At 65.6% G+C, this 51,639-nt stretch carries 45 protein-coding genes and 2 pseudogenes (1 of these 47 cut by a window edge); 26 read left to right on the forward strand and 21 right to left on the reverse strand.

Annotated features, from left to right (window positions below; all coding sequences use genetic code 11):
• Positions 1-170, reverse strand: the 5' end (the start) of a protein-coding gene (locus H1B27_RS21960; RefSeq protein WP_197967492.1) for a L,D-transpeptidase. 1,381 nt of this gene lie to the left of the window's left edge; 170 of the gene's 1,551 nt are visible here — the first part of the coding sequence; its start codon is at positions 168-170; its stop codon lies beyond the left edge, outside the window.
• A gap of 270 nt (positions 171-440) precedes the next feature.
• On the reverse strand, positions 441-1,877 hold the full coding sequence (locus tag H1B27_RS21965; RefSeq protein ID WP_197967493.1) for a lipopolysaccharide biosynthesis protein: 1,437 nt from the start codon (positions 1,875-1,877) through the stop codon (positions 441-443).
• Between the two features lie 263 nt (positions 1,878-2,140).
• On the opposite strand from H1B27_RS21965, the gene H1B27_RS21970 reads away from it, so the two are divergent.
• Together H1B27_RS21970 and H1B27_RS21975 are read left to right on the forward strand one after the other, a co-directional pair.
• Positions 2,141-3,229, forward strand: coding sequence for a glycosyltransferase family protein (locus H1B27_RS21970; RefSeq protein ID WP_061879365.1), 1,089 nt, complete (start codon positions 2,141-2,143; stop codon positions 3,227-3,229).
• On the forward strand, positions 3,226-4,293 hold the full coding sequence (locus H1B27_RS21975; RefSeq protein WP_197967494.1) for an endo-1,4-beta-xylanase: 1,068 nt from the start codon (positions 3,226-3,228) through the stop codon (positions 4,291-4,293). Before H1B27_RS21970 ends, H1B27_RS21975 begins: the two co-directional genes overlap by 4 nt.
• An 11-nt stretch (positions 4,294-4,304) precedes the next feature.
• On the opposite strand, the gene H1B27_RS21980 is transcribed toward H1B27_RS21975, so the two are convergent.
• From H1B27_RS21980 to H1B27_RS41230, 4 genes are all read right to left on the reverse strand, one after another.
• Positions 4,305-5,255: a DUF6492 family protein gene (locus H1B27_RS21980; protein ID WP_061879367.1), complete on the reverse strand. Its 951-nt coding sequence runs from the start codon at positions 5,253-5,255 to the stop codon at positions 4,305-4,307.
• A gap of 95 nt (positions 5,256-5,350) precedes the next feature.
• Positions 5,351-6,145 carry a protein-L-isoaspartate O-methyltransferase family protein gene (locus tag H1B27_RS21985; protein WP_197967495.1) on the reverse strand — a complete coding sequence of 265 codons (795 nt, stop codon included), beginning with the start codon at positions 6,143-6,145 and terminating at the stop codon, positions 5,351-5,353.
• Between the two features lies 1 nt (position 6,146).
• Positions 6,147-7,862, reverse strand: coding sequence for an ATP-binding protein (locus H1B27_RS41225; RefSeq protein WP_376708994.1), 1,716 nt, complete (start codon positions 7,860-7,862; stop codon positions 6,147-6,149).
• A 223-nt stretch (positions 7,863-8,085) separates the two neighbouring features.
• Positions 8,086-9,405: an adenylate/guanylate cyclase domain-containing protein gene (locus H1B27_RS41230; protein WP_376708993.1), complete on the reverse strand. Its 1,320-nt coding sequence runs from the start codon at positions 9,403-9,405 to the stop codon at positions 8,086-8,088.
• A 136-nt stretch (positions 9,406-9,541) separates the two neighbouring features.
• On the opposite strand from H1B27_RS41230, the gene H1B27_RS21995 reads away from it, so the two are divergent.
• The 4 genes from H1B27_RS21995 (at position 9,542) to H1B27_RS22010 (ending at position 18,305) form a co-directional block, all read left to right on the forward strand.
• A complete protein-coding gene (locus H1B27_RS21995) occupies positions 9,542-15,985 on the forward strand; it encodes a non-ribosomal peptide synthetase (protein ID WP_197967496.1) in 6,444 nt (2,147 codons plus the stop codon).
• 139 nt (positions 15,986-16,124) lie between these two features.
• A complete protein-coding gene (locus tag H1B27_RS22000; protein ID WP_165936361.1) occupies positions 16,125-16,295 on the forward strand; it encodes a hypothetical protein in 171 nt (56 codons plus the stop codon).
• A gap of 301 nt (positions 16,296-16,596) precedes the next feature.
• Positions 16,597-17,328, forward strand: a complete 732-nt coding sequence (locus H1B27_RS22005; RefSeq protein WP_197967497.1) for a 4'-phosphopantetheinyl transferase family protein — start codon at positions 16,597-16,599, stop codon at positions 17,326-17,328.
• Complete coding sequence (locus H1B27_RS22010) at positions 17,325-18,305, forward strand: LLM class flavin-dependent oxidoreductase (protein WP_197967498.1); 981 nt, start codon at positions 17,325-17,327, stop codon at positions 18,303-18,305. The genes H1B27_RS22005 and H1B27_RS22010 overlap by 4 nt, the downstream gene beginning before the upstream one ends.
• 250 nt (positions 18,306-18,555) lie before the next feature.
• Here the strand turns inward: H1B27_RS22010 and H1B27_RS22015 are convergent, their stop codons facing one another.
• The 3 genes from H1B27_RS22015 to H1B27_RS22025 form a co-directional block, all read right to left on the reverse strand.
• Complete coding sequence (locus tag H1B27_RS22015) at positions 18,556-19,581, reverse strand: histone deacetylase family protein (protein WP_197967499.1); 1,026 nt, start codon at positions 19,579-19,581, stop codon at positions 18,556-18,558.
• A 132-nt stretch (positions 19,582-19,713) separates the two neighbouring features.
• The gene (locus H1B27_RS22020) at positions 19,714-20,655 is read right to left on the reverse strand and encodes an SMP-30/gluconolactonase/LRE family protein (RefSeq protein ID WP_197967500.1); all 942 of its coding nucleotides are present in this window, start codon (positions 20,653-20,655) and stop codon (positions 19,714-19,716) included.
• Positions 20,612-22,684 (reverse strand): PQQ-dependent sugar dehydrogenase, encoded by a 2,073-nt coding sequence (locus H1B27_RS22025; protein ID WP_197967501.1) that lies wholly within the window; start codon positions 22,682-22,684, stop codon positions 20,612-20,614. The genes H1B27_RS22020 and H1B27_RS22025 overlap by 44 nt, the downstream gene beginning before the upstream one ends.
• A gap of 204 nt (positions 22,685-22,888) precedes the next feature.
• Between H1B27_RS22025 and H1B27_RS22030 the strand changes: the two genes are divergently transcribed.
• Entirely contained in the window at positions 22,889-23,122 is a 234-nt protein-coding gene (locus H1B27_RS22030; RefSeq protein WP_061879376.1) for a DUF6894 family protein, read from the forward strand.
• Between the two features lie 9 nt (positions 23,123-23,131).
• Positions 23,132-23,308, forward strand: coding sequence for a hypothetical protein (locus H1B27_RS22035; protein ID WP_197967502.1), 177 nt, complete (start codon positions 23,132-23,134; stop codon positions 23,306-23,308).
• A 143-nt stretch (positions 23,309-23,451) separates the two neighbouring features.
• Here the strand turns inward: H1B27_RS22035 and H1B27_RS22040 are convergent, their stop codons facing one another.
• Positions 23,452-24,225 (reverse strand): enoyl-CoA hydratase-related protein, encoded by a 774-nt coding sequence (locus H1B27_RS22040; protein WP_197967503.1) that lies wholly within the window; start codon positions 24,223-24,225, stop codon positions 23,452-23,454.
• Positions 24,226-24,329: 104 nt separating this feature from the next.
• Between H1B27_RS22040 and H1B27_RS22045 the strand changes: the two genes are divergently transcribed.
• Positions 24,330-25,919, forward strand: coding sequence for a gamma-glutamyltransferase family protein (locus H1B27_RS22045; RefSeq protein WP_197967504.1), 1,590 nt, complete (start codon positions 24,330-24,332; stop codon positions 25,917-25,919).
• A gap of 156 nt (positions 25,920-26,075) precedes the next feature.
• Positions 26,076-26,306 carry a hypothetical protein gene (locus H1B27_RS22050; protein ID WP_197967505.1) on the forward strand — a complete coding sequence of 77 codons (231 nt, stop codon included), beginning with the start codon at positions 26,076-26,078 and terminating at the stop codon, positions 26,304-26,306.
• A gap of 51 nt (positions 26,307-26,357) precedes the next feature.
• Here H1B27_RS22050 and H1B27_RS22055 read toward each other — a convergent pair.
• The 4 genes and pseudogenes from H1B27_RS22055 to H1B27_RS22070 form a co-directional block, all read right to left on the reverse strand.
• Positions 26,358-27,533 (reverse strand): annotated as a pseudogene (locus tag H1B27_RS22055) (NAD(P)/FAD-dependent oxidoreductase); the annotation flags it as partial.
• Positions 27,534-28,247 (reverse strand): annotated as a pseudogene (locus tag H1B27_RS22060) (amino acid ABC transporter ATP-binding protein); the annotation flags it as partial.
• A complete protein-coding gene (locus H1B27_RS22065; RefSeq protein ID WP_061879382.1) occupies positions 28,244-28,897 on the reverse strand; it encodes an amino acid ABC transporter permease in 654 nt (217 codons plus the stop codon). The gene H1B27_RS22065 and the pseudogene H1B27_RS22060, both read right to left, overlap by 4 nt.
• A gap of 24 nt (positions 28,898-28,921) precedes the next feature.
• The gene (locus H1B27_RS22070; protein ID WP_061879415.1) at positions 28,922-29,680 is read right to left on the reverse strand and encodes an ABC transporter substrate-binding protein; all 759 of its coding nucleotides are present in this window, start codon (positions 29,678-29,680) and stop codon (positions 28,922-28,924) included.
• 179 nt (positions 29,681-29,859) lie between these two features.
• Here H1B27_RS22070 and H1B27_RS22075 point away from each other — a divergent pair, with 179 nt between their 5' ends.
• Positions 29,860-30,498 carry a helix-turn-helix domain-containing protein gene (locus tag H1B27_RS22075; RefSeq protein WP_197967506.1) on the forward strand — a complete coding sequence of 213 codons (639 nt, stop codon included), beginning with the start codon at positions 29,860-29,862 and terminating at the stop codon, positions 30,496-30,498.
• A gap of 154 nt (positions 30,499-30,652) precedes the next feature.
• Here H1B27_RS22075 and H1B27_RS22080 read toward each other — a convergent pair whose 3' ends face one another.
• Together H1B27_RS22080 and aptA are read right to left on the reverse strand one after the other, a co-directional pair.
• The gene (locus H1B27_RS22080; protein ID WP_197967507.1) at positions 30,653-31,918 is read right to left on the reverse strand and encodes a D-amino acid dehydrogenase; all 1,266 of its coding nucleotides are present in this window, start codon (positions 31,916-31,918) and stop codon (positions 30,653-30,655) included.
• Between the two features lie 70 nt (positions 31,919-31,988).
• Positions 31,989-33,317: an omega-aminotransferase AptA gene (aptA, locus tag H1B27_RS22085; RefSeq protein WP_197967508.1), complete on the reverse strand. Its 1,329-nt coding sequence runs from the start codon at positions 33,315-33,317 to the stop codon at positions 31,989-31,991.
• Positions 33,318-33,465: 148 nt separating this feature from the next.
• Between aptA and H1B27_RS22090 the strand changes: the two genes are divergently transcribed.
• Both H1B27_RS22090 and H1B27_RS22095 read left to right on the forward strand, forming a co-directional pair.
• On the forward strand, positions 33,466-34,014 hold the full coding sequence (locus tag H1B27_RS22090) for a cupin domain-containing protein (protein ID WP_197967509.1): 549 nt from the start codon (positions 33,466-33,468) through the stop codon (positions 34,012-34,014).
• Positions 34,015-34,201: 187 nt separating this feature from the next.
• Positions 34,202-34,354 carry a hypothetical protein gene (locus H1B27_RS22095; RefSeq protein ID WP_197488712.1) on the forward strand — a complete coding sequence of 51 codons (153 nt, stop codon included), beginning with the start codon at positions 34,202-34,204 and terminating at the stop codon, positions 34,352-34,354.
• Between the two features lie 45 nt (positions 34,355-34,399).
• Here the strand turns inward: H1B27_RS22095 and H1B27_RS22100 are convergent, their stop codons facing one another.
• The 3 genes from H1B27_RS22100 to H1B27_RS22110 are packed head-to-tail and all read right to left on the reverse strand — an operon-like array spanning position 34,400 to position 38,203.
• The gene (locus tag H1B27_RS22100) at positions 34,400-36,661 is read right to left on the reverse strand and encodes a xanthine dehydrogenase family protein molybdopterin-binding subunit (protein ID WP_197967510.1); all 2,262 of its coding nucleotides are present in this window, start codon (positions 36,659-36,661) and stop codon (positions 34,400-34,402) included.
• Entirely contained in the window at positions 36,654-37,709 is a 1,056-nt protein-coding gene (locus tag H1B27_RS22105) for an FAD binding domain-containing protein (RefSeq protein ID WP_197967511.1), read from the reverse strand. The genes H1B27_RS22100 and H1B27_RS22105 overlap by 8 nt, the downstream gene beginning before the upstream one ends.
• A complete protein-coding gene (locus tag H1B27_RS22110) occupies positions 37,706-38,203 on the reverse strand; it encodes a (2Fe-2S)-binding protein (RefSeq protein ID WP_061879389.1) in 498 nt (165 codons plus the stop codon). Before H1B27_RS22110 ends, H1B27_RS22105 begins: the two co-directional genes overlap by 4 nt.
• A gap of 251 nt (positions 38,204-38,454) precedes the next feature.
• Here H1B27_RS22110 and H1B27_RS22115 point away from each other — a divergent pair, with 251 nt between their 5' ends.
• The 5 genes from H1B27_RS22115 to H1B27_RS22135 all read left to right on the forward strand — a co-directional run bounded on the left by H1B27_RS22115 (position 38,455) and on the right by H1B27_RS22135 (position 42,183).
• Positions 38,455-39,093 carry a TetR/AcrR family transcriptional regulator gene (locus H1B27_RS22115; protein ID WP_197967530.1) on the forward strand — a complete coding sequence of 213 codons (639 nt, stop codon included), beginning with the start codon at positions 38,455-38,457 and terminating at the stop codon, positions 39,091-39,093.
• Between the two features lie 593 nt (positions 39,094-39,686).
• Positions 39,687-40,274 carry a helix-turn-helix domain-containing protein gene (locus H1B27_RS41040; protein WP_197967512.1) on the forward strand — a complete coding sequence of 196 codons (588 nt, stop codon included), beginning with the start codon at positions 39,687-39,689 and terminating at the stop codon, positions 40,272-40,274.
• 168 nt (positions 40,275-40,442) lie between these two features.
• Entirely contained in the window at positions 40,443-41,249 is an 807-nt protein-coding gene (locus H1B27_RS22125) for an SDR family oxidoreductase (protein WP_197967513.1), read from the forward strand.
• A 20-nt stretch (positions 41,250-41,269) separates the two neighbouring features.
• The gene (locus H1B27_RS22130; RefSeq protein ID WP_197967531.1) at positions 41,270-41,680 is read left to right on the forward strand and encodes a GlcG/HbpS family heme-binding protein; all 411 of its coding nucleotides are present in this window, start codon (positions 41,270-41,272) and stop codon (positions 41,678-41,680) included.
• A gap of 29 nt (positions 41,681-41,709) precedes the next feature.
• On the forward strand, positions 41,710-42,183 hold the full coding sequence (locus H1B27_RS22135) for a nuclear transport factor 2 family protein (RefSeq protein WP_246515602.1): 474 nt from the start codon (positions 41,710-41,712) through the stop codon (positions 42,181-42,183).
• Positions 42,184-42,372: 189 nt separating this feature from the next.
• Here H1B27_RS22135 and H1B27_RS22140 read toward each other — a convergent pair whose 3' ends face one another.
• Positions 42,373-43,638, reverse strand: a complete 1,266-nt coding sequence (locus H1B27_RS22140; protein ID WP_197967515.1) for an MFS transporter — start codon at positions 43,636-43,638, stop codon at positions 42,373-42,375.
• Positions 43,639-43,789: 151 nt separating this feature from the next.
• On the opposite strand from H1B27_RS22140, the gene H1B27_RS22145 reads away from it, so the two are divergent.
• The 8 genes from H1B27_RS22145 to H1B27_RS22180 all read left to right on the forward strand — a co-directional run bounded on the left by H1B27_RS22145 (position 43,790) and on the right by H1B27_RS22180 (position 51,149).
• Positions 43,790-44,218: a hypothetical protein gene (locus H1B27_RS22145; RefSeq protein ID WP_197967516.1), complete on the forward strand. Its 429-nt coding sequence runs from the start codon at positions 43,790-43,792 to the stop codon at positions 44,216-44,218.
• 77 nt (positions 44,219-44,295) lie between these two features.
• Complete coding sequence (locus H1B27_RS22150) at positions 44,296-44,577, forward strand: hypothetical protein (protein WP_061879397.1); 282 nt, start codon at positions 44,296-44,298, stop codon at positions 44,575-44,577.
• A 9-nt stretch (positions 44,578-44,586) separates the two neighbouring features.
• Positions 44,587-46,011, forward strand: a complete 1,425-nt coding sequence (locus H1B27_RS22155) for a TolC family protein (RefSeq protein ID WP_197967517.1) — start codon at positions 44,587-44,589, stop codon at positions 46,009-46,011.
• A gap of 13 nt (positions 46,012-46,024) precedes the next feature.
• Positions 46,025-47,359 (forward strand): copper oxidase, encoded by a 1,335-nt coding sequence (locus H1B27_RS22160; RefSeq protein WP_197967518.1) that lies wholly within the window; start codon positions 46,025-46,027, stop codon positions 47,357-47,359.
• A gap of 32 nt (positions 47,360-47,391) precedes the next feature.
• A complete protein-coding gene (locus H1B27_RS22165; RefSeq protein ID WP_197967532.1) occupies positions 47,392-47,847 on the forward strand; it encodes a cupredoxin domain-containing protein in 456 nt (151 codons plus the stop codon).
• A 14-nt stretch (positions 47,848-47,861) separates the two neighbouring features.
• Positions 47,862-48,164: a copper-binding protein gene (locus H1B27_RS22170; protein WP_197967519.1), complete on the forward strand. Its 303-nt coding sequence runs from the start codon at positions 47,862-47,864 to the stop codon at positions 48,162-48,164.
• Between the two features lie 348 nt (positions 48,165-48,512).
• Positions 48,513-50,654 (forward strand): flagellar biosynthesis protein FlhA, encoded by a 2,142-nt coding sequence (gene flhA, locus H1B27_RS22175; RefSeq protein WP_197967520.1) that lies wholly within the window; start codon positions 48,513-48,515, stop codon positions 50,652-50,654.
• 294 nt (positions 50,655-50,948) lie between these two features.
• Entirely contained in the window at positions 50,949-51,149 is a 201-nt protein-coding gene (locus H1B27_RS22180) for a hypothetical protein (RefSeq protein WP_061879401.1), read from the forward strand.
• A 201-nt stretch (positions 51,150-51,350) separates the two neighbouring features.
• Here the strand turns inward: H1B27_RS22180 and H1B27_RS22185 are convergent.
• The coding region (locus H1B27_RS22185; protein ID WP_197967352.1) for a transposase at positions 51,351-51,639 on the reverse strand (289 nt) is incomplete at its 5' end.

The following is a 51,639-nucleotide window of genomic DNA, read 5'->3' on the forward strand; positions in this document are numbered from 1 at the left end:
GGCTCGCCGGCCACTCGCGGCGCCACGGCCTCCGCCGCCTGGCGCGGCTGCTTGGCAGCGGTTGCCGGGGTCGCGGTCAATGCGACCATTGCCGCCAAGGCCACAATTCCGGACGGCCCCCAACCCCGCATCGCCACGGTGGATTTCGCCGTCGTCAGTCGGTTTTTCATGCCATCCTCGGTCGAAATGCCAGTCCGCCCGTGTCGATCACGCGTCAGATTGGAATCATTGGATTAAGAAATCGCAGCCGCCTTACGTTCCGTCTGTGGCGAGATTCGGCACGTTCCGTCGATAAATCTCTCATATACGACGGTCTGCGCTGGCGAAAGGCAGCCTACGGCCGAGGCTGGTCCGAAGCTGGCCCCGAACGCTGCGGCAGAATGTCCGGGCAAGCGTTTGGTGCAGCCTTACGGGCCGACGCCGGGCGGCACGCTTCTTCGCTAAGCGCCGAGCGCCTTGCGGTTCAACGTTCGCAGGAAACGCAGCGACAACGTTCGCACGTTCGCAACATTCAGCAACCAGGCCGCAGCCGCATAAGCGAGGCCGCCGGCGAGACTGACGATCGCGAGCGACACGAGGCCGGTGCCACCCACTTGCGATCGCGCGATCAGGATCGCGGCCGCCATCACGGATGCGGAAACGGCAACGCCGGCGAGGCGGTTGAACTCGAACGGAACCGGGTGGGCCCGTTGCATCAGGACGACGGCCGCGAGGAAGCCGATCGCCTCGGTCGCCAGCGTTGCCAGCGCCGCGCCGTGGAGGCCATAGCCGGGGATCAGCGCGAACATCAGGATCACGCTGACCACGAGCGTGAGGAAGGACTGCGCCGACAGCATGAAGGGCCGCTCGGCGAGCTGAAAGCTGATCTGCACGTAGAACTGGTTGGCGATACCGAAGGAGCGGGCGAGCACAAGGGTCGGCAGCAGCGCCGAGACGCCGGCGCGGAAGTCGACGCCGACCAGCGTGCCGGCGACCTGGTCCGCGGCGAGCGCGAGCCAGACCGCAACGGGTGCAACGACGACGAGCAGGAGCTCGAGGCTTTCGGTCAGCCGCTCGCGTGTCGTCTCGCCGTTGTTCTCGGACAATGACCGGAACACCAGCGGCACGGTCGCCGCGGCAACGCTGGATGCGATCATGACCATGAACTGGCGCGGCAGATCGGCGGCAACGCCGAAGATGCCGGCAGCGTCCTTGCCGAGCAAATAGGCGACAATGAGCCGGTCGGAGGCCGAATAGACGGCGACGGACAATCCTGCCAGCGTCAGCGGCAGGCCGTAGCGCGCCAGCTGCATGAACTGGCTCCGCTGGAAGCGCGCGATCCTGGTGCGGTCGCCGACGAGGTTCAGGATGATGCCCGTGAGCGACCCCAGACCAAACGCGGCGAGCAGTCCCAATCCACCCCAGCCGAGCCAGATGCCGAGCAGACCGAAGCCGACGCTGGAGACGCTGCGCACGATCGAGATCGCCGCGAACCGATAGGGGCGCAATTTGGCGCGCTCGAACTCCTGGCCGACATCGACCGCGTTGGCCATGATCGCGACGAACATGCTGGCGAGCAGCAGTTCGACACTGACGTCGCTGCGGAGCAGGACAACCAGCGGAGTGGTGGCGCAGAGCACCGCGGCCGTGAGAGCGAAGGCGACCATCGCCGTGCCGCGGAAATCGACCTCCGCCGACATCGCCTGATAGCGGGACACCGACAGCTTGATCCAGGCGAAGAAGATCGCGCCCAGAATGCCCGCAAGGCTGATGCCGACGACATAGACGCCGTATTCCGCCGGGCTCAGGAGCCGCGTATAGGCGGTGACCGCGAAAAAGCCCACCGCCGCGGGCAGGATGTAGGCGACCAGATAGATCGAGAAATGGCGGTTCAGCATGCGGGCACGGGACCGTCGGCGGCCATCAGGATTAACGAGACGTTAAGGCAGTTGGAATTTGGTGCGACAATCGGATTGCGCCGCTGGCATCGGCGAAGATAGCTGCATAAGCCTGCAAATCGGACCGCGAATGGAGCGAGCGCGCGGTTATCGCGCGTTAGCGTTAAATTTGCCCTGTCCTTGAAGCGGCCGGTGCGATCACGGAAAAGAAGCAATGATGGCGAAACGTCGCTCGACTCCTCCGATGCGCTGATGTGACCGACATGGACGTTGCCGAACCAACCCGGCTGAAACCGGCCTCGCTGCCGCGTCGCGGCACCAACGTGCCTGCGGTTCCTTCGGATTTCGGCGCAGGAGGCCGCGACAGGATGGTCCTCAACCTCTTTTTCGAAGAACGGGACGACCGCTGGTTTCCCGGCGACCGCCATCTCCGGCCGCTGCTGCGACGTTTGCTGCTGGGCAAGTCCTTCATCAGCGGCCAGCGGCGCGTCCTGCTCAATCTGTGCGCAGGCCTCGATCGGCTCGGCATCCGCTACCGCGTCAACGACTATCGCCACATCCGGAAGCACCCCGAGGAACTGGCCTGCATCATCGGCCGGCCGTTCGTGCTCGACTGGTTCAAGTGGAAGAACCCGCTCCTGCTCGGCGTCGCCATGTACGACCACCCGATCGATGCGCCGGAGAGCCTGAAGGACCTCGATGTGAGACGCGTGCTGGTGCCGTGCGCCTGGTATGCCGACATGTTCCGCCCGCACTGGCCCCACGTCGGCGCCTGGCCGGTCGGCATCGAGACCGATCTTTGGACACCCGCGCCGGCGGATCGGAAGAGCGTCGACGTGTTGCTCTACGACAAGGTCCGCTGGGATCAGGGACGGTACGAGCGAGAGCTGATCGAGCCGATCCGCAGGCATCTCGAGGCAAGCGGACGTACCGTCGAAGTGATCCGCTACGGGCACTACAAGGAAGACGATTACAAGGCCGCACTGGCGCGTTGCCGCAGCATGGTCTTCCTCTGCGAGCACGAAAGCCAGGGCATCGCCTGTCAGCAGGCGCTGTCGAGCGGCGTTCCCGTCTTTGCCTGGGATCGCGGCGGGCCGTGGCAGGATCCGAAATATTTCCCGGACAAGGTGAGGTTCGAGGGCGACGTGTCCTCGGTGCCCTATTTCGACGGGCGCTGTGGCATGACCTTCACCGATGCGAGCGGATTCACCGCCGGCTGGGACGACTTCTGGTCACGCGTCGGCGCGGGGGACTTCGCGCCGCGCGACTATGTGCTGGACCACCTGACGCTCGAGAAAGGCGCGCTTCACTATTACGAGATCGCGGAAGCGGCGATGCAGCGTCACGCGTGACCGGGCTCGACAGACGCGAATTTCTCCTCGGCAGCGCCGCGGCCCTCGCGGCGGGCTCATCCGCGTCCGCCGTGCCGGGATCGAAACGCGCCCAGCGCCGGCCGGGCTATGGCGCTGCGGCGACGCTCTGGGACCTGCAAGCCGATCCCAGGCTTGGCGAGGCCATCAGCACCTATTGCACCCAGGTGGTGCCGGTGCTCGAGCTGAAATGGCCGATGCTGCGGCCGGACGCCCATACGTTCGCCTTCGAACGCGCCGACGCGATCCTTGATTTCGCGCGAGACAACGACCTGACGATGCGCGGCCACGCGCTCGCCTGGTATCACGACATTCCGGACTGGACCAAACAGATCAGGGATTCCAAGGGCGTCGAGCGCGCGTATCGCGATCACATCGGCACCGTCGTCTCCTACTACAAGGACAAGCTGACGTCGTGGGATGTCGTGAACGAGCCGATTCCGGACAATCCCCGCAGTCCGAAGGACCGGCGTGACACGTTCTGGACGCAGCATCTGGGTCAAGGCTGGATTCCGTTGGCGTTCCGCACGGCGGCTGCGGCCGATCCCTTGGTCAAGCTCGCGATCAACGAATATGACATCGAGTCGGCGAAGGACTCGTTCATCGCCAAGCGGGCAGCCTACCGCAACCTTATCATGGACCTGCTCGACCAGGGCGTTCCGCTCCACGCCGTGGGCCTGCAATCGCATCTGCACGCCGAGCTCGAGATAGACACGCACGGGCTCGCCGCCTTCGTGGCCGAGCTGCGTTCCTGGGGACTCGAGGTGCTGGTCACCGAGCTCGACGTCGACGACCAGAAGCTGGCGGGCAATCCGGCAGAGCGCGACGCCATCGTCGCCAAGCGCGTCGACGATCTGCTGACGGCGATCTCGACCAGCGGCCCGGCGCGCTCGATCCTGACCTGGGGCATCTCGGACCGCTACAGCTGGATCAACGGCACCTTCGCCCGCAAGGACAAGCAGCCGAACCGCCCGCTGCCGCTCGACGGCGAGTTCAAGCCGAAGCCGTTCATGGACGTCATCAGCAAGTTCACAAAGGACGCCTGAGCCGCTGGTCCTCAGCGCGTCTTCGGCGTTTCGAACGCGGGCGCATCTCCGATGTGATCGGGAGCAAGGCTCGGACTGCGACGGTCGCGCGAGGAGAGGCGGAACACGTCGCGGATGTCGTCGATCGAGGTCGACGAATAGGACTGGATGCAGAGCGCGACCTGCTCGGGCGAGGCCGTGCGCATCATGGCCTCGATCGCCGGGCGGTCGAGCGGCGTGTCGTCCCAGTGCGAGACCGCGATACTGTCTTCGGTGACCCGATGGGTCGCCAGATGCTCGGGCGAATTGGCGACGAAATTGCCATACAGCAGGTATTCGGAGAATTTCTTCTTTCGGCACAGTGCCAGCGCCCAGCTGAGGCCCGTCGCCGACTTGATGGCGTCGGTCATCGCACGCGCGGTGCCCTTGTCCCAGACCAGCGCGTTGCCGACATAATCGTCCGCCGGGAACGAGCGCTCCTTGATACCCAGAAGCTGATCGATGGTGCGGAGCCACACGCCATGCACCGGGTGGTCCGCGCCGATCGCCCTGCGGGTGACGAAGAGCGGCGTCTTCTCACCGCCGGCGTATTGGCCGACGTCGAATTCGCGAAAGAACAGATTGTCCGAATCCAGGATGCAGACGCGCTGCTCGGGCGCGTTGAGGACGCCGGCGATCTTCAGGATCTGCTGGATGTGCCAGCCGTGCACGGGTGACGACAGCAGCGAGAGCCAGACACGCCGGCTGCTGAGGAACTGGAGGGCCGGCGGCACCGCGAACAGCCATTTCGGCAGGTAGCGCGAGGCCGGAACGATGACCCGCTTGTCGGAGGCGAACCGCGCGAACAGCGGAACGTCCTCATCGTTAACGAGAACATAATGCCGCGTATATCCCGAAAGCCAGGTGTCGATGCTCTCGCTGAGCAGCGAAAAGCGCTCGATATCCTTGGCGTAGCTGGCAGTCAGCAGGGCAACGGAATGCATGGCGCGCGCTCGAATGGCAGTCAGGCCGCACTCATAGCGGCAGTGTGGGGCGTTGGAAACTTGCGATCGCAATCAAGGTAAAGCGACACGAAGTATTAGCCATCCGCCGGCAGCCCCTGCGCGAGGCTGCGAAAGCGCAGCGGTGCCAGCGCGGATGCTCGCTGCCACCAGTCGGCGACGCGGTCATCGAGGGCGGTCGTGCCGCGGCCCTGGCCGGGGAAGATCCGGATCTGCTGGATCGCCTCGGCCTCAAACCCCCTGCCCTTGCGCGTGATCCTGAGGGCCGCGCCTTCGCGATCCCGCTGCGTCAGCGGCACCAGGAGGCGGCCGCGCGGACGGAGCGACTGGAGCCAGAGCGGGTGCGGCTGCGGGAAGCCGGCATGCACGATGATCACGTCGGCGGGTTCGCCGACGTCCTTGCATCCGTCGCCGTTGACGACCGTGACGTTGCGATATCCGTGCAAGTGGCTCGCCGCTCGGGCCGCGAGCCGCTCGTCGCATTCGATCGCACGTACACTGCCCCTTGGACCGACCATCTTCGACAGCACCGCGGAGAAATAGCCAAGTCCGCAGCCGATCTGCACGACGCGGTCCTTCTCCCTGACGTCGAGAATGTCGATGAGATGCGCCCACAGGCTCGGCAAGCCGGTGTCGAGCTTGCGGCGGGCGTCGATCGCGACCAGCACATTGTCGTAGAGATGAACGGGATCCGCGTCGGGCGTCAGCCGGTAGCTGCGCGCCGCCTCGCTCTTGATGCGCCAGGGCCCCCTCGACAGAAAATCCTCGCGCGGAACAGTGGCGAGCGCCTCGAGCAGGCGGGGCGAGGAAATCCGCTCGCGCCTGGCAATCCGCTCCACGTAGCGCGCACGCGCGGCGGCAAGATCGCGCATGTCACAGATCGGCCTGTTCACGCGCGGGCGTGTCGGTCCCGAGTTCGGCCACGAGCTGCATCGCCTGCTTCAGGTCCGGCGTGTAAAAACCCTCGGTGAACTTGCCCACGACCGGCGCGAGCAGGAGACTTGCGTGCTCGCGCCTGCCGGCTTCGAGCGACAGGCGCGCGAGGCTGACGGCCGTGCGAAGCTCCCAGGACAGCGCACCCTGCTTGCGCGCTGTCGCCAGCGACTGGGCGAACAGCTCCTCGGCCTCCTGCACCGAGGCGGGATCGCCATCCGACAGGATGATTTCGCCTTGAAGGCGATAGACCTCGGCGAGGTAGGAATGATCACCGGTCCGCCGCGCGGTTGCGAGCGCGCCGTCCAGCGCACGCAAGGCGGCATCCCGCATCCCGACCTTGGCGTAGGCTTCCGCGAGCAGGCAGCGGAACCAGCAGCCGGCAAGCCAGGAATCCATCGCCTCGTACTCGTCGAGGCCGAAGCGCATCTGGCTGAGGCCTTCGTCGGTCTCGCCGAGCTGCGTCAGCGCCCAGCCGCGCAGGATCGTCGCCTGCTGCTTCCAGTGCAGGAAATTGTGCTCGCTGGCGATGATCATGGCGCGGTTGGCGTGGTCGCGCGTACCCTCGACGTCGCGCAGATGCTGGCAGAGATAGGCGCCGAACACGAGCGCGAAGGCGAGCGTGAAGGGATGGCGGATCTCCTCGGCATTGGCGATCGCCTGCTCGCTGTGCTGGCGCGCCGCGTCAGGCCGGCCGAGGAACCAGAGGAGATAGCCGAGATAGGACCGCGAGACGACGCCGGGATCGGTGCCGTGCCGCTCCATCAGGTCGGAGTGCAAATCGGGGCTGTAGAGATTGATGCAGCGGTGCAAATGATGCTGTGAGGCGGCAAAGCGGCCGCGATAGAGCATGGTCATCGCGATCGCACGGTGCGCCTCGATCAGATAGCCGGTCTGCTGCGCCGGCTGCGGACGCTCGCTCAGCCGCTGCCGCTTGGCGAATCTCAACAGCTCGACGCTGAGATCGTGCGCGCGGGTGAGATCGGCGCGGATGAAATGGCACACCCAGAGTCCGCGAGTGGCTGCGAAGACCTTCTCGTCGTCATCGAGCTGATGGCCGAGCTCCAGCGCGCGGATGTAGTTTTCCTCGACTTCCTGCACCGCATAGCCCTTGGCGGCAATCAGCGAAATGCCCAGTGCGATGCGCAGCTCGAGCTCCATCTCGTCGGCCCCCGGTATGCCCGCGCTGGCGTGCACGACGCTGAGGCCGCGGCGCAGATGGCCGATCGCCTCCAGATTGGCGCCGCTCCTCGCCGCCTGCTTGCCGGCCTTGAGCCAAAAATTGGCGGCGCCCTCGCTCTGGCCAGATTCGGTCAGGTGATGGGCGAGCAGTTCCGGCTCGCGCTCGGACTTCTCCGGATACATTTCGGAAAGCACCTGGACGATCCGGGAATGCAGCTTGCGCCGCTCGCTGTGCAACAGGCTCGCATGCGCGGCATTCTGGATCATCACGTGCTTGAAGGAGTAGAGCGCGTCCGGTGGATGGCCGCGGCGCATGATCAGCCCGGCCTCCTCCAGATGATTGAGTGCCGCCACGATCTGCTCGGCCGGCGTGTTGGCGACGGCGCGCAGCGTCTCGTAGGAGAACTCGCGACCTATCGTGGCGCCGATCTGCGCGATCCGCTTGAACGGTCCCATCCGGTCGAGCCGCGCCATCAGCGAGTCGGTCAGGGTTGCCGGGATTGCGAGCTGCCGCCACGGCCCGGACAGCACATAGCGCCCGTGCCGCTCGGTCAGCAGGTCGGATTCGAGAACCGTCTTGGTCAGCTCTTCCAAAAACAGCGGCACGCCGTCGGTCTTGACGATGATCTCCTCGACGACCTCCTTGGGCAGCTCGCGTCCCGCCACGCGCTCGACCAGCGTCGTGCGCAATTGCCGGCTAAGGCGGTTCAGGACCACGGTGGTGATGTGTGAATGCGCGTTCCAGCTCGGCTGGAATTCGGATCGCGCGGTGATGATGACCAGGATCGGCCGGTTCTGCACCCGGTCGACCAGAAGGTCGATCACCTCGCGGGACGTCGGGTCGATCCAGTGCAGGTCCTCGAATGCGATCACCAGCGGCATCTCGCGCGCAAGGCAGGGAGAATTTGAGCTGGTCGACGAACGGATGGAACGCCGTGGAGGTGTAGTAAGGCGAGCATTGGAGCGAGACTTGTCCATGGCGGTCGCCCGATATCCGCTCGAAGATTTCCTGGATGATGCGCGACTTGCCGATGCCGGGCTCGCCGAACTTGACCACGACCTGACCGTCGCCGTCCTTGGCCTGCTGCCAGCGCCCCATCAACAGCGCGATCTCCTCCTCGCGGTTGACGAGCGGCGTCAACCGCGAGCCCCTGGCGGCGGCGAAGCGGGTCTCCACCCGCGAGGCGCGCACCACGTGCCAGGCCTGTGCCTTCTCGGGGATTCCCTTCAGGACATGGACGCCGAGATTGCGGTAGTCGAACTTCCCCTTCAGCAGCGACTGCGTCGAGGCCGAGATCACCACGCCATTGGGCGGCGCCAGGGCCTGCAGGCGCGCAGCGAGATTGACGGTTTCGCCGACCGCGGAGTCGCGTTCTTCGGTGCCCTGCCCGACGAGGTCGCCGACCACGACGAGGCCGGTCGCGATCCCGATACGGACGGCGGGTGAATGGCTGAGCGCACCGCGCTGCTCGACCGCGTGCGCCGTCGACAGCACCCGCACGATCTCGAGCCCGGCGCGCACCGCGCGCTCGGCATCGTCCTCATGTGCGGTCGGATAGCCGAAATAGACCAGGATACCGTCGCCGACGAAACGGGCGGCAAAGCCCTCGTAATGCTTGACCACGCGAACGCAGGTTTCGCGGAAGCCTGCAATCATGTCGCGGACGTCTTCGGGATCGAACTGCGCGGACAGCGAGGTGGAATCCACCATGTCGCAGAACATCGTGGTGAGCTGGCGCCGCTCGGCTCCGACCTCCGCCCGTGCTTGCGGACGCACCGCCTCGACTGGCGCCTCCGCCGTTTCCGCTTGAAACAGCGCCGCCATCGCCCGCTGGATCCGCTTGCGATCGCCGAGCGGCAATCCGAGTTCGACCAGGTCGGATTCGGTCAGGTCCCCGATCACGTCGAGATCGAGACGGTGCTGCGCGAACAGATCGGTGTAGTGACCGAGGCCGATACCGTCGAGCCAGCGCTTCAGCTCGCCTTCCGTCCCGGTGCCCGGCTCATTCTCCAGCATGGTGATTCTGCCCGACCAGCACTCCGTCGAAGGGCTCTGGAGCCCCTCAACCACAGATTTTGGGGCTCAAACTTCACCTCAGACTGGACGCGTTCCCCAACTTCTTGGAAGAATAGCCCAATCGGATCAAAAGGGAATGGCGTTGTCGGACATTGCATCCGGAGCAGACGAAGGATCAGCCGGTGCCACGGCCGAAACGAAGATATTCGCGCATATCAGCGACCTTCTCGAGTTCTACGCGCGCAGGACACCGGCGGCGCCCGCACTCCTCGCCCCTGGCCGGCCGGTTCTCACCTACCGCGCCTTGGGCGACCGGACGCAGGATCTGATCGGCACGCTGCGCGGGCTCGGCATCGCGCCTGCGGACCGCATTGCAGTTGCACTGCCGCGTGGCGCCGACAGCGCGTTGGCATTGATCGCGGTCGCGTCGGCCGCCGTATGCATCCCCGTCAGTCCGGATCTGACGGCGGACGAGCTGCAACGCTATTTCAGCGAATTGAAGCTGGCGGCGCTCGTGACCCGGGCCGACATGAACTCGGCGAGCCGCGACGTCGCCAGGGCGCTCGATATCGCGGTGATCGATTTCGTGCCGGGGCTGGAAGACGATCTCGGCGGTTGCGCGTTCATCGGCCCCTCGGTCGGACCGGCGAGCACCAGTGGTCCCTCGCGCGGCGACGACGATGCGTTCATCCTGTTGACGTCAGGCACGGCGGCGCGGCCGAAGATGGTGCCGCTGACGCATCGCAATGTCTGCCTGTCCGCTCACAATGCCGGCCATGTGCTGTCGCTCACGTCGCGCGATCGCCTGCTCAACGTCCTGCCGCTGTTTCATGCCCATGGCTTGATCTCCGGCCTTCTCACGGCGCTGGCCGCGGGCTCCAGCGTGATCTGCACCGACGGCTTCGATTCTTCGTCCTTCTTCGGCTGGATGCGGGAGCTGCAACCGACCTGGTACACGGCGGTGCCGACCATTCATCGCGCATTGCTGACGGCGGCGGAGGCGAACCCGGACCGTGCCCGGTCGTCGTCGCTGCGCGTGATCCGCTCGGCCTCGGCCTCGCTCGCGCCTGCGATTCTTCGAGGGCTGGAGGCGACGTTCGGCGTTCCCGTGCTGGAGACCTACGGGATGACGGAAGCGGCCTCGCAGATCGCGGCCAATCCGTTCGAGCTGCGCAAGGTCGGATCGGTCGGCCGCGCCGCCGGCCCCGAGATCGCGATCATGGACGAGACCGGCCGCACGCTTGCAAGCGGGGCGCGCGGCGAGATCATGCTGCGCGGGCCCAACATGAGCCGCGGCTATTATAATGACGAGGCGGCGACGCGGGCTGCGTTCCGCAATGGCTGGTTCCGGACCGGCGACCTCGGCTATCTCGATGCCGACGGCTATCTCTTCATCGTCGGCCGCATCAAGGACGTCATCAACCGCGGTGGGCAGAAGATCTCGCCGCTGGAGGTGGAAGAAGTCCTGCTCGGCCACCCGGCGGTGCTAGAGGCCGGCGTGTTTGCCGTGCCACACTCGAAGCTCGGCGAGAACGTCGCCGCCGTCGTGGTGCTCCGGCCGAATTCCGAGGCCACGTCCGACCAGCTGCGCAAGTTCGCACGAAAGCGGCTCGCAGCCTACAAGGTACCGAGCCTGATCCGCAGCGTCGCGGCACTGCCGAAGGGCGCCAGCGGCAAGGTCAAACGCGGTGCGCTGGCCGGACTGATTGCAGCAGTGGACGGCCGTGACGAGACCCGGCTGCCGCGCAATGCGATGGAGACCCAGCTCGCCGAAATCTGGGCTGGTCTGTTGGAGCTGCCGCAGCTCGGCGCCGACCAGGACGTCTTCGCGCTCGGCGCCGACTCGCTCGCGGTGACGCAGATGCGCTCGCGCCTGCGCGAACGCTTCAATGTCGAGTTCTCGTTCGAGGACATCTTCGATTGCACCACGGTCGTAGCACTTGCGGCGCGGATCGAAACCGCCGCAAGCCGGCGCGAGGCGGCGCTGCCGGCCTGGCGCCCCGCTGCGGGCGCAGACGCACCGCTGTCGTTCCAGCAGCAGCGGATGTACGTCCTCTCGCGGCTCGACCCGACCCGCTACAATTACAATGTCGTCGAAGTTGCGCTCCTCGACGGCCCGGTCGACGGCGCCGCGCTTTCTGCGAGCCTCACTGCGATCTGCACACGCCATGAGGCGCTGCGCACAATCTTTATCGAACGTCGGGGCGAGCCGGTGCAGCTTGTGCTGTCATCGCCGCCGCAATTCGCGCGCGTCAAGCTCAAGCCCTGCCCTGCCGGCAAGCGGCTCGCGGTTGTCCGGCGCGAGGCGCTCAAGCTCGCGCAACATCCGTTCGACCTGGCTCACGAGCCGCCGCTGAAGGTCACGTTGCTGTCGTTCGACGGGAACAGCCATGCGCTGTTGGTCAACGTCCATCATCTCGTCACCGACGGCTGGTCGCAGCGGCTGTTCTGGGAGGAGCTCGCCGTCCACTACGCCGCGGCACGCAAGAAGCACCCGGCCGCGCTGCCTCCGCCCGCGTTCCAGTATCGCGACTTCGCGCTCTGGCAGCAGAGCTGGGCGCAGACGCCGGCGGCGAAGGAGCAGCTTGATTATTGGAGGGCCCAGCTCAACGGCGTCACCACGCTGCCGCTGCGAACGGACCGGCCCAGGCCGGAGGTCTGGAGCGGTCACGGCGCGCGCCACTATCTCGAATTTTCCAAGTCGCTGTCGGGCGACCTGCGCGCACTGAGCCAGAGCCAGGGCGTCACACCGTTCATGACGCTGCTGGCGGCCTTCCAGTGCCTGTTGTTCCGCCACACCTCGCATGAGGATGTCGCGACCGGCTCGCTGATCGCCAACCGCAACCAGATCGAGAGCGAGCGCCTGATCGGGTTGTTTGCCAACACCCTCATCCTGCGCAACGATTTCAGCGGCGATCCGAGTTTCGGCGAAATGTTGCGGCGGGTGCGACAGGTCACGTTGGATGCCTACCGCAACCAGGACCTCCCGATCGAGGAGGTGTTGCGCACGCTCCAGATCGCGCGCCGCAGCGACGGCAACCCGCTGTTCCGGATCATGTTCATCCTGCAGAACGCCTCGATCGAGGCGGCACGTTTTCCCGGCCTGTCGGCACGACGGCTGGAAATCGATCCGAAGGTGGCGCGCTTCGACATCACGCTCGAACTGGTCGAGGCCGATGGCCGCTTCAGCGGGTTCTTCGAATACGCCACCGATCTGTTCGACGCCGCGACGATCGCAGGCATGGCCGCCCAGTTCAGGACGCTGCTCAAGGCCGTCATCGCCAATCCGGAACAGCGCATCTCGCGCCTGCCGCTGCTGACCGAAGCCGAACGCCGGCTGTTGCTGGCGAAGGGCCGGGGCGCGCCAGCCAATTTCACCACGCGCGGCAATTTGAGCGAACGCTTCGCACGCCAGGCGAGGAAGACGCCGAACGCTATCGCGGTGTCGGACGGCCGCACGTCCCTGAGCTATCGCGAGCTGGCGCACCGCAGCCTGGCGGCCGCGCGCTGGCTGGCCCGTGAGGGCATCGGCGCCGAGAGCGTCGTCGCCTTGCTCGCGGAGCGCGGGCCCGACCTGCTGACCGCGATGATCGCGGTGCAGCGCGTCGGCGCGGCCTTCCTCAATCTCGATCCCGACCAGCCGACCGCCCAGCTCACGACCATCCTCGGATCGAGCTGTGCCCGCGTGTTGCTGATCGGACGGGCTCAGTCCGCCATGGTCGAGGCACTGCTCGAGCCGCTGGTCGAACGCATGCAGGTGGCCGCGCTCGAAGACGCGATCGCGTCAGGGGTGACCAAGCCCGCTCGCGCCGCACCGCGGGCCGCCTCCAGCCTCGCCTATCTCGTCTATACGTCGGGCTCCTCCGGCGCGCCAAAGGGCGTCATGATCGAGCAGCGCGGCCTGTCGAACCATCTCGCTTCGCTCATCTCCGAGCTCGACCTCTCCGCCGGGGACGTGATCGCGCAGACCGCGCCGCAGAGCTTCGTCATCTCGGTCTGGCAATTCCTCGCCGGACCGATGGTCGGCGCGCGCGTGCATGTCGTGGGCAACGCGATCGCGCGGGACCCGACCCTGCTGGCGCGGGAGATCGAGCGTGAGGGCATCACGGTGCTCGAGATCGTGCCTTCGCTGCTGCGCGTCATTCTCGATCGCCTGGAGGAAGTGCCGGTGCTGCGCGCCTTCTCCAGGTTGCGGCTCCTGATCTCGACCGGAGAGCCATTGCCCGTCGAGCTCTGCCACGCCTGGTTCGCCCGCTGTCCGAAAGTGCCGCTGATCAATGCCTATGGCGCGTCGGAATGCTCCGATGACGTCTCCCTGCATCGCCTGACCAAGGCCCCGGCGGTCGCGACGGGCAACGTTCCGGTCGGCGCGCCGCTGCCGAACACCCAGCTCTACGTGCTCGACGCAAACCTCCAGCCGCAGCCGATCGGCGTGACCGGCGAGCTCTGCATCGGCGGTGCCGGCGTCGGCCGCTTCTATGTCAACGATCCCGCGCAAAGCCGGCAGCGCTTCCTCCCCGATCCGTTCTCGCGCCAGCAAGGCAGCCGGCTCTACCGGACGGGCGATCTTGCCCGGCGCCGCGCCGACGGGACGATCGAATGCCTCGGCCGTGCCGACCACCAGGTCAAGATCCGTGGCCATCGCATCGAGCTCAAGGAGATCGAGAACGCGCTTGCCGAGCATCGAAGCGTGCGCGCCGGCATCGTCGAGCCGCGCCGCGAGGCGAGCGGCGATATCAGGCTGATCGCCCATATCGTCGCAAAGCCCGGCAGCCGGAGCAGCGCCAGCGAGCTGCGCGAATTCCTGAAAGCCAGGCTGTCGGTCCACGCCATTCCGTCCGCCTTCCTGTTCCTGGATCAGGTGCCGCTCAACGCCCATGGCAAGATCGACCGCTCCGCGCTGCTGGCCTCCGCCCCGCCGGAAACGTCCGGGCCGGACGCGGCCGTGCCGGCGCGGCGCTTCACCGAAAAGGTACTTTCCGACATCTGGGTCGACCTGCTGAAGCTCGAGAGCATCGGTGTGACCGACAATTTCTTCGATCTCGGCGGGCATTCGCTGCTGGCTGGCCAGGCGATGGCGCGCGTCGCCCGCGCGCTTGGCGTGTCGCTGCCGATCAAGACCATCTTCGAGGCACCGACGATCGAGGAACTCGCTCGGCGGGTCGACGAGGCCGTGGCGGCGAAGCCGCACAAGCCTGCCGCAAGCATGCCGCGATTGGCTGCGAGCGGGCCTCCTGCGCTTTCCATCGCGCAGGACCAGATGCTGCGGATCGAGCGGAATCTGCCGGAGCTGCCGTTGTTCAACCTGCCCTTCGCCTTCCGTCTAGAGGGCCCGCTCGATCCGGCCGCCCTGGCAAAGGCGATAGATGATGTCGTGCGCCGGCACGAATCGCTGCGGACCGCGTTCACCTGGAACGGCGAGGAGCCCGAAAGCCGCATCGTCGCGCCTCGCGCCCTTGGCCCCGTCATGACCGTTGAGACGATCGGCGACGGTCAACCCCACAACAACAAGCGGCGCAGGGCGCTCGAACTCAGGAAGATCGATCTCCTGATCGAGCAGGAGACCTATACGCCGATCGACACCACGCGCGCCCCGCTGCTGCGCGCCCGGTTGTTGCGGCTCCACGACGACGACCACGTGCTCTTGCTGACGCTGCATCACGCCATTGTCGACGGCTGGTCGATCGGCGTGCTGTTCGAGGAATTGTCGAGCCGGTATGCGGCGCTGGCCGGATATCCGTCGGTGCCGCTGCCGAAGCCGCCGGCGCCTTATTCGGCGGTCGCACGCTGGCAGCGCTGGTGGTGCGATACCGACGCCGCCCGCCGCCAGGCGTCCGACTGGACGGAGAATTTGCGCGGAGCGGGCCCCGTCTTCGACGGCGAAGCGCGCCCGGGCGCATCCACCGGGCACCATCCGGTCAGCCTCGAGCGTGACCTGGTCGGCCGGCTCACGGCGCTCGCCGGCCGGCACAATTGCACGCTGTTCATGTGCCTGCTCACCGGCCTGAAGGGCATGCTGCTGGCGCGGACGGGCCGCACCGACATCGCGGTCGCGACCGCCATGGCCAATCGTGCCCAGCCTGACACCGACCGCATCATCGGCCCGTTCGAGAACACGGTGATCGTCCGTACGACAATCACGCCGGAGCTGTCGTTCGCGCGGGCCCTGGTGCGGGTGCGCCAGAGCGTGCTCGACGCGCATGGGCGGCAGGAGCTGCCGTTCAGCATCCTGGCCGACCATCTGGAGCAGGAGGGGATCGATCCGGCCTCGCTGCTCCAGGTCTATTTCACGCTGCAGAATCCACTGCGCCAGCCCCTCGATCTGCCGGATCTCGCGACAGAATCGATCGGCAACATCGCGCGCGAAGGCCAGCCGGTGCTGCCGATCGACCAGACCCGGCTGTCGCTGATGCTCAAGGAGCGGCCGACCGGCATCACCGGCTCATGCAACTACAAGCGCGAGTTGCTCGAGGGCCGAATGGTCGGCGAGTGGATGGAGGATCTCGTCGCGCTGCTGACGGCGGCCGTCGCGCAGCCCAACACGCCGCTCGGCCGGTTACTCGCTCGCAGGGCAGCATGAGCGGGTTACGTCGCGGACGAGTACGGATTCACGTGCGAAGGCTGTGAATGATCAAGTTGCGTCTTGATTATTTGGCGTCGCCGCGCAAGATTATTCCCGCGCTTCGATTTGGACGATTGTTTTCAACCGGGGGAATATTATGGGTTTCGTCAAATTTACCAAGGGCACCTCGTTGAGCGACAAGGATCGCAAGGCCCTCCAGAAGCTGCTGACCAACGAGAAAAAGAAGCTGCAATCCGCGCTGAAGGACGTCGACGCCAGCCTTTCGATGCTGGGCGGATCGAAGAAGACCAAGAAGAAAAAGAAGTAGAATTCGCCGGCCGGGAGGCCGCAGCAATCTCCAGACTTCAACGTTCGAGCTTCAGTTCTCGGACTTTGGATTTCAGTCTTTGACTTTCGGCCTTTAATTTTCGGCCTTTGGTTTTCGGTCGTGGGCCGCTCGCTGATCGAGTTGGGGTCTCGCACAAGCTTGCGCCTGTAAACCGGCCTGCAAATCGACAAGAATTCGCCTGGGTGGACCGTTAGGAACGGTCCTCTTGGTGATTCTTGCGCAGTTGAATCTTCCGTCAGGACCGGGGATTTGGCCTCGCCTGACGTCATGGGCCCAAGTGATGGCGGACGACAGAATTGAACTCTTTGTCGGGCTGATCGAGACCATTGACAGGCCGGGCGCGGTCGAGGCGTGCCGGCGTCTGCTCTCGGTCGACGAACGAGCCCGGGCCGATCGCTTCATGTTCGAGCGGCACCGGCGGCAATACATCTTCGCACACGCCATGTTGCGCCTCGCACTATCGCAGGTCGCGCGCAACGTCGCGCCCTCCGACTGGTCCTTTGCCGCGGGCCGCTATGGGCGGCCGTTTGTCGCAGCGCCGGTCAGCTCGACCCCGCTGCATTTCAGCCTGTCGCATGCCGACGGATGCGTCGCCTGCGTGGTGTCGCGGCATGAGGCCGTCGGGGTCGACGTCGAAACCGTGTCACGGCGCGTCGCCCCGCTGTCCACCGCGCTCCGCTTCTTTGCGCCGGAGGAAGTCGAAACGCTGCGCGGGCTACCCGAGCCCGCGGCCATCGAGCGCTTCTTCGACTATTGGACGCTCAAGGAGGCCTATCTGAAGGCCAGAGGCTTTGGACTCAATTTGCCGCTCGACGCCTTCGCGATGCAGGTGTCGAGCAAGGCCATCGAGATCAGCTTCAAGCCCGACATCGCCGACGATCCGGACGGCTGGCGCTTCTCGCTGTGCTCGCCATCGCCCTCGCATCGCCTCGCGATCGCCGACGGCTCCCGTGCGGACGGCGGCCTTCCCATCAGCCACCATGCCTGGCCGCTCCAGCAAGCGGCTGAATGATGCCGCCGCGGCTGCGCGTCTTTCCGGCGATTTCACGCAACCGCGATCCCAAGGCCTATGTCGGCGAGCAGATGCGGGTGGCCGGGTTCGCCGACCGCAACGGCTTCGAAGGCATCCTGCTGTTCGAAGGCAATGACGTGTTCGTCGAGCCCTGGGCGATGGCCCAGCACATCATGGCAGAGACGACGCGGAGTTCGCCGCTGATCGCCGTCAATCCGCTCTACATGCACCCGTTCACGGCCGCGAAATTCGTTTCGTCCTTCGCGCAGCTCTACGGCCGCAAGGTCTACCTCAACATGATCACGGGGACGGCGGTCAGCGACTTGCAGGGACTGGGCGACGACCAGTCGCATGCCGATCGTTACGTTCGGCTCGGCGAATACGTCGCGCTGATGCGCCAGTTGCTGGCAAGCCCGCGACCTGTGAACTTCGCGGGCCGGTTCTACCGCGCCAGCAATCTGCAACTTCGTCCGCGCCTGCCCGCGGAGCTGATGCCGGAGTTCCTGATCGCCGGCCAATCCGAGGCGGCCCAGCGCGTCGCGGAGGAGACCGGCTGCATCAAGATGCAGATGCTGCCGCCCGACCTCGATCGCGGGCTCGACGCAGCAGGCATGAGCTTTGGAATTTTCGCGCGCGCGGACCGCGACGAGGCCCGGCTGGCCGCAACGGCGCGCTTCCGCGACAATCAAGATGATCGCGAGCTGCTCGCGCTCACGGTGGAGAACAGCGACTCCGTGTGGAAGCGCCGGCTCCATGAGGGGCAAAGCGGCGAACTTCAGGACAACGGCTACTGGCTGCTGCCGTTCCTGACCTTCCAGGCCGACTGCCCCTATCTCGTCGGCAGCTACGAAGAGATCGGCGCGAAGCTGAAGCAGTTTTCGGCGAAAGGCCTGACCACGATCATGCTCGACATGGTCGCCGACGAGTCCGAGATGCAGCACGTCCGCAAGGCGCTCGCGGCGAGCGGGATGTTTTGAAGCCTTCTCCCTCTCACGCGAGCGGCAATCGCATATGAGGAAACGCGGCAGGAAACTCGCTTGCGGCCATCCTTCGAGACGCCCGCCTCCGGCGGGCCCTCAGGATGAGGGCGCATTTTGCGGCGAGATATCAGACCCTCATGGTGAGGAGCCCGCCAAAGCGGGCGTCTCGAACCATGCAGGCCCGGCCGGCACCCCCACTGTCATATGCGATAGCCCTGCTCGCTTGCGGGGAGAGGCGAAAGAGACCTCACCTTGCTTCTTCGAATCCTGCCAGCACCGAGGTCAGGTTCGCGCCGAGGATATCCGAGAGATAACCGCCCTCCTGCACGAACACGGTCGGCAGGCCCATTTTCGCGATGGCCTGGCCGATGCGGCGGAAGCCGGGCGTGGTGACGGCCAATCCCTTCAGTGGATCGTGCTCGGAGGCATCGAGACCGAGCGCGATGACGAGGGCGCCCGGCGCAAACGACTCGATCGCCTTGCGCGCGAGGTCCAGCGCCTGGATGTAGCCGTCATCGCCGGTGCCGATGGCCAGCGGAATGTTGAGATTGGTGCCGAGACCGGGGCCTTCGCCGCGCTCATGCGCATAACCCCACACGAAGGGGTAATAGGCGGTCGGATCGGCATGGATCGAGATCGTGTAGACGTCGGGCCGGGCATAAAAGATGCCTTGCGTGCCGTTGCCGTGATGAACGTCGACGTCGAGGATCACGACGCGCTCGTGCTTGAGCCGCAGATGCGCGGCGGCGATCGCGCTGTTGTTGAGAAAGCAGAAGCCGCCGGCCATGTCGCGATAGGCGTGATGGCCGGGCGGACGGCACAGCGCGTAGGTCGCGTCCTCGCCGTCCATCACCATCTGCGCGGCGGTGACTGCGACATCGGTCGCGGCACAGGCGGCCGCCCATGTGCCCGGCCCGATCGGCGCCGCGGTGTCGGCAGTGTGCCAGCCGAGCTTGCCGACGATGTGGGTGGGATAGGTTGCGGCATGGCGCACCGGATGGATGTTGCCGATCATCTCCGGACCGGAATCGCCGAGCGCCGTCCAGGCGTCCCAGGCTTCGCTCAGGAACGACAGATATTCCGGACTGTGAATGCGCGCGCGCGGCCCCTGCCCGAACCTGGTCGGCTCGACCAGTTGATGCTTTCCGTCCTTCAATCCCTTGAGCAGGCGGTCGGCACGCTCGGGCTGCTCGGTGGTGCGCTTGACGACACCGCGAACCAGGAAGAATTGCGGATCGTGGCTGCGGTGCAGTTCGGTATGGACGGCTTTCACTCAAACACTCCGTGGTCGCATGCTCTTGAGGGGTGCCACAGATGTCTTGATGCCTGCGACCGCCCGATGCAAGCAAGAAGAATGCCGCACCCATCACGCGGCTCTGCGCCGGAAGCAGATCGCCCGTGACGCTCAGCAACGCCCGCGCTGGAGGCAGTGCTCGCGCCCCTGCTGGTCGGTGCGGAAGGACTCGATGTAACCACCCTGGCGCTGGGTGACAAAGACGGTCTTGCCGTCGCTGCCGCCGAAGGCGAGGTTGGTCGGCTCCTTGCCCTTCAGCGCGATCTCCCGCTCGACGGCGCCACTGGGCTTCATCAGCGCGATCGTGCCCTTGAGAATGCGCGCGACATAGAGACGGCCGGCAACGTCGGTGCGCAGACCGTCGACGGTGTCGGGCTGAAACGACTTGACGAGTTTTGCAGCCGTCAGCTCGTTGCCGCTGATCGCATAGGACCAGATCTGACCGCTGCTGGATTCGCCGACATAGAGCGTCTTGCCGTCCGGACTGAGATCGATGCCGTTGGTGGTGCCCATCGCGCGCGGCGCAGCCATGACCTGGCCCTGCACCGTGCCGTCGGCTCCCTTCGCGATGCGCCAGACGTATCCTTCGCGGCCCTTCCAGTTCGGATCGCTCGCATAGATCGTGCCGTCGCGGGCGATGGTGATGTCGTTGGGCTGGTTCATCTCCTCGGAGTGAAACCAGACGGCCGGTTTGGTCGCGCCCTTCGGGATCGCGAAGATATTGTGCTTCTTGTAGTCGGCAACGAACATGGTGCCGTTCCGATCGAAGCGGATGGCGTTGCCGACACTGCCTTCGGGGAGCACCGTGAACGGCTCCGACGCCGCGCGGCCGGCCGGCAGCCTGCCGATGGTGCCGGGCTTGCCGAGATTGACCACGAAGAGGTTGCCGTCGATGTCGGCGGCGGGCCCTTCGATGCCGAACGTGTATTCTCCCGCAGGCGTCACCTGCACGCTTTCGAACAGCCTGGTCTCGGCCCGGGCGGACGCGGTCGCAATGACGAGAACAACGCTACCGCACAGGCACCAGAAATTCCTGCCGGATGTAATAGCCATCGTCGTCGGTGCACTCGCCGTTCAGATAGGGATCGGCCGGCCGGAAGAATCGGCTGAAGCCGGGTTTGTCTACAGCGCTCCTTTGTGTCACGACAACGACCTTGGCGGCCGGTATTTCGCCGCATTCCTTGTTCGTCCTGCCGTAGAACTTACGCTGCGGCGGACCCGACTTGATCCGCATCCGCGTGCCCGGAACCATGTTCGCGACGAGCAGATCCGCCGCATCCAGCAGACGTTTGTAGCCGGGCTCGGTCTTCGGCAGGCTCTCGCCGCCCGGCGGCATCAGCTTCTCCGCGCCAAGGCCGCGCAGGCGCGTGCGCAGCTTGCCGGCGTCGGGATCGCCCGGATAGATCCAGCCGTCTTGCGACAGCATGAAGCGCAGCACGGCCCCGTCCTTCTCCGTCTCCGATTGACCCGGCGCCAGGCCGAAATCCGCGTGACAGCCGACACAATGCTTCTCGACGAGGCCCTTGCGCAGCGTGGTGAGCCGGGCGCTGTTCTGCGTGTCCCTGGCGACGAAGGCCGCGAGCTGGTCGATCATGGGCTGGCTGCGCATGTCGCAGGGTAGCGGCTGAGGCGCATCGCCCGTGGCGCGATCGATCCGGATCACGGTCTTGTTCTTGTCTTCGACCAGCCAGATCGCGCCGTCCTCGGCGACCGTCATGCCGACGGGCGCACCTTGCGGCCGGGCGCCATTGACGCGGTGCCAGCCTGCAATCAGCTCCTCGAACGGCGCGGCAGCGACTTCGCCGACATCGGTCTGGAAGCTGCGGGTCGGGTCGGCGGCGCAACTGACGTGATAGCGCACCGGCGCCGGGGCAGGTTTGGGGAAGCCGTGATCGTCGACGTCATAGACGAGCAGGCGGCTGCCGGTCGGGCGATAGCCGTGCAGGCCGACCAGCAGCTTGCCTTCGAGTTCCGGGAATTTGCCGCCGTGATAGTACAGCATCGCGAGCGGCGCGCCGTGCGGCGGCAGCAGCGAGAACGGCGCCTTGTAGAGCGCATTGGCCGTGCAGAGCGATTTGTAAATCCCCGATTGCAGCACTCGCCTGAATTCGGGACTCGGCGTCGACAGGTCGTAGCAATAGGGCCAGCCATAGTGCCGGCCCTGCTCGATCGCGTTGATCTCCTCGTTCGGCTTGAAGATGTCAGGCAGATCGCGACCGTTCTCGCCCTGCAGGAAGGCGTAGCCGGCGTCCGGAAACATCGGGTGCAGCGCCAGCGCCATCGAATTGCGCAGGCCGCGCGCATAGACGGTGTGCGGCGGGTCGGGATCGCCAGGCTTCAAGGCCGGAAACACACCGCCCGCCGGCGGCGCGAACAGCCAGATCGAGGCCAGCGCCGACGCGCCCTCGGCCGCCGCACAGGGTTTTGTGATCGGCGCCGGCGTGACGCAGTCGTCGCTGTGCGAGCCGACATTGACGAACAGCCGGCCGTCGCGATCGAACACGAACTGCTTGAGCGGATGCGCGCTCTCGTCGAGCCTGGTGCCATCCGGCAGCCTGATCCGCCGGCCGGGCAGGTGACGGATGATGGTCTCCACCGTGCTCCGCGGATTGTCCGCAAGCGGATCGAACCGGAAGATCGCCTCCGGAGTCGAGGCATAGAGCTTCTTCTCCGGGCCGATGACGAGGCCGAACGGATACTCGATTCCGGTCAGCAGCTCCTTGAAACGCCGCCCCTGTGGCGCGTGCGGGTCGAGCAGCAGCAGTCGTCCATCGGCGTGACCCCAGCCGCCCATGTCGGCCACGACGAACAGGTCGCGGCCGGGCACCTGGACGATCGAACGCGGAAATTCGAGATGATCCTCCTCGCTGGCGACGAGCCCGGCGCAGAATCCCGCCTTCATGTCGATCTGAATCCTGGGAAAAGCGAGATCGCCGCTGCCGCAAACGTCCGTGCCGATCGCATAGCCGCTCTTTCTGACCGGCTCGGAAGAAGCCGGGGCGAAGGCGAGCAGCGCGCCGGCGACGACCGCCGCAAACACGCGCAGGCTTCGGCGTTCGCTCAGGAATGTGAACTGCTTCACGGTGCCCCGACCTTCCCGGAAAACTTTGTTCCATGTCGCCGGAACACCGTCCAGTTGATCATCACCCGCCTGTGATAAAACCTGTAGCGGCTTCCGCAGCGACCAATCTCCGTAGATTCCCTTACCGGGCTCGACCCGAATGTTTCGCAAATGCCTGGGCTGGTATCGATATGCCATCCCGATCGCTTTCTACAGGAGGCGCACATGGTCCAGGTCTATTTCCACTGCTCCAATACCGAGGGCACGCTGATCGACCGCTCCGGCGCCGCCGTGTCCAATCTCACCGAGGCCCGCGACCATGCCGCCCAGATCATGCGGTCGATGATCCTGACGCCGAGCAGCGAAGATTGGCGCGACTGGGTGATTCACGTCAGCGACGATGACGGCGAGGAGATTTTCGATCTCCCGTTCACCGCCATCCTCGGCAAGCCGCATTGAGGTGATGCCATGTTGCTGTCGTCACTGAACCTGCTCCGCCAGCCCCTGACCTTCGTCGCCACCAAATGGCAGACGCTGATCCGGGTCGCGGGCAACCCCTACCGCCCCGAGCTGCACTACATGCGCGGGCCTGGCCCGAAATGGCACGCCAAGCATCCGGCGAGCCGGCTGGACCGCATGCGCTGAGGCGGCGCTTTCGGCGCTTTTTCACACATCTGTATTTTTCGTCATGGCCGGGCCTGTCCCGGCCATCCACGTTCTGGGGATGCGAAGACGTGGATGCCCGGGTCAAGCCCGGGCATGACGAGATTGGGGAGCAGCCCCGCACCTCACCGCCCCGTAAACCTCGCCTTGCGCTTCTCGATGAAGGCATTGCGGCCTTCGATGGCGTCCGCGCTCTTGCGGATCGTGGCCTGGAGCTCGATCTCGCGGCGGAACTGCGCCTCGTAGGTCGCATGCTCGCTCTCCTCGATCAGCGCGCGCGTTGCCACCAAGGCGCGCGTCGGACCATCAGCCAGACGGCCTGCCAGCGTCAGCGCCTCCTCCATCAGCTTGGCATCGTCGACGACCTTCCGCACCAGGCCGATCTCCTGCGCACGTTCCGCCGTCAGCGGCTCGTTCAGCAGCATCAGCTCGAGCGCGCGCTGCCGGCCGACCAGCCGCGGCAGCAGCCAGGTCGAGCCGAGATCGGGCACCAGCGCGATGCGGCTGAACACCTGGATGAAGCTTGCCGACCGCGCCGCGACGATCATGTCGCCAGCCATCGCCAGACTGAAGCCGCCGCCGGCCGCCACGCCATTGACGGCGACCACGACGGGCACGCCGCACTCGCGCAAGGCCTTGAAGGCCGGCCAGTAGAAGCGCATGACGCCGGCGGCGATATCCTCGCCGAGCGCCTCCGATGCCTTCAGGTTCTGGCCCGAGCAGAAGCCGCGCCCGGCCCCGGTCAGGATGAGGGCGCGGACGTCCTCGTTCGTCGTCATCTCGGCGAGGGCGGCGGCGAGCGCGCCGAGCAGGTCCGGCGTCATTGCGTTCAGGCTCGCCGGCTCGTCGAGGGTCAAGATCCCGACCGCGCCATCCCGCGCCTGTTTCACACCAGCCATGTCGCTCCTCCCTTTTGATGTTCTCGTTCTCCGCAATGTGCCATGGTCCGCGCGCTCCGCCAATTGCGGAGCCTCGATCTCAACGCAGCACACAAGACGACATCATGCCTCACCAGTTCAGCCTCAACCAAACCGTCCGCAAGCCCGCCGTCAGATCCAAGGGCGGCATCGTCGCCTCGCAATCGCGGCGAGCGGCCGAGGTCGGCGCCGAAGTGCTGGCGGCGGGCGGCGACTGCGTGGACGCGATCGTGGCAACCACCATGGCGCTGAACGTGCTGGAGCCCTGGAACAGCGGCATCGGCGGCGGCGGTGCGATGGTGCTCTACCGCGCCAAGGAAAATCGCACTGAGGTGATCGACTACGGCATGTGCGCGCCACAGAGTCTGCGTGCTGCCGACTACCCGCTCAGCGGCGAAGGCGCAGCCTCCGATCTCTTCCCCTGGCCGCGGGTGAAGGACGATCGCAACATCCACGGTCCCGGTTCGATCGCCGTGCCTGGCGTCGTCGCCGGGATGGAAGAGGCGCATCGCCGCTACGCCAGAATGCCGTGGAAGGATCTGGTCGCGCCGGCAGCCAGCCTCGCCGGCGAAGGCCTGCTGGTCGATTGGTGGACCACGGTGACGATCTCGGGCTCGGCCGCTGATCTCAGGCGCTATCCTGCCAGCGCAGCGGCGTTCCTGAAGGACGGGCTGCCACCGAGCGCGCCATGGGGTATCAAGGCCGAGACGCGGCTGCCGCAGGACACGCTGAAGGCAACGCTGTCGCATCTCGCCGAGGCCGGACCGCGCGATTTCTACCAAGGCGATCTCGCCAGGAGCATCGCCTCCGACATCAAGGCTGACGGCGGTTCGCTGTCGGTCGAGGACCTCGCCGCCTTCCGCGCGCATTTGCGCGAGCCGCTGGCGATCCCGTATCGCGGCGGCAAGGTGTTTGCGACTCCGGAGCTCACGGCCGGCCCGACCATGGCGCATGCGCTACGCCTGCTGCAGCAGAATTTGAAGCCGGCAGGCACGCCGGACGCGGCCGCCTATGTCGAATATGCGCTCGCCTTGCAGGCTGCCTTCCGCGAGCGGCTCAAGGACATGGGCGATGCCGACGGCAAGCGCTCGCTCGGTGCCGAATATCTCGCGCCCGCCTGCACCACGCATTTCTCCGTGGTCGACCGCCACGGCAACATCGCGGCGGTGACGCAGACGCTGCTCTCGTCGTTCGGCTCGAGATACGTCACGCCGCACACCGGCATCGCCATGAACAACGGCATCATGTGGTTCGACCCGACGCCGGGTACGACCAACTCGCTCGCGCCCGGCAAGCGCTGCCTCTGCAACTACACGCCTGTTATCGCGGAGACGAAGGATGGCAAGCGGCTCGCGGTCGGCGCCTCCGGCGGCCGCCGCATCCTTCCGGCGGTGACGCAGCTCGTCTCCTTTGCGATGGATTTCGGCATGGACCTCGATGCCGCCATCCACCAGCCGCGCATCGATGCGAGCGAGGGCGCGGTGGTGATCGGCGACGCCCGCCTGCCGGCGGAGGTGCGAAAGGCGCTGGCCGCGCGCTTCGACTATGAAGAGAGCCGCGTGCAGGCGTTGCCGCAGAAATTCGCTTGCCCGAGCGTGGTGATGCGCGAGGGCGACACGAATTCCGGCGCGGTCGAGATCTTCCAGCCCTGGGCCGATGCGGTGGCGGAAGGCTGAGGAACGCATCGCTGCGAGATGATGCCAGCACGCGTTGAGCCGATGCGCGCTTGCGCATCTGCGCGAGCGTCACGACTCCTCCACATTTGCAGGGAATTTGGCTGCACATCGTTCGTTCGTTGAACGGACAAGTGCGCTCGCCCACTGGAGGACACAATGAAGAAACTTGCGCTCGCCGCGTCGCTGATCGTTGCGGCTGGCCTCACACTCACCAGCCCCGCGTTGGCCAAGGGCGGCCACGGCGGCGGACACGGCCATGGTCATGGCCATGGCCACGCGATGGGCCATCATTACCATGGCACGCCGCCCGGATGGTACCATGGGCGCAAGGTCGGCTGGCGCGGTCACGGCTGCCCGCCCGGACTGTGGAAGCAGGGCCGCTGCTGACGCCATCTGCAATTCCTGAGAAGGCGCCGCCCGCACAAGGCGGCGCCTTTTTCATATGCCGAGTCGGTCCCGCACGCGGCCCGCAATCACGGCGGTCGTCACGCCGACCGGCCAGAACGCGTGCAGCGGGATCGGCTTGATGCCTGATATAGGCATGTCGATCTCCACCTTGGCGCCGCCGATCAGACGGCGGGCGAGCTGCGCGCCCATCGCGGTCGAGAGCGCGACGCCGCGGCCGTTGCAGCCGAGCGAGATCAGGATGTTCTCCGCGGGCTCGTGCACATGCGGATAGTGATCCCCGGTGATGGCGAGCCGGCTGTTCCAGCCATGGGTCCAGGCGACGCCCTTGAGCTGCGGCCAGAGCCGCTCCGCATAACGCATGAGATAGGCGACGTCATGCGGCGACTTGATCCAGCGCATCGGGCCGCGGCCGCCCATCAACAGACGGTTCTGCTGATCGATGCGGTAGTAGACGGTGATGTGGCCGCTCTCGTAGAGCACGGGACGGGTCGGCATGATCGAACGGGCGACCGCGTCGGAGAGCGGCGCGGTGGCAGCGATCGAGGAGAACACCGGCACGATGGTGCGGCGGAGCGCTGGCCAGAGATCGTCGGTGAAACCGTTGGTGGCGAGCAGGACTTTATCCGCATGCACGACCGCGCGCGGCGTCTCGATGCGCCAGCGATTGCCGTCGCGGCGCAACGACAGCGCCGGTGTCTCACCAAAAACCTTCGCCCCCGCCGAGATCGCCGCGCGCGCAAGGCCACGGGCGTAGCTGAGGGGATGCAGATCGCCGCCGCGCGTGTCCAGCATGGCACCAATGTAGCGGTCGGTGCCGGTCATCTCGCGCAACTGCTCGCGGTTCAGATAGGTCACCGGCATGCCGCGGCGGATGCATTGCTCCGCGGTGTTTTCGATCGCGGCGGCGCTGCTCTCATTGTAAGCCGCGCGCAGCGTGCCGCTCTGCCGCGCCTCGCACGGGATCTGGTAACGGCGGATCAAGTCGTGCGTGAAGTTGGTCGTGCCGTAGGCGAACGCGATCATGCGGCGACCGAGCTCGGGGCCGAAATGCGCCTCGATCTGATCGGGATCGTGCTTCAAGCCGGGATTGGTGTGGCCGCCGTTGTTGCCGGAGGCACCCCAGCCCGGCTCCTGCGCCTCCAGCACCAGCGCCTCGACGCCCTGCTCGGCGAGATGCAACGCGGTGGAGAGGCCGGTGTAGCCGCCGCGGCGCAGGAAGTCCTGCGTGCGCGGATGCTGGGGCTGGTTGAGCAGCGCCTTGGCCGGCCCCTGCTCGACGATGATTCCGCCGTCGATGAACAGCACGCGGTCGGCGACGTCGCGGGCAAAGCCCATCTCGTGGGTGACCACGACCATGGTCATGCCGTCGTCGGCGAGCTTGCGCATGACGCCGAGCACGTCGCCGACGAGCTCGGGGTCGAGCGCCGAGGTCGGCTCGTCGAACAGGATGGCCTTGGGCTGCATCGCGAGCGCCCGCGCGATCGCGACGCGCTGCTGCTGGCCGCCGGAGAGCTGCGGCGGATGCGCATCGGCCTTCTCGGCGAGCCCGACCTGGGCGAGCAGCGTGCGGCCGCGCTTGAGCGCCTGCGCGCGCGACTCTTTCTTCACATAGAGCGGCCCCTCGACCACGTTCTCCAGCGCCGTGCGGTGCGGGAACAGATTGAAGCGCTGGAACACCATCGAGACCTGGGTACGAATGTCCACGATCGACGGCGCGTCGCGGTCGACCTTGAGGCCCTCGACGCTGATCTCGCCGCGGTCGTAGCTTTCGAGGCCGTTGATGCAGCGCAGGATGGTGGACTTGCCGGAGCCGGACGGGCCGATAATGCAGACCACCTCGCCCTTCTGGACGGAGGCCGTGATGCCCTTGAGCACCTCGACCTTGCCGAAGCTCTTGTGGACGTCGCTCAGCTCGATCATCGCTTGCCGGCCCGCTTCTCGAAGTGACGGACCAGCAGGATCAGCGGAATGCTCATGGTGAGATACATCAGCGCCACCAGCGTGAAAACGCTGGTGTTCTTGAAGGTCGAGGAGGCGATCAGCTTGCCTTGCAGCGCGAGCTCAGCCACCGTGATGGTCGAGGCCTGTGAAGAGTCCTTGAGCATCATGATCATGACGTTGCCGTAGGGCGGCAGAACGATGCGCACGGCCTGCGGCAGCACCACGCGGCGCATGGTGAGCCACCAGCCCATGCCGATCGACTGCGCCGCCTCGATCTGGCCCTTGTCGATCGCCTCGATGCCGGCGCGGAAGTTTTCCGCCTGGTAGGCCGAATAGGCGATGCCGAGCCCGAGGATCGCGGCCTGCAAGGCCGACAGCGTGACGCCGAGATCGGGCATCACGAAGTAGAGGTAGAACAACAGCACGATGATCGGGATGCCGCGGATCACGTTGATCAGGCTGGCGCTGAGCATCGACAGCGCCTTGATGCCGGAGACGCGCATCATCGCCCAGACGAGGCCGAGCACCGTCGAGAGCAGCAGCGAGCCGATCGTGACGACGATCGTCAGCGCGACGCCGTTCATCAGAATCGGGAAGAACTCGACGGCGTCGTGCCAGAAGCCTTTCATCGGGCAGCCTTCGGTGAGCCGTTATCAGCCCTGGGCCTTCAGGCCCCATTTATCCAGGATCTTGTCGATGGTACCGTTGGCTTTCAGCTTCGCCAGCGAGGCGTTGATCTTGCCGAGCAACGCGCTCTCGCCCTTGCGCACGCCGATGCCGACCGAGCCGACTGTGACCGGCTTGTAGCCGTCGACGAGGCGCACCTCGGGGAAACCGCCCTGCTTCAGATTGTAGGCGAGGATCGGATAGTCGGCGTAGCCGGCCTTGAGGCGGCCGGTGTTCACGTCGCGCAGGATGTCGGGGATGGTGTCGTAAGCCTTCACCTCGGCAAACAGGCCGGATTTTTTCAGCGCGTCGACGAAGGCGGTGCCGACCTGGGCGCCGACCGTCGTGCCTTTCAGATCCTCCTGCGTGGCGTAGGCCTTGGTGTCGGTCTTCGGCACCACGAGGCCTTCGCCGTAGCTGTAGATCGGGTCGGAGAAGTCGACGACCTCCTTGCGCGGCGGCGTGATGAACATCGCAGCCGCAATGATGTCGATCTTGCTCGAGGTCAGCGACGGGATCAGGGCCGAGAACTGCATCGGTTCGATCTGCACGTTGAACCCGGCATCCTTGCCGACCTCGGTGATGAGATCGACCATGATGCCCTGGATGGTGTTGGTCTTGGTGTCGAGGAAGGTGAAGGGAATGCCCGTCGGCGTCGAGCCGACCTTCAGCACCTGTTGCGCCGAAGCCGGCACCACGGCTGCAATTGCGAGTGCCGCGATCGCGGCCAGACCAAAACGCTTCATCGCATCCCCCTTTGGGCCCGGCCGGTAGCGGCGCTCGCGCATGTCGTGATCAGACGTTGCGAGCCAAGCCATTTCGGCCTATTTTCACCAATATGAAAATTTGGTCATACTTTCACGAACGATGCAAGCGGTTTTCATGCACATGAAGGAAGCGGTTTGACGTGAGCGGTGGCAAAAGAATGCGCAAACCGGCCGCCGCAAAGCCGGCTAACAAGGTGAAGGCCGTCGCCAAGCCGGCCGAGCCGGCGATGGACGTCGCCGTCGGCCGCCGCATCAGGGATCTCAGGCGGATCAGGCAATTCTCGCTGGAGACGGTCGCCGCGCGGACGGACCTGTCGATCGGCTTCCTCAGCCAGATCGAGCGCGGGCTGTCGTCGCCGTCGCTGCGCGTGCTGGCAACGCTCGCCGACGTGCTCGGCGTCGGCATCGCCGCGCTGTTCGGCGCGAGCCCGGGCGCCGACGGCGGCTCCGACCAGGTGGTCACGCGCGGCCCGCAGCGCCCGGAGCTCAAGCTCTGGCGCACCGGCGTATCAAAACAGCTGCTGAGCCCGGCGAGTAGCGACAACAAGCTCAACTTGTTCCTGGTGCATCTGGAGCCCGGCGGCTCCACCGGCGATGAGCTCTACACCCATGATGGTGAAGAGGCCGGACTCGTGCTCGAAGGCGAGATGATGCTGACGGTCGACAGCGAGACCTGGTCGCTGAAGACGGGCGACAGTTTTCGCTTCGCGAGCCGAAGGCCGCACCGGTTTTCGAATCCGGCGAACGATGCGAAGGCCGTGGTGCTGTGGGTGAATTGCGTGACGGGGGCGGGGTGACTTCTCTCCCTCTCCCCGTTCTTACGGGGAGAGGGTTGGGGTGAGGGGCCGCTTCCGCAAAGACGGAACAGCGGGACTCGCGAAGGCTCCCCCTCACCCGGAATTTGCTGCGCAAATTCCGGCCTCTCCCCGCACGCGGGGAGAGGCGAAGAAATTACCCGAACCGGTGCTTGTACCGCTCCACCGTCAGCGCACTGACGTCGATCTCAGGCTTCCTGCCCGACAGCATGTCGGCGAGCACGCGCCCAGAGCCGCAGGACATGGTCCAGCCCAGCGTGCCGTGGCCGGTGTTGAGGTGGAGATTGGCGTATTGGGTCGGGCCGATCACGGGCGGGCCGTCCGGCGTCATCGGGCGCAGGCCGCTCCAGAACGTCGCCTTGGCGAGATCGCCGCCGCGCGGGAACAGGTCGGTCAGGGAATGATCGAGCGTGGCGCGGCGCGCGTCATAAAGCTTGTCCGAGAAGCCCGAGATTTCGGCGGTGCCGCCGACGCGGATGCGATCGCCGAGGCGCGTGATCGCGACCTTGTAGCTCTCGTCCATCACGGTCGATTCCGGCGCGCCGGAGGCGTCCTTGATCGGCACCGTGATCGAATAGCCCTTAACCGGATAGACCGGCAGCGAGATGCCGAGCGGGGCTGCCAGCCGCGACGACCAGCTGCCGAGCGCGAGCACGTAAGCGTCCGCCTGCAACAGGCCGGCGCTGGTCGCGACGCCGCTGACGCGGGCGCCCTCGGTGTCGATGCGATCGATGCCGGTGTTGAACAGGAAGCGCACGCCGAGCGCCTGGGCATGCTTGGCAAGCGACTGCGTGAACATGTGACAGTCGCCGGTCTCGTCCTGCGGCAGGCGAAGGCCGCCGACGAACTTCTCCTTCACGCCGCCGAGCGCCGGCTCGACAGCAATGCAGCCCTCACGGCTCAGCACCTCGAAGGGCACGCCGTACTGCTTGAGCACCGCGATGTCCTCGTCGGTGCCGTCGAGCTGCGCCTGGTAACGGAACAGCTGGAGCGTGCCCTGCGCGCGATCGTCATATTGGATGCCGATGTCGCGGCGCAGGTCGCGCAGGCAATCGCGGCTGTATTCCGCGATCGGAATCATCCGGCTCTTGTTGACCGCGTAGCGCTCGCTGGTGCAGTTGCGCAGCATCTTGAGCAGCCAGACCCACATCACGGGATCGAGCTTCGGGCGGATCACCAGCGGGCCGTGCTTCATCAAGAGCCACTTGACCGCCTTCACCGGCACACCGGGGCCGGCCCAGGGCGAGGAATAGCCGGGCGACACCTCGCCGGCATTGGCGAAAGAGGTCTCCAGTGCCGGCTCCGGCTGGCGGTCGACGACCGTCACGTCATGGCCGGCACGAGCGAGGTAGTAGGCAGAGGTGACACCGATGACACCGCTGCCGAGGATCAGAACTTTCACGCTTCGTCAAACTCCCGCGGCATCACGCTCGCCGCTGCAAGGAAACAACTCGCAACGGCGAGAGCAATTATCAGGCCACCCGCTTGATGGCGTCGCCGAGGATCGAGACCATCTGGTCGATGTGGCTCTTCTCGACGATGAGCGGAGGCGACATCGCGACGGAGTCGCCGCCAGTGCGAAGGTAGAGGCCGTTGTTGAAGCAATCGACCAGCATGTCGTAGCCGCGCGCGCCGACAGCGCCGTCACGCGGCGCCAGCTCGACCGCACCCATCAGGCCGCAATTGCGGATGTCGACGACGTTCGGCAGCCCCTTCAGCGAATGCAGCGCATCGCGCCAATATTCGGCGAGCGAGGCACCGCGCGTGAGCAGGCCCTCGTCCTTGTAGATGTCGAGGGTCGCGATGCCGGCGGCACACGCGACTGGATGCGCCGAATAGGTGTAGCCGTGGAACAGCTCGATCTGGTTCTCCGGGCCGTTCATCATGCCGTCGTAGATCGTGCGGCTGGCGAACACCGCGCCGCAGGGCACGGTGCCGTTGGTGATACCCTTGGCGGTCGTCATCAGGTCCGGCGTGACGCCGAAGAAGTTGGCCGCGAACGGCGTGCCGAGGCGGCCGAAGCCGGTGATGACCTCGTCGAAGATCAGCAGGATGCCGTGCTTGTCGCAGATCGCGCGCAGGCGCTGCAGATAGTTCTTGGGCGGCGGCAGCACCGCGGTCGAGCCCGGCACCGGCTCGACGATGACGGCGGCGATCGTCTCCGCGCCGTGCAGGGCGACCAGACGCTCGAGATCGTCGGCGAGCTCGGCGCCATGCTCGGGCAGGTCCTTGGCGAAGGCGTTGCGGGTGAGATCATGGGTGTGGCGGATGTGGTCGACGCCCGGCAGGAGGGTGGTGAAGGCACGGCGGTTGGCAACCATGCCGCCGACCGAGGTGCCGCCGAAGCCGACGCCGTGATAGCCGCGCTCGCGGCCGATCAGGCGGGTGCGGCTCGCCTGGCCGTTGGCGCGGTGATAGGCGAGCGCGATCTTCAGCGCGGTGTCGACCGACTCGGAGCCGGAGTTGGTGAAGAAGACGCGGTCGAGGCCATCAGGCGCGACCTCGGCGAGCCGCTCGGCGAAGTCGAACGCCAGCGGATGGCCCATCTGGAACGACGGCGCGAAGTCCAGCGTCATCAGCTGGCGCTCGACGGCGGCGGCGATCTGCTTGCGGCCGTGGCCGGCATTGACACACCAGAGGCCGGCAGAGCCGTCGATCACCTGGCGGCCGTCGACGCTTGTGTAGTACATGCCCTCGGCCGAGGAGAACAGACGCGGCGACTTCTTGAACTGCCGGTTGGCCGTGAACGGCATCCAGTACGAGTCGGTCTTGATGGTGTTCGGAATCTGATGAAGGGTCACGGCCGCGCTCCTTTGCTGACCCAATAGCTGAGACACGGTTTCGGAACCGCAACAAGTCCTTTTCTGGTGACCTGCAAGCCATTGATTCGACTTGGCCCTTCGGTCCATATTTGCGCGATCCGCAACACCTGCAACAGGGGCCAGGGGCATGAGCGTCGACATCGGTGGACGGCTGCGATTCATCCGGGCGCGCCACAAGCTGTCGCAGCGCGAACTCGCCAAGCGCGCCGGCGTCACCAATTCGACGATCTCGCTGATCGAATCCAATCAAATGAACCCTTCGGTCGGGGCGCTCAAGCGCATCCTCGACGGCATCCCGATGGGGCTCGCCGAGTTCTTCGCGCTGGAGCCGGAGTCGAGGCGCAAGATCTTCTACCGTGCCGAGGAACTCACTGAAGTCGGCAAGACGCCGATCTCCTATCGGCAGGTCGGCGACAATCTGTTCGGCCGCAGCCTGCAGATCCTGAAGGAGCGCTACGAACCCGGCAGCGATACCGGCCGTGTGCATCTCGTCCATGACGGCGAGGAAGGCGGCATCGTGATCTCGGGCAAGCTCGAGGTCACCGTCGAGGACGAGCGCCGCATCCTCAACCCCGGCGATGCCTATTATTTCGAGAGCCGCCGGCCGCATCGCTTCCGCTGCGTCGGCGGCAAGCCCTGCGAAGTAATCTCGGCCTGCACGCCGCCGACGTTTTGAAGGCGCGATAAGGTATCCGGACTCTTACGGAGTCACCGGTTTCTTACGGAGCTTGAGCCATCTCAATTTCCCCGGGCCGCACCGCTATATATTGCGAACCATAGCCGAGCAGCCTGGCGCAAAAGGTGCTGAGGTTATCGCCCGGAGTCCCAGGCACGCCGGGGCGGCTTCGTAACAGGGCTCGCAGATGAAGATCACGCTCGCCAATGCAGAAGCTGCGCTCGACGAAGTCCAGCGCGACGCCGACAAGCTCCATTCGCGCGAGCTGCGCAAGGTCATCGCCGAATACATCGAGATGCAGCGCGAGGCGCTGAAGGCGCTCCGCAAGAAGCTGCATTGACGAGATGCGACGGAGCGAGAAGATCTCGCCCCGTCCTTTTTTGCCTCAAAGCTGCGTCAGCAACTCCTCGATGCGGATCGGAAAGCGGCGGACGCGCACGCCGGTCGCGTGCCAGACCGCGTTGGCGACCGCGCCGGCGCTGCCGGTGATGCCGATCTCGCCGACGCCCTTGATGCCGAGCGCGTTCACATGCGGATCGTGCTCCTCGACCGTGATGACGTCCAGTGGCGGCACGTCGGCATTCACCGGGATGTGGTACTCGCCGAGATTGGCGTTCATGATCCGTCCGCTGCGCCGGTCGGTGATGGCCTCCTCGTGCAGCGCGAACGACATGCCCCAGATCATGCCGCCGAACAGCTGGCTCTGCACCATGCGCGGATTGACGATGCGCCCGGCCGCGAAGGCGCCGACCATGCGGGTGACGCGGACCTGGCCGAGATCGGGATCGACTTTCACTTCCGCGAACACCGCGCCGTGGGCGTGCATCGCATATTCCTCCATCGCGGCAGGGTTCGGCGCGCCGGTGCCGCGCGCCTCGACCTCGGCGACGCCGGCGCGCGCGAGGATCTCGGAATAGCTCTCGCCGCGGCTCTCGTCGTCACGCCGGATCAGCCTGCCATCGCGCGCGATCACGCCGGCATTGCCGGCGCCGAACAGCGGCGAGCGTTCGTCATTGGTGGCGAGATCGGCAAGCCTGGCAATCACGGCCGCTCCGGCACTGTGGATCGCGGCACCGGCGGTGGCCGTGTGCGCCGAGCCACCGGCGATGCCGGCATCCGGCAGGTCGGATGTCCCCGCCTTGAACTCCACGCGGTCGACATCGAGGCCGAGACCGTCGGCCGCGATCTGGGCGAGCGCCGTCCAGGCGCCCTGCCCCATGTCGTGCGCGCCGATCTCCATCACGCCGGAGCCGTCGCGGCGGATCGCCGCGCGGGCTTCGGCCTGGAACATCAGCGCCGGGAAGGTCGCCGTGCCCATGCCCCAGCCGACCAGCAGGCCGGCATCGTCGCGCATCTGCCGCGGCCGGAGCGAACGTTTCGCCCATCCGAAGCGCGCCGCGCCCTGCTCGTAGCAGGCGCGCAGGGCTTTTGAAGAGAACGGCTTGCCGGTGATCGGCTCGATCTCGGCGTAGTTCTTCAGGCGGAAGGCCAGCGGATCCATGCCGCAGGCCCAGGCCATCTCGTCGATCGCGCTCTCCAGCGCAATCGAGCCGGTCGCCTCGCCCGGCGCACGCATGAACAGCGGTGTGCCGGTGTTGACGCGCACGGCATCATGCGAGGTGCGGATCGCCGGCGCCGCGTAGAGCGTGTGCGAGGCATCGGCGGCCGGCTCGTAGAAATCGTCGAACGTGCTCGACACGGTCCGCGCATGGTGATCGAGCGCGGTCAGACGCCCCTCGCCATCGGCGCCGATGCGCAGTCGCTGACGCGTCGGCGCGCGATGGCCGACCGGGCCGTACATCTGCTCACGGCGCAGCACCAGCTTGATCGGCCTGCCGACCAGCTTGGCTGCCATGATGCCGAGGACGGGCGGACCGCCCATCAGCCCCTTGGAGCCGAAGCCGCCGCCGAGGAAGGGACTGCGAATCTGGATCTTGTCGTGCGCGATGCCGAACAGTTCGGCAATGCGCGCCAGCGACAGCATCAGTCCTTGGGTCGGCATGTCCACGGATAGCCTGTCGCCATCCCACTGAACCACGATCGCATGCGGCTCCATCGCGTTGTGATATTGCGGCGGCGTCTCGTAGGTCGCCTCGATTCGCTTCTCGGCCGAGGCAAGGCCCGCCTCGACATCGCCGCGGTGATTTTCGGTGGGATTGCCGACGCCGACAACGGGCGGCACGAAGCTCTCGCCGGCATCGAGCCCGACCAGCGGAGGCAGCGTCTCGTAGCGCGGCGCCAGCAGCGCCGCGCCTTCCGTTGCGGCCTCCAGCGTTTCCGCGATCACGACCGCGATGGGCTGGTTGGCGTAACGGACTTCGTTGCTGTGCAACGCTTCCATCCGGAACACGAACGGATTGGTCTTGATCTCCGGATCGATCGCGAGCTCCGGCTTGTGGTCCGGCGTCATGACGTCGACGACGCCAGGATGGCGCTTCGCGGCGGCGACATCGAGCGAAGTCACGCGGCCGCGCGCGATGCTGGACACGGCGATCACCGCGAACAGCATCCCGGGCGGATGATTGTCGGCGGCATAGGTCGCTCGCCCCGTAACCTTGAGGACGCCGTCACGACGGGTCAGCGGCTGGCCGATGTTCGAGCCGTGCCTGAGATGGGCGGGCGCGCTGGTCAGGTTGAGCTCAGGCATGGATGGCTCCGGAGGTCGCGGCAAAGGGAGAGGCCGGCAGCGCGGGGATACGCGCAGGCGTGCCGGCGGCGGCGAGTAGCAGCGCGCGCACGACGATGCGGCGCGCGAGCTCGATCTTGAAGGCATTGTCGCCGGACGGTTTTGCGTCGGCGAGCGCCCGCCAGGCCGCCTCCTGGAACGCGTCGGCCGTGGGCGCAACGTTCCTGAGCACGTCCTCCGCGCCCCGGGCGCGCCAGGGCTTTGCGGCGACGCCGCCGAGCGCAAGCCGCGCCTCCGCGATCTTGCCGTTCTCGATCCGCAGCGCAGCTGCGGCCGATACCACGGCGAAAGCATAGGACGTGCGCTCGCGGACCTTGAGGTAGCGCGCATGCGCGGCAAAGCCGCGCGCGGCGGGCGGCAGACGCACGGCGACGATGAGGTCTCCGGGCTCGAGCGCGGAGTCGCGCTCGGGCGTATCGCCGGGCAGGCGATGCAGTTGATCCAGCGCGATCTCGCGCCGGCCGCCCCTGCCCTCGATCTCGACGACGGCGTCGAGCGCGACCAGCGGCACGCCGAAGTCGGACGGATGCGTGGCGATGCAGCTCTCGCTCCAGCCGAGCACGGCATGGCTGCGGTTCTCGCCGTCGCGTGCGTCGCAGCCGCTGCCGGCCTCGCGCTTGTTGCAGCGGCTGGCGGTGTCGTAGAAATACGCGCAGCGTGTCCGCTGCAGCAGATTGCCGCCGACGGTTGCGGCGTTGCGCAACTGAGCCGACGCGCCGGAGAGCAGGGCCTCGGCGACCGCGGGATAGGACCTTGCGAAGTCCGCATCGTGCGCGAGATCGGCGTTGCTGACGAGTGCGCCGATACGCACACTGCCGTCGGCGAGACGCTCGATCTGATCGAGCCCATCGAGATGCGTGACGTCGACCAGCCGATCCGGACGGCTGACGCCGCCCTTCATCAGATCGAGCAGGTTGGTGCCGGCAGCAAGAAAAACAGCGCCCGGCAGAGCGGCGGCGGCAACGGCCTCTGCGACCGTGGCGGGCCTGACGTAATCGAACGGCTTCATGCAGAGCGCCTCTGATTGGATTCGTCCATATGTCCTTGCGCCTCCAGCACCGCATCGACGATGCCGGCATAGGCGCCACAGCGGCAGAGATTGCCGCTCATACATTCGCGGATGCGTTCGGGATCGTTGCCGGCCTGCGCCTCGCTCATCATGCCGATGGCGCTCATGATCTGGCCTGGCGTGCAGAAGCCGCATTGAAAACCGTCATGGGCGATGAAGGCGGCCTGCACGGGATGAAGCTGGTCGCCGCGCGCGACGCCTTCGATGGTGAGGATGTCGGCGCCGTCGTGGCTGATGGCGAGCGCGAGGCAGGAATTGATGCGCTTGCCGTCGACGAGGATAGTGCAGGCGCCGCACTGGCCGCGGTCGCATCCCTTCTTGGTTCCGGTCAGATGGAGGCGCTCACGCAGGAGATCGAGCAGCGTGACGCGTGGATCGTCGAGGACGAAATCGCGCCGCGCACCGTTCACGGTGAGGCTGATGGAGTGGTTCATACAAGGCTCCGATCAGATATGGACATGAGTCATCGCGCAGCGCGCCACCGCCGTGGCCGCCGTCGATACCGCGCCGCCCGAACACGATGCGGGCCGACGCTCGACCGAAGATACGGAGGCTTCCTCCGTTTAACAAGGGCCGCCCGCAAATATTTGGAATTCGTCAAAAGCCCTTGCGCCACCAACGCAATGCGGCCTCTTTGGGTTCGACGAGGGTTCAATCTAACCAATTCGTGATCTACATTGCCGCCATGGACGACCACGCCGATCACACCCGCAAGCCTCGCGCCGATGCCGTGCGCAATCGCGAACGCGTGCTCGAGGCCGCGAAGGCCGTGTTCAACGCCGGCGGGCCCGAGGCGAGCCTGGAGGCCGTCGCAAAGCGCGCCGGCGTCGGCATCGGCACGCTGTATCGCCATTTTCCGACGCGCGAGGCATTGTTCGAGGCGGTGTACCGCCGCGAGGTCGAGCAGCTCAGCGAACTGGCCGAGCAGTTGAAGAATGCCAAGGATCCGGTCGAGGCGCTGCGTCGCTGGTTGCGCTCAGGGGTCGAGTTTGTTGCGACCAAGAAGGGGATGATGGCCGCGCTGGCGCTCGCGGTGCAGAGCGGGTCGGAGCTGCATGCCTTCTCCTTCGAGCGTCTGACCAAGGCGATCGGCTCGCTGCTCGACCGGGCGGTCGCAGCCGGCGAGATGCGCGCCGACATCAGCCCGGAGGACCTGCTGCGCGCCTTCTTCGGCATGTGCTACGTGCACGACCAGCCCGGCTGGCAGGCGACGGCGCTCCGCCTGCTCGACGTGTTCGTCGACGGCCTGCGAGTGCAGCCGCCCGGCAAGGCCAAGGCGAGCTCGTCGAAGACGACGAAGCCGGCGACGAAGCGGAAGCGGTAGGCCGTGCAGTCACAAATGAAATGTCGGCGCCTGAGTGCCGAGCTGAGATCTGCCGATCAGCGGCACATTGCTGCTTATGACCCAAGGAGACCCAGTTCACGCAACTTTTGCCCCGAAGTTGGCTCGATATCGCGATGTCTGTGGGTGCGCACTACTTGTGCAATCATTCAGACTTTGTGACATTTTTGGATCGCAGCTTCCATTCCCGAAAATGTCGTGGAATATTATGTTGATGAAGCGCCTGTCGCGGGTGCGGCTATCATTGCGTAACTGATGCGATGTCTGATCCGGTATACACACGAGAACGAAATCCCTTCCAGTCCATGACCCGGATTCTATCGGAGGCGCCGCCTCCGTTGGCACCCATCCACTTGAAGTGCGGCACTCAACTCACTCGTCGTTTTGTTCGCGGCACGCGTTATGGCTATGCCCCAGGCATGCCCGGACATCTTGTCGGCACCTACTATGGCGAGCCTCGGCACAGTGCATGGACGATCGAGCGACGGCGGCTCTCTGCTCCGCTGCGGCCGAATTCCATCACAGTGATTCCCGACCGGCATGATGGAGATTGGGAAGTTGAGGGACCGCTCCACGTGTCCCATGTCTACCTCACCAACGAACGACTGGAGCATTGCCGAACGCTCGTCGGCGGACGAGGCAATGTAGAGCTGATGGCACGCGTCGGCAGCGAAGACGCCGTGACCTCGCAGATTCTCGTGATCCTCAGCAACCCCGACGTGATTACTGATCCTGCGGCACAGTTGCTGGTCGATCGCGCAGTCGACCTGCTGTGTATCCAGTTGTTGCGCTCGCACAGCATAGTACAGCTGCCGCAGAGCCTCGCCAATCCTCGCGGTGGGCTCGCGCGCTGGCAGCTCAGGCGTGTGACCGATTACATGCTGGCTCATCTCGACAAGTCGATCGGGCTCGATGAACTGGCGTCGCAAGTCGGCCTCAGCCGCTACCATTTCTGCACGGCGTTCCGTCTCTCGACCGGATTGACGCCGCATGTCTGGCTGACCCGGCAACGCATGATGCTTGCCCAACGGCTGCTGAATGATCCAAATCTGTCGATCAGTGAAATCGCCCTGGAAGTCGGATATGCGACACCCTCGGCTTTCGCCGCGACCTTCCGCAGAATCGTCGGGACGACGCCGCGAAGCTTCCGCCGATCCTTGTAGCCGCGCACCGCAAAGGTTGATGAGTGCTCGGGGCTCTCCGTAGCCACCTGCGATATTGCGACGCGCCAAACACCGCAATTCTGCGACAGCTTCCGCAACCGCGCGACGGTTCCGCAGCGGAGCGAGCGCTATGCCTGTCTCACGGACATTGCACGCAGAGAGACAGTCATGAGCAAACGCATTCTGGTCACAGGGGCCGGCTCGGGATTTGGCAAGGCCGCGTCGGTCGGCATGGCGAAGAAAGGCCATAGCGTCATCGCGACCACCCAAGTGTCGTCGCAGGTCACGCCGCTACGGGAGGAAGCCAAAGCGTTGGGTATCGAGAAGAATCTCAGAGTCGAACGCCTTGATCTGACGGACCCCTACGATATTGCGCAGGCGCTCACCTTCGACATCGACGTGCTTTGGAACAATGCCGGCATGGGTGAGGCTGGGCCGGTGTGGGAAATTCCGATCGATCTCGTCCGTAAGAACTTTGAAGTCAACGTTTTCTTGCCGCTCCAGCTGACGCAAGGCGTTGTGCGCCGCTGGGTTGAGCAGGGACACAAAGGCAAAGTGGTCTTCACCTCCTCGATGGGCGGGCTATTCACCCCCGCGAATTGGGGCACGTATGTCTCGACCAAGCACGCACTCGAGTCGATCGCGGAAGCTTTGCAGCAGGAGCTCTCGAGCCATGGGATCAAGGTGCAGACGATCAACCCCGGCGCCTACTACACCGGTTATAACGAGACCATGGCGGACAATCCGTTCCGCTGGCTCGACGACAGGCGGCATTTCACCAAGCGCGCCGACCTGCGCAGGGGCTTCGACGACTTCTTCGCCACCCCCCAGGGCAGGATGGACCCGACTGAGATGATCGAGCGCATGATCGAGATCGTGCCCGCGGATGAAGGGAAGTTCCGCAATGTCGTGCCCAAGGCAGTTGAGGACATGCTCAAGGCGCATCAGCTGGCCGCATGGGAAAACAAGATTTGATCGTGCCGGACGGATCACCCATGAGCCTCACTGAACAAATCGTTGAGCGTGCAATGGCGGCCGGTCGCGCCGCCGCGCGCGAAATCGGCGTTCCGATGAACATTGCAGTGCTTGACGCGGCTGCGCACATCAAGTCGTTCGTCCGCATGGATGGGGCCCTGCTGGGCTCGATCGACATTGCGCTCGGCAAGGCCAGGACGGCAGCGTTGTTCGGTATGAACAGCGAGGCCGTGGGTGAATTCTGCAAGCCCGGCGGCAGTTCGCCGGGACTGGAGCTCACGAATGGCACGTTGGTGATCTTCGCCGGCGGCGTACCCATTCGCGACGGCACCGGTGCCCTGCTCGGCGCGATCGGGGTGTCCGGTGGCGCCGTTGCACAAGATGCCCTTGTCGCACAAGCCGCGGCCGCAGCCGCACAATCCAAGGCGTGAAAAGGAGTTGCACTATGACATATGCCGGGATGCCATTGCTGGCCGCCAGCCTCGTCTTTGCGAGCGCAGTTCTGCCAGCGCGAGCAACGTCGTCAGAGGAGGACAATCGGGCTCTTATCGCGCGCAGCTTTGATGCCTGGCGCGAGGGCACCGGAGGGCCCTACGATCTTCTCGCCGACGACGTGGTCTGGACCATCACCGGCAATTCCCTCGCGGCGAAAACCTACCCAAGCCGCGAGGCCTTCTTGGGGGAGGTCATTCGACCATTCAATGCGCGGATGAAGACCCGTTTGGTGCCGACCATGCGGCATCTCTACGCTCAAGGAAACACCGTGATCGCGTTCTTCGATGCCAAAGGCGAGACGCGCGACGGCCAGACCTACGCCAACACATATGCCTGGTTCCTGGAGATGAAGGACGGCCGCATCGCGCGCGCCCACGCATTCTTCGACAGCATTGCCTTTGACGCCTTCTGGCGGCGCGTGAAGCCGGAAGCAGAATAAGCCCTCACATTGGATGTCTGCTTTTGGCCCCGTCGGCGAGCTTCAACGGAAGTTCGCCGCCGTTGACGGTGAGCTGGAGCACCCAGCGAAGCGCGTGATTTCTGAGTACACGCACGGCGGCGCAGATGTGCCAGGATTGCCTTCAGCGGATATCACCGGCTGCTCGCTGCTGAAGGCGGGACGATCCGCTCAAGTCGCAAAGCCCGGCCCGGTCTTGACCGAGCTCATCCGCGAGCGGATCAGGAGCAGCACGACGATGCCGACGTTCAGCGCATTCCAGGCGACGCCGTTGGCGAATGCCGCGGCATACGAGCCGGTGGCATCGAAGATGATGCCGGACACCCAGCCGCCGAAGGACATGCCGAAAACGGACGCAAAGATCACGATGCCGACGCGGGTCGCTGCCTCGCTCGCCGGCATCGCCTCGCGCACGATGATGGCATAGCTCGGCACGATGCCGCCCTGGAACAGGCCGAACATCGCGGAGATCAGATACAGCGAGGTCAGGCTGTCGAAGAACAGATAGAACACCAGCGCAAAACCCTGCGCCAGCGATCCGACCAGCAGCGTGCGGATGCCGCCGATCTTGTCGGCGAGATAGCCGGAGCCGATCCGGCTGACGATGCCGCATGCCATCATCAAGGACAGCATCTCGGCGCCGCGCGCCACGCCATAGCCGAGATCGCCGCAATAGGCGACGATATGCACTTGCGGCATGGCCATCGCCACGCAGCAGGCGATGGCCGCGATCGAGAGCAGCACCGTCAGCGTGTTGGTCGAGAGCTTGAGGTCGACCCGCGGCGGCGGCGCATTGGCGTGATCGCGAACCTTGTCGTTGCCCATCTGTGCGCGCAGGACGAGGACCAGAAGCGTCATCGTGCAGGCGCAGACCATGCCGATGCCGATATGGGTGTAGCGCCAGCCGATCTCCTGCGTGCCCCAGCTCACGATCGGCGGCCACATCGTGCCCGCGACATAATTGCCGCTGGCGACGATCGTCACCGCCAGCCCGCGATAGCGCTCGAACCAGTGCGAGGCCTCCGCCATCAACGGGGCGAAGGTCGCCGCGGTGCCGAGCCCGATGAGGAAGTAGGCCGCCACGAACTGCCAGAGGTGACTCGACAGACCCGCGAGCACGTTGGCGACGCCGAGAAAGGCGATGCTGATCGCCATGGCCGGTACGATGCCGAACCGGTCGGTGATCTTGCCGGCGATCACGCCGCCAAGCCCGAAGCCGAACATCATGAGGGTGAAAGCCAGCGACACCGCGCCGCGCGTGGCGCCGAATTCGGCCTGCACCACGGGAATCACGACCACGACCGCCCACATGCCGACGGCGCCGACCGAGCCGATCAGAAGCGCAATGATCAGCCGCATCCAGGCCTGACGAGAATCAGGGCTGAATGATTGAGGCGTCTGTCCTGGATGATTTGGCGCGTGCACGGGCCGGACCATGGCCCGCGGCTCGCCACAGGGTCAAGCATTGTGGCGCGATATTGGGCATGCGCGGTGCACTGCGGTAAGAAGGAGCTTGGCGACCGCGCAATTTGCTACTAGTTTGCAATCCGCGTGTGCACCTTTGCCGCGCGGAGAGCGTGCCGGCGGAATGTTGCTGCGATTGACGCGATCGATGCGGATCAGGGTGGGGCGGATCATCGCCCTCGCCTATCTGTTCTGCGTGCTCGCACCGGCGGCAAGCCTTGCCTGGGGCAGCGCTGCGCCCTGCATTGGCGACGAGGGTCTCGCTGACCTCGCTCCGACGCATCACCATATGGCTGCGAGCCATGGCGATGTTCCGCACGAGCATGCGGGAACACCCTCCCAGACCGCCGCGAAGGACGCACCTGCTCCGAATCATCACGACGGCAAGGGAACAGTGGGCCCGTGCTGTGCGATGATGTGCGTCAGCGCGCTGCCGGCCGATCTGCCCAGCGTCGCCACGCCGGTCCGTCCGATGTCGACCTGTGCGCCCGAGATCGTGTCCAGCTTGCACAGCGCCGCGCCGCCCCAGCACTACCGCCCTCCCATCGCCTGATCTGACACGACGATTTCGGTTTCGAGGCGCGCTTTTGCGCGCGCGGACCTGTGGTCTTTCAGATCGGGAATTAAGACATGGTTGCGCTTTCCGGGGCGAAATCTGCCGCATCTGCGGTGGGTGATCGACACTCTCATTTCATTTGGCTGCTGCTGGCCTTTGCCGCGCCGGCACTGTCCGGCTGCATGCCGGCAACGACGCACATGGCCAGCGCGGATCCTGCCGATCCGGCGGCGAAGGTCGCCCCAATCGGCTATCGCTCGACCATTGCGCCCTATACCAGCCTGCGCCCTGCGACGCCGGCGCCATGGCGTGGCCGCAACGACGCGGTGACGCCGCAGCCGAAGCAAGAGCGGTAGGAGCGCGCCATGACACGCCATCTTGCGCGGGGCCTGCTCGTGCTCGCCGCGCTCGGTCTTTCCGGCTGCGCCGCGTTCTCGCCCGACGGCGGCATGACTGACGTCTCGGATGTGACGAGCCGGACCATCAACAAGGACGTCGCCTTCGTGCGCTCGGCCGAGGGCGCCGCCGCGGTCGACGCCCGCGTCCGCCAGCTGCTCTCGCGCACGCTCAGCGTCGACGCCGCCGTGCAGATCGCGTTGCTCAACAACAAGGGACTGCAGGCCGCCTACAACGAGCTGGCGCTGGCGGAGACCGATCTGGTCGAGCAGAGCCTGCCGCCCAATCCCGTGTTCGCGATCTCGCGGATATCAGGCAACGGCGCCAGCGAGATCGAGCGCCAGGTGGTCGGCGACATCCTCGCGCTCGCTACCCTGCCGTTCCGGTCCGAGATCGCACGGGAACGCTTCCGCGGAGCGCAGCTGCGCGCCGCGCTGGCGACGCTGCGGCACGCCTCGGACGTGCGCCGAGCCTATGTCCGCGCGGTTGCCGCCAACGAGATGGTGGAGCTGTTGACCGACGCGAAGGCAACGGCGGAATCGACCGCGCAGCTCGCGCTCAAGCTCGGCGAGACCGGCTCGCTCAACAAGCTCGACCAGGCCCGCGAGCAGGTGTTCTATGCCGAGACCACCGCCGACCTTGCCAGCGCGCGACAGGCGGCGGGAAGCGCGCGCGAAAAGCTGGCGCGCCAGATGGGGCTGTGGGACGACGGTCTCGACTTCCGCCTGCCTGATCGACTGCCGCCGCTGCCGCGGCGGCCGCAGGCCTTGCCCTCGATCGAGGCCGACGCAGTGGCGCACCGTATCGACCTGCAGATCGCGCGGCTGGAGTTGGCCGCGCTGGCGAAGGCCCTGAACCTTACCGAGGCGACGCGCTTCGTGACGCTGCTCGATCTCGCCGGCATCTCCCGCCGCACCCAGGATCCGGAAGGGCCGCCGTTCCGCGAGCGCGGCTTCGACCTGCAGTTCCAGATTCCGATCTTCGACGGCGGCGAGGTGCGCGTGCGCCAGGCCGCCGAGACCTACAATCTCGCCTTCAACCGCCTGACCGAGCGCGCCGTGAATGTGCGCTCCGAGGCGCGCGACGCCTATCGCGTCTATCGCTCCACCTACGACATCGCCGGCCATTACCAGCGCGAGATCATCCCCTTGCGGAAGATCATCACCGAGGAGATGCAGCTGCGCTTCTCCAGCATGCAGGTCGACATTTTCGCGCTGCTCACCGAGGCGCGACAGCGTTTGGCGTCGCTGCGCGGCGCGATCGACGCCAGGCAGCGATTCTTTCTCGCCCAGGCCGATTTGCAGACTGCCATCAACGGCGGCGGCGTGCCGGCGGCCGGCGGCGACAATCCAACCACTATCGCCGCGGCAGCGCCTGCCGGCGGCGGCCACTGAGATGGAGGCCAGCATGTTTTCCCGCCGGGGATTCTTAGGCAGCGCCGCGCTTGCCGGCGCGTCGGCCATCAGCGGCCGCGTCCAGGCCGCTTCGATTCCGGAAGCACCCACCATGGACAAGGTGGTGATGCAGCCGCCGCTGCATCCGATCAGCGGACCGGATTATCGCCCCGTGGTCACGCTGAACGGCTGGTCGCTGCCGTTCCGCATGAACGGCGACTGGAAGGAATTCCATCTCGTCGCCGAACCCGTGGTGCGTGAATTCGCCGAGGGCATGAAGGTGAATTTGTGGGGCTACAACGGGCAATCGCCGGGCCCGACCATCGAAGCCGTCGAGGGCGACAAGCTTCGCATCTTCGTCACCAACAGACTGCCCGAATACACCACCGTGCACTGGCACGGCATGATCATTCCGAGCGGGATGGACGGCGTCGGTGGGCTGACCCAGCCGCACATCCAGCCGGGCAAGACCTTCGTCTACGAATTCGAGATGAAGAAGAGCGGGACCTTCATGTACCACCCGCATTCCGACGAGATGGTGCAGATGGCGATGGGCATGATGGGCATGGTCGTCGTGCATCCGCGCGACCAGAGCTTCCGGCCCGTCGACCGCGACTTCGTCTTCGTGATGAGCACCTATCGCGTCGACCCCGGCACCTATCTGCCGCATGTCAACGAGATGACCGACTTCAACATGTGGACCTGGAATGCGCGGGTCTTTCCCGGCATCGATCCGCTCCCGGTCAGGCTCGGCGACAAGGCGCGCGTGCGCATCGGCAATCTCAGCATGACCAACCATCCGATTCACCTGCACGGCCACAGCTTTGCGGTGACCTGCACCGACGGCGGCTGGATCCCGGAGAGCGCACAGCTCCCGGAGACGACCACCGACGTGCCGGTGGGCGCGGTGCGCGTGTTCGACGTGCTCGCCGACAATCCCGGCGACTGGGCGTTCCACTGCCACAAGTCGCATCACACCATGAACGCGATGGGACACGACGTGCGTAACCTGATCGGCGTGTCGCGCAAGGATCTCGCCAAGGCCGTCGGCAAGCTCGCGCCCGACGGCATGGCCATGGGCTCGACCGGCATGGCGATGGGCAACATGGAGATGCCCGCGCCCGATAACACGCTGCCGATGATGACCGGCACCGGCCAGTTCGGGCCGATCGAGATGGGCGGCATGTTCACGGTGATGAAGATCCGCGAAGACCTCGCGCGCGACGATTACCGCGATCCCGGGCCGTACAAGTTCCCGCAAGGCACCGTCGCCTACGAAGTGGCCGCACCCGCCTCGGAGCCGGCGCGGCAAAAATCCGGCAGCCCGCCGATGAAGCACAAGATGTGAGCGTTTCGATGAACCACCAACTGGAGACCACGATGAAGACCACGATCAGGCTCGGCCTCGCGCTGGCTGCGCTTTCGACCGCGCCGGCCTTTGCTCACGACAAGCACGGGCACGGAAATTTTTCCGCCGGCGAACCCGGCGATCCCAACAAGCCCGCACGCACGATCGAGGTCCTGATGAACGAGATGGACTACACACCTGCGAAGATCGAGGTCAAGCGCGGCGAGCAGATCCGCTTCGTGCTGCGCAATGTCGGCAAGGAGGACCACGAATTCCTGCTGGCCACACCGAAGGAAAATCTCGCGCATGCGGTGGAAATGAAGAAGCACCCGCACATGGAGCACGACGATCCCAACGGTGTCCGGCTCGCGCCGAACAAGACGGCCGAGATACTCTGGAAATTCAGCAAGGCCGGCACATTCGAATTTTCCTGCCTGATTCCCGACCACCGCGACTACGGCATGGTCGGCCACGTCACCGTGAAGTAACGAAGGAGACTGCCATGAACCGCGTCATCCGTATCACTGCTGCGCTCGCGCTTGCTGTCGGCCTTGCGACTGCAACCCTCGCCGCCGAGGGCGCCGCGATCAGCGGCGAGGTCAAGAAGATCGACGAGGGCGCCGGCAAGATCACGCTCAAGCACGGACCCGCGAAGAGCCTCGGCATGGAGGACCCCATGACCATGGTCTACCGCGTCAAGGACCCCGCCATGCTCAAGCAGGTGAAGGTCGGCGACAAGGTGACCTTCGAGGCCGAGGAGGCGGCGTCGGGGTACACGGTGACGAAGATGGACAAGGCGAAGTAGGGGCGATTTCCCTGGCACCCTTGAGTCGCCAGTAGCTCCGTCATGGCCGGGCTTGGCCCGGCCATCCACGCCTTTCCGCGCGGCACGGAGAACGTGGATGCCCGGGACAAGCCCGGGCATGACGAATTCTCCGCAATCTCCGCCCCGTTCTCTTCCCACCCTCCGTTAACCCTTTGCTAACCATACACCCGGCAAGAATTGCCGGGTGAAGTCGAGTGTCGTCAGCCGCGTAGAACGGGAGCTCCCGTGGACGCCAGTGCGGTGCCTCACTTTCGGAACGGCGGCCCGTCGGCCGCCGCGCAGACGTTTGGGGCGCGCGGACGGCAGTCGCGCGGGGAGGCAGCTACCATGGTCGACGTCACGGCGGGACAGGGCGTAGGCAGCGCGAAGCCCGGCATCCCCTCCCTCAACGAGATCGTCAACATCCTCAAGCGCGGCGACATCGCGCTGGCGCTCGGCGTCCTCACCATCCTGGTGGTGCTGATCCTTCCCCTGCCCGCGATCGTGCTGGACCTGTTCCTGGCGATCTCGATCACGCTCTCGATCCTGATCCTGATGACGTCGCTGTTCATCCAGGCACCGCTCGAATTCTCGGCCTTCCCGACCGTCCTCTTGATCTCGACCATGCTGCGCCTGTCGCTCAACATGGCCTCGACCCGCCTGATCCTGTCGCACGGGCACGAGGGCACGGCCGCCGCCGGTCACGTCATCGAAGCCTTCGGCAACTTCGTGATGGGCGGCAATTTCGTCATCGGCATCATCGTCTTCGCCATCCTGATCATCGTCAACTTCGTCGTCATCACCAAAGGTTCGGGCCGTATCGCCGAAGTCGCGGCGCGCTTCCATCTCGACGCCATGCCCGGCAAGCAGATGGCGATCGACGCCGACCTCTCCGCCGGCCTGATCGACGAGAAGGTCGCCAAGGAGCGGCGCAAGGAGCTGGAGGACGAGAGCGGCTTCTTCGGCGCGATGGACGGTGCCTCCAAATTCGTCCGGGGCGACGCCATCGCCGGCCTCCTGGTCGTCTTCATCAACGTGGTCGGCGGCATGATCATCGGCGTGGCGCAGCAAGGCATGTCCTTCGCCGACGCCGGCCGCACCTACACGCTCCTGACCGTCGGTGACGGTCTCGTCACCCAGGTGCCGGCGCTGATCGTCTCGACGGCGGCCGGCCTGCTCGTTTCCAAGGCCGGCGTGTCCGGCGCCGCCGACAAGGCGCTGATGAAGCAGTTCTCCGGCTATCCGCAGGCACTGGCGATGTCCTCGGCAGTGATGCTGGTGCTGGCGGCCCTGCCGGGCATTCCGACCCTCCCGTTCCTGGCGCTCGGTGCCGGCGCCGGCGCGCTGGCCTGGAACGCCCGCAACCGCAACCGCGCCACCGCCAGGGCCGACGAAGCCGCCAAGGCCGCGCCCGCGGCAGGTCAGCCCGGCGCGCCGGGGGCCGCTGCGACCGAAGAGCCGATCTCGGCCGCACTCAAGATCGACGACCTCAAGATCGAGCTCGGCTATGCGCTCCTGCCGCTGGTCAACGGTCCCGACGGCACCGATCGCCTCACCGAGCAGATCAAGGCGCTGCGCCGTTCGCTCGCCATCGAGATGGGTTTCGTGATGCCGGCGGTGCGCATCCTCGACAACGTCCAGCTCGAGGCCAACACCTACATCATCAAGATCAAGGAGGTCGACGCCGGCACCGGCAAGATCTGGCCCAACCAGTTCATGGTCATGGATCCCGGCGGCGGCCAGGTGCAGGTGCCCGGCATCCACACCACCGAGCCGACCTTCGGCCTGCCCGCGACCTGGGTCGACGCCAACCTCAAGGAAGAAGCCTCTCTCAAGGGCTACACCGTGGTCGACGCAGCGACCGTGCTCTCGACCCACCTCACCGAGCTGCTCAAGGCCAACATGTCGGACCTGCTCTCCTATGGCGAGGTGCAGAAGCTTCTCAAGGAGCTGCCGAAGGAGCAGAGCGAGCTGGTCAAGGACATCGTCCCCGGACAGGTCACGGTCTCCGGCATCCAGCGCGTGCTGCAACTGCTGCTCGCAGAACGCATCTCGATCCGCGACCTCTCGACCATCCTCGAAGGCATCGCCGATTCGCTCGCCTTCTCGCGCAACCCCGCCACCATGGTCGAGCACGTCCGCGCCCGCCTGGCGCGGCAGATCTGCGCGCAGAACACCTCGTACGCCGGCTATCTGCCGCTGATCGCGCTGTCGGCGAAATGGGAGCAGGCTTTTGCCGAATCCATCATCGGCCAGGGCGAGGAGCGCAGCCTCGCGATGCAGCCCTCGAAATTGTCGGAGTTCATGACCGCCGTGCGCGAGGCGTTCGAGCGCGCCGCCCGCGAGGGCGAAGCGCCGGTGCTGGTCACCTCTGCGGCAATTCGTCCGTTCGTCCGGTCCCTGGTGGAGCGGTTCCGGGCCCAGACGACAGTGCTGTCGCAGGCAGAAATCCACCCCAGGGCGAGGCTGAAAACGGTCGGAAGCATCTGATTTGCCTTAAGAACCCGTGTGTTTTTCAGCCACAGGCAAATGGTTTTTGAGTTCCTGGCGCCTTGTCGACCAAAGGCTGACGAGACGTCCAATCGGCACATTACACCATTGAAATAATTATATAATTGAACGATCCAGGATCATTTTCGATCGCGACCTTTCACGTCCTATCACGCTCTTGTGACCGCCCCTTGGGAACGAATCCCGCCAATACTAGGTTGTTGGGCACCGGAAGCATGAACCTGCCTGAACTGGCTGGCGACTACTTCGGGTAGATGGCGGCAGGAGCCTTCCATGAACCACTCGATCTACAGCGCAGATCGCTCGACCCACTTGAAAATCGTGGTCGTAGCCCTCGTCGCGGGGATCGCGGTGGCAGGCCTCGGCATTACGGCGCGTTCGGGTTCGGATGAAGGTTTGACCCAGACTGCCCGCGTCATCAAGGCCGGCAAGCCGGTCGTTGTCACCAGTTCGGACGCATCCCTTGTTCGATAAGGAGATCTAGAGTTTCAGGAATTCACGCGGCTCTTTACCAGCCCCCCAAAGTCGCCACGTGGATATGTAGACGACCCCAACCCCAAGTCGACTACAGAAAGCGCCCGCCCCCCACGGGCGCTTTCTCATGTCTGGGGGTATCTTGCGACACGCTCAGCCGACGTCCTCCAACCAGCATCAATCAGATTATCACGTCGTCCGTTAAGAAGCCGAATTGAGCGGGGCCGGACAGGCGCGCGTGCGCCAGAGCTGGATCAGGAACAGGCACAAGAGTTCTCTGATCCAGGCGAGGATGCGGCGGAAGTTGTGGCCGACGGCTGAGAGGATGACGTTGGCCGCATCGCCGGCGCGGCCTTTGAGGTAGCAGCGGCCGAGGTGGCCATCGGTCTTCAGGTGTCCGATGATGGGTTCGATGGCGGAACGGCGGCGCAGCTCGCGCTTGATGACACCGAAGACGCCGCGCTTCTGGCCAGAGATGAAGATTCGGCGG

Origin of the sequence: Bradyrhizobium diversitatis (genome assembly GCF_016031635.1) — a bacterium.
Classification (GTDB): Bacteria; Pseudomonadota; Alphaproteobacteria; order Rhizobiales; family Xanthobacteraceae; genus Bradyrhizobium; species Bradyrhizobium diversitatis.

Excerpts from the sequence above, each read along its gene's own strand:
- H1B27_RS21965 (WP_197967493.1), bottom strand. The coding sequence starts at position 1,877 with ATGCTGAACCGCCATTTCTCGATCTATCTGGTCGCCTACATCCTGCCC.
- H1B27_RS21970 (WP_061879365.1), top strand. The coding sequence starts at position 2,141 with ATGGACGTTGCCGAACCAACCCGGCTGAAACCGGCCTCGCTGCCGCGT.
- H1B27_RS21980 (WP_061879367.1), bottom strand. The coding sequence starts at position 5,255 with ATGCATTCCGTTGCCCTGCTGACTGCCAGCTACGCCAAGGATATCGAG.
- H1B27_RS21985 (WP_197967495.1), bottom strand. The coding sequence starts at position 6,145 with ATGCGCGATCTTGCCGCCGCGCGTGCGCGCTACGTGGAGCGGATTGCC.
- H1B27_RS41225 (WP_376708994.1), bottom strand. The coding sequence starts at position 7,862 with ATGGCGCGGCTCGACCGGATGGGACCGTTCAAGCGGATCGCGCAGATC.
- H1B27_RS41230 (WP_376708993.1), bottom strand. The coding sequence starts at position 9,405 with ATGCTGGAGAATGAGCCGGGCACCGGGACGGAAGGCGAGCTGAAGCGC.
- H1B27_RS21995 (WP_197967496.1), top strand. The coding sequence starts at position 9,542 with ATGGCGTTGTCGGACATTGCATCCGGAGCAGACGAAGGATCAGCCGGT.
- H1B27_RS22000 (WP_165936361.1), top strand. The coding sequence starts at position 16,125 with ATGGGTTTCGTCAAATTTACCAAGGGCACCTCGTTGAGCGACAAGGAT.
- H1B27_RS22005 (WP_197967497.1), top strand. The coding sequence starts at position 16,597 with ATGGCGGACGACAGAATTGAACTCTTTGTCGGGCTGATCGAGACCATT.
- H1B27_RS22010 (WP_197967498.1), top strand. The coding sequence starts at position 17,325 with ATGATGCCGCCGCGGCTGCGCGTCTTTCCGGCGATTTCACGCAACCGC.
- H1B27_RS22020 (WP_197967500.1), bottom strand. The coding sequence starts at position 20,655 with ATGGCTATTACATCCGGCAGGAATTTCTGGTGCCTGTGCGGTAGCGTT.
- H1B27_RS22030 (WP_061879376.1), top strand. The coding sequence starts at position 22,889 with ATGGTCCAGGTCTATTTCCACTGCTCCAATACCGAGGGCACGCTGATC.
- H1B27_RS22035 (WP_197967502.1), top strand. The coding sequence starts at position 23,132 with ATGTTGCTGTCGTCACTGAACCTGCTCCGCCAGCCCCTGACCTTCGTC.
- H1B27_RS22040 (WP_197967503.1), bottom strand. The coding sequence starts at position 24,225 with ATGGCTGGTGTGAAACAGGCGCGGGATGGCGCGGTCGGGATCTTGACC.
- H1B27_RS22045 (WP_197967504.1), top strand. The coding sequence starts at position 24,330 with ATGCCTCACCAGTTCAGCCTCAACCAAACCGTCCGCAAGCCCGCCGTC.
- H1B27_RS22050 (WP_197967505.1), top strand. The coding sequence starts at position 26,076 with ATGAAGAAACTTGCGCTCGCCGCGTCGCTGATCGTTGCGGCTGGCCTC.
- H1B27_RS22065 (WP_061879382.1), bottom strand. The coding sequence starts at position 28,897 with ATGAAAGGCTTCTGGCACGACGCCGTCGAGTTCTTCCCGATTCTGATG.
- H1B27_RS22070 (WP_061879415.1), bottom strand. The coding sequence starts at position 29,680 with ATGAAGCGTTTTGGTCTGGCCGCGATCGCGGCACTCGCAATTGCAGCC.
- H1B27_RS22075 (WP_197967506.1), top strand. The coding sequence starts at position 29,860 with ATGCGCAAACCGGCCGCCGCAAAGCCGGCTAACAAGGTGAAGGCCGTC.
- H1B27_RS22090 (WP_197967509.1), top strand. The coding sequence starts at position 33,466 with ATGAGCGTCGACATCGGTGGACGGCTGCGATTCATCCGGGCGCGCCAC.
- H1B27_RS22095 (WP_197488712.1), top strand. The coding sequence starts at position 34,202 with ATGAAGATCACGCTCGCCAATGCAGAAGCTGCGCTCGACGAAGTCCAG.
- H1B27_RS22100 (WP_197967510.1), bottom strand. The coding sequence starts at position 36,661 with ATGCCTGAGCTCAACCTGACCAGCGCGCCCGCCCATCTCAGGCACGGC.
- H1B27_RS22105 (WP_197967511.1), bottom strand. The coding sequence starts at position 37,709 with ATGAAGCCGTTCGATTACGTCAGGCCCGCCACGGTCGCAGAGGCCGTT.
- H1B27_RS22110 (WP_061879389.1), bottom strand. The coding sequence starts at position 38,203 with ATGAACCACTCCATCAGCCTCACCGTGAACGGTGCGCGGCGCGATTTC.
- H1B27_RS22115 (WP_197967530.1), top strand. The coding sequence starts at position 38,455 with ATGGACGACCACGCCGATCACACCCGCAAGCCTCGCGCCGATGCCGTG.
- H1B27_RS22125 (WP_197967513.1), top strand. The coding sequence starts at position 40,443 with ATGAGCAAACGCATTCTGGTCACAGGGGCCGGCTCGGGATTTGGCAAG.
- H1B27_RS22130 (WP_197967531.1), top strand. The coding sequence starts at position 41,270 with ATGAGCCTCACTGAACAAATCGTTGAGCGTGCAATGGCGGCCGGTCGC.
- H1B27_RS22135 (WP_246515602.1), top strand. The coding sequence starts at position 41,710 with ATGCCATTGCTGGCCGCCAGCCTCGTCTTTGCGAGCGCAGTTCTGCCA.
- H1B27_RS22140 (WP_197967515.1), bottom strand. The coding sequence starts at position 43,638 with ATGGTCCGGCCCGTGCACGCGCCAAATCATCCAGGACAGACGCCTCAA.
- H1B27_RS22145 (WP_197967516.1), top strand. The coding sequence starts at position 43,790 with ATGTTGCTGCGATTGACGCGATCGATGCGGATCAGGGTGGGGCGGATC.
- H1B27_RS22150 (WP_061879397.1), top strand. The coding sequence starts at position 44,296 with ATGGTTGCGCTTTCCGGGGCGAAATCTGCCGCATCTGCGGTGGGTGAT.
- H1B27_RS22155 (WP_197967517.1), top strand. The coding sequence starts at position 44,587 with ATGACACGCCATCTTGCGCGGGGCCTGCTCGTGCTCGCCGCGCTCGGT.
- H1B27_RS22160 (WP_197967518.1), top strand. The coding sequence starts at position 46,025 with ATGTTTTCCCGCCGGGGATTCTTAGGCAGCGCCGCGCTTGCCGGCGCG.
- H1B27_RS22165 (WP_197967532.1), top strand. The coding sequence starts at position 47,392 with ATGAAGACCACGATCAGGCTCGGCCTCGCGCTGGCTGCGCTTTCGACC.
- H1B27_RS22170 (WP_197967519.1), top strand. The coding sequence starts at position 47,862 with ATGAACCGCGTCATCCGTATCACTGCTGCGCTCGCGCTTGCTGTCGGC.
- flhA (WP_197967520.1), top strand. The coding sequence starts at position 48,513 with ATGGTCGACGTCACGGCGGGACAGGGCGTAGGCAGCGCGAAGCCCGGC.
- H1B27_RS22180 (WP_061879401.1), top strand. The coding sequence starts at position 50,949 with ATGAACCACTCGATCTACAGCGCAGATCGCTCGACCCACTTGAAAATC.